Origin of the sequence: Cohnella cellulosilytica (genome assembly GCF_042431195.1) — a bacterium.
GTDB classification, from domain to species: Bacteria; Bacillota; Bacilli; order Paenibacillales; family Paenibacillaceae; genus Cohnella; species Cohnella cellulosilytica.
In genome coordinates, this window is the sequence record NZ_JBHMDN010000037.1 from 1 (window position 1) to 51220 (window position 51220).

44 protein-coding genes, 1 tRNA gene and 1 rRNA gene are annotated in these 51220 nt (G+C 55.5%); 17 read left to right on the top strand and 29 right to left on the bottom strand.

Features of this window, described 5'->3' with window-relative positions:
- Window positions 1–211: 211 nt before the first annotated feature.
- The 11 genes from atzF to ACFFT4_RS25535 form a co-directional block, all read right to left on the bottom strand.
- The gene (gene atzF, locus ACFFT4_RS25485) at window positions 212–1963 is read right to left on the bottom strand and encodes an allophanate hydrolase (protein ID WP_378051806.1); all 1752 of its coding nucleotides are present in this window, start codon (window positions 1961–1963) and stop codon (window positions 212–214) included.
- 62 nt (window positions 1964–2025) lie between these two features.
- The gene (gene biuH / locus ACFFT4_RS25490; protein WP_378051807.1) at window positions 2026–2718 is read right to left on the bottom strand and encodes a biuret amidohydrolase; all 693 of its coding nucleotides are present in this window, start codon (window positions 2716–2718) and stop codon (window positions 2026–2028) included.
- Window positions 2719–3222: 504 nt separating this feature from the next.
- Complete coding sequence (locus ACFFT4_RS25495) at window positions 3223–3960, bottom strand: DUF3800 domain-containing protein (RefSeq protein ID WP_378051808.1); 738 nt, start codon at window positions 3958–3960, stop codon at window positions 3223–3225.
- A 281-nt stretch (window positions 3961–4241) separates the two neighbouring features.
- The gene (locus ACFFT4_RS25500) at window positions 4242–5687 is read right to left on the bottom strand and encodes an SGNH/GDSL hydrolase family protein (RefSeq protein WP_378051809.1); all 1446 of its coding nucleotides are present in this window, start codon (window positions 5685–5687) and stop codon (window positions 4242–4244) included.
- Window positions 5684–8863: a glycoside hydrolase family 2 protein gene (locus ACFFT4_RS25505; RefSeq protein ID WP_378051811.1), complete on the bottom strand. Its 3180-nt coding sequence runs from the start codon at window positions 8861–8863 to the stop codon at window positions 5684–5686. The genes ACFFT4_RS25500 and ACFFT4_RS25505 overlap by 4 nt, the downstream gene beginning before the upstream one ends.
- Before the next feature lie 59 nt (window positions 8864–8922).
- Entirely contained in the window at window positions 8923–9831 is a 909-nt protein-coding gene (locus ACFFT4_RS25510) for a hypothetical protein (protein ID WP_378051812.1), read from the bottom strand.
- Window positions 9832–9849: 18 nt separating this feature from the next.
- Complete coding sequence (locus tag ACFFT4_RS25515) at window positions 9850–11547, bottom strand: TIM-barrel domain-containing protein (RefSeq protein WP_378051813.1); 1698 nt, start codon at window positions 11545–11547, stop codon at window positions 9850–9852.
- A gap of 39 nt (window positions 11548–11586) precedes the next feature.
- Window positions 11587–12417 carry a carbohydrate ABC transporter permease gene (locus ACFFT4_RS25520; RefSeq protein ID WP_378051814.1) on the bottom strand — a complete coding sequence of 277 codons (831 nt, stop codon included), beginning with the start codon at window positions 12415–12417 and terminating at the stop codon, window positions 11587–11589.
- On the bottom strand, window positions 12417–13301 hold the full coding sequence (locus ACFFT4_RS25525; protein ID WP_378051815.1) for a carbohydrate ABC transporter permease: 885 nt from the start codon (window positions 13299–13301) through the stop codon (window positions 12417–12419). Before ACFFT4_RS25525 ends, ACFFT4_RS25520 begins: the two co-directional genes overlap by 1 nt.
- Before the next feature lie 79 nt (window positions 13302–13380).
- Window positions 13381–15033 (bottom strand): ABC transporter substrate-binding protein, encoded by a 1653-nt coding sequence (locus ACFFT4_RS25530; protein WP_378051816.1) that lies wholly within the window; start codon window positions 15031–15033, stop codon window positions 13381–13383.
- 115 nt (window positions 15034–15148) lie between these two features.
- Entirely contained in the window at window positions 15149–17239 is a 2091-nt protein-coding gene (locus ACFFT4_RS25535) for a right-handed parallel beta-helix repeat-containing protein (protein WP_378051817.1), read from the bottom strand.
- A gap of 194 nt (window positions 17240–17433) precedes the next feature.
- Here ACFFT4_RS25535 and ACFFT4_RS25540 point away from each other — a divergent pair, with 194 nt between their 5' ends.
- Together ACFFT4_RS25540 and ACFFT4_RS25545 are read left to right on the top strand one after the other, a co-directional pair.
- A complete protein-coding gene (locus ACFFT4_RS25540) occupies window positions 17434–18501 on the top strand; it encodes a response regulator transcription factor (RefSeq protein ID WP_378051818.1) in 1068 nt (355 codons plus the stop codon).
- Window positions 18502–18505: 4 nt separating this feature from the next.
- Window positions 18506–20281, top strand: a complete 1776-nt coding sequence (locus ACFFT4_RS25545) for a cache domain-containing sensor histidine kinase (protein ID WP_378051820.1) — start codon at window positions 18506–18508, stop codon at window positions 20279–20281.
- A 156-nt stretch (window positions 20282–20437) separates the two neighbouring features.
- Here the strand turns inward: ACFFT4_RS25545 and ACFFT4_RS25550 are convergent, their stop codons facing one another.
- The 5 genes from ACFFT4_RS25550 to ACFFT4_RS25570 all read right to left on the bottom strand — a co-directional run bounded on the left by ACFFT4_RS25550 (window position 20438) and on the right by ACFFT4_RS25570 (window position 22721).
- Window positions 20438–21028 (bottom strand): YdeI/OmpD-associated family protein, encoded by a 591-nt coding sequence (locus ACFFT4_RS25550; protein ID WP_378051821.1) that lies wholly within the window; start codon window positions 21026–21028, stop codon window positions 20438–20440.
- A 115-nt stretch (window positions 21029–21143) separates the two neighbouring features.
- Window positions 21144–21234 (bottom strand) — tRNA-Ser (locus tag ACFFT4_RS25555).
- A gap of 86 nt (window positions 21235–21320) precedes the next feature.
- Window positions 21321–21542: a DUF951 domain-containing protein gene (locus ACFFT4_RS25560; protein ID WP_378051822.1), complete on the bottom strand. Its 222-nt coding sequence runs from the start codon at window positions 21540–21542 to the stop codon at window positions 21321–21323.
- Window positions 21543–21594: 52 nt separating this feature from the next.
- Window positions 21595–22458, bottom strand: coding sequence for a mechanosensitive ion channel family protein (locus tag ACFFT4_RS25565; protein WP_378051823.1), 864 nt, complete (start codon window positions 22456–22458; stop codon window positions 21595–21597).
- 17 nt (window positions 22459–22475) lie between these two features.
- A complete protein-coding gene (locus ACFFT4_RS25570) occupies window positions 22476–22721 on the bottom strand; it encodes a putative Se/S carrier protein (RefSeq protein ID WP_378051825.1) in 246 nt (81 codons plus the stop codon).
- Between the two features lie 85 nt (window positions 22722–22806).
- Here ACFFT4_RS25570 and yyaC point away from each other — a divergent pair, with 85 nt between their 5' ends.
- The gene (gene yyaC / locus ACFFT4_RS25575) at window positions 22807–23427 is read left to right on the top strand and encodes a spore protease YyaC (protein ID WP_378051826.1); all 621 of its coding nucleotides are present in this window, start codon (window positions 22807–22809) and stop codon (window positions 23425–23427) included.
- On the opposite strand, the gene ACFFT4_RS25580 is transcribed toward yyaC, so the two are convergent.
- From ACFFT4_RS25580 to rpmH, 12 genes are all read right to left on the bottom strand, one after another.
- Entirely contained in the window at window positions 23402–23893 is a 492-nt protein-coding gene (locus ACFFT4_RS25580; RefSeq protein ID WP_378051828.1) for a DUF4446 family protein, read from the bottom strand. The genes yyaC and ACFFT4_RS25580 overlap by 26 nt on opposite strands.
- Before the next feature lie 24 nt (window positions 23894–23917).
- Window positions 23918–25096, bottom strand: coding sequence for an aminotransferase class V-fold PLP-dependent enzyme (locus tag ACFFT4_RS25585; protein ID WP_378051829.1), 1179 nt, complete (start codon window positions 25094–25096; stop codon window positions 23918–23920).
- Window positions 25097–25202: 106 nt separating this feature from the next.
- The gene (locus ACFFT4_RS25590) at window positions 25203–26054 is read right to left on the bottom strand and encodes a ParB/RepB/Spo0J family partition protein (protein ID WP_378051831.1); all 852 of its coding nucleotides are present in this window, start codon (window positions 26052–26054) and stop codon (window positions 25203–25205) included.
- Window positions 26035–26808 carry a ParA family protein gene (locus ACFFT4_RS25595; RefSeq protein ID WP_378051832.1) on the bottom strand — a complete coding sequence of 258 codons (774 nt, stop codon included), beginning with the start codon at window positions 26806–26808 and terminating at the stop codon, window positions 26035–26037. Before ACFFT4_RS25595 ends, ACFFT4_RS25590 begins: the two co-directional genes overlap by 20 nt.
- A 262-nt stretch (window positions 26809–27070) precedes the next feature.
- The gene (noc, locus tag ACFFT4_RS25600) at window positions 27071–27886 is read right to left on the bottom strand and encodes a nucleoid occlusion protein (RefSeq protein WP_378051833.1); all 816 of its coding nucleotides are present in this window, start codon (window positions 27884–27886) and stop codon (window positions 27071–27073) included.
- 360 nt (window positions 27887–28246) lie between these two features.
- Entirely contained in the window at window positions 28247–28978 is a 732-nt protein-coding gene (rsmG, locus tag ACFFT4_RS25605; protein ID WP_378051834.1) for a 16S rRNA (guanine(527)-N(7))-methyltransferase RsmG, read from the bottom strand.
- Window positions 28975–30876, bottom strand: a complete 1902-nt coding sequence (gene mnmG / locus ACFFT4_RS25610; protein WP_378051835.1) for a tRNA uridine-5-carboxymethylaminomethyl(34) synthesis enzyme MnmG — start codon at window positions 30874–30876, stop codon at window positions 28975–28977. Before mnmG ends, rsmG begins: the two co-directional genes overlap by 4 nt.
- A gap of 31 nt (window positions 30877–30907) precedes the next feature.
- Entirely contained in the window at window positions 30908–32284 is a 1377-nt protein-coding gene (mnmE, locus tag ACFFT4_RS25615) for a tRNA uridine-5-carboxymethylaminomethyl(34) synthesis GTPase MnmE (RefSeq protein WP_378051836.1), read from the bottom strand.
- A 68-nt stretch (window positions 32285–32352) separates the two neighbouring features.
- A complete protein-coding gene (gene jag / locus ACFFT4_RS25620; protein WP_378051837.1) occupies window positions 32353–32973 on the bottom strand; it encodes an RNA-binding cell elongation regulator Jag/EloR in 621 nt (206 codons plus the stop codon).
- A complete protein-coding gene (locus tag ACFFT4_RS25625; protein WP_378051838.1) occupies window positions 32970–33794 on the bottom strand; it encodes a YidC/Oxa1 family membrane protein insertase in 825 nt (274 codons plus the stop codon). The genes jag and ACFFT4_RS25625 overlap by 4 nt, the downstream gene beginning before the upstream one ends.
- Window positions 33795–34040: 246 nt before the next feature.
- Window positions 34041–34463 (bottom strand): ribonuclease P protein component, encoded by a 423-nt coding sequence (gene rnpA / locus ACFFT4_RS25630; protein ID WP_378051839.1) that lies wholly within the window; start codon window positions 34461–34463, stop codon window positions 34041–34043.
- Between the two features lie 61 nt (window positions 34464–34524).
- Complete coding sequence (rpmH, locus tag ACFFT4_RS25635) at window positions 34525–34659, bottom strand: 50S ribosomal protein L34 (protein ID WP_084423307.1); 135 nt, start codon at window positions 34657–34659, stop codon at window positions 34525–34527.
- 184 nt (window positions 34660–34843) lie between these two features.
- On the opposite strand from rpmH, the gene ACFFT4_RS25640 reads away from it, so the two are divergent.
- From ACFFT4_RS25640 to gyrB, 10 genes are all read left to right on the top strand, one after another.
- Window positions 34844–35533, top strand: a complete 690-nt coding sequence (locus tag ACFFT4_RS25640) for a response regulator transcription factor (RefSeq protein WP_378051841.1) — start codon at window positions 34844–34846, stop codon at window positions 35531–35533.
- Complete coding sequence (locus ACFFT4_RS25645) at window positions 35530–36885, top strand: sensor histidine kinase (RefSeq protein WP_378051842.1); 1356 nt, start codon at window positions 35530–35532, stop codon at window positions 36883–36885. The genes ACFFT4_RS25640 and ACFFT4_RS25645 overlap by 4 nt, the downstream gene beginning before the upstream one ends.
- A 99-nt stretch (window positions 36886–36984) precedes the next feature.
- Window positions 36985–37614: a PepSY domain-containing protein gene (locus ACFFT4_RS25650; RefSeq protein ID WP_378051843.1), complete on the top strand. Its 630-nt coding sequence runs from the start codon at window positions 36985–36987 to the stop codon at window positions 37612–37614.
- A 148-nt stretch (window positions 37615–37762) separates the two neighbouring features.
- Complete coding sequence (locus tag ACFFT4_RS25655; RefSeq protein ID WP_378051844.1) at window positions 37763–38386, top strand: PepSY domain-containing protein; 624 nt, start codon at window positions 37763–37765, stop codon at window positions 38384–38386.
- A 489-nt stretch (window positions 38387–38875) separates the two neighbouring features.
- Entirely contained in the window at window positions 38876–40228 is a 1353-nt protein-coding gene (dnaA, locus tag ACFFT4_RS25660; protein ID WP_378051845.1) for a chromosomal replication initiator protein DnaA, read from the top strand.
- A gap of 147 nt (window positions 40229–40375) precedes the next feature.
- Window positions 40376–41515 (top strand): DNA polymerase III subunit beta, encoded by a 1140-nt coding sequence (gene dnaN, locus ACFFT4_RS25665; protein WP_378051846.1) that lies wholly within the window; start codon window positions 40376–40378, stop codon window positions 41513–41515.
- Between the two features lie 10 nt (window positions 41516–41525).
- A complete protein-coding gene (rlbA, locus tag ACFFT4_RS25670; protein ID WP_378051847.1) occupies window positions 41526–41741 on the top strand; it encodes a ribosome maturation protein RlbA in 216 nt (71 codons plus the stop codon).
- Window positions 41742–41784: 43 nt separating this feature from the next.
- Window positions 41785–42903: a DNA replication/repair protein RecF gene (recF, locus tag ACFFT4_RS25675; RefSeq protein ID WP_378051848.1), complete on the top strand. Its 1119-nt coding sequence runs from the start codon at window positions 41785–41787 to the stop codon at window positions 42901–42903.
- Window positions 42904–42920: 17 nt separating this feature from the next.
- Entirely contained in the window at window positions 42921–43166 is a 246-nt protein-coding gene (gene remB / locus ACFFT4_RS25680; RefSeq protein ID WP_378051849.1) for an extracellular matrix regulator RemB, read from the top strand.
- Between the two features lie 28 nt (window positions 43167–43194).
- Window positions 43195–45108, top strand: a complete 1914-nt coding sequence (gene gyrB, locus ACFFT4_RS25685; RefSeq protein ID WP_378051850.1) for a DNA topoisomerase (ATP-hydrolyzing) subunit B — start codon at window positions 43195–43197, stop codon at window positions 45106–45108.
- 51 nt (window positions 45109–45159) lie between these two features.
- Here the strand turns inward: gyrB and ACFFT4_RS25690 are convergent, their stop codons facing one another.
- A complete protein-coding gene (locus tag ACFFT4_RS25690; protein WP_378051851.1) occupies window positions 45160–45930 on the bottom strand; it encodes a YheC/YheD family protein in 771 nt (256 codons plus the stop codon).
- Window positions 45931–46067: 137 nt separating this feature from the next.
- Between ACFFT4_RS25690 and gyrA the strand changes: the two genes are divergently transcribed.
- The 4 genes from gyrA to ACFFT4_RS25710 all read left to right on the top strand — a co-directional run.
- The gene (gene gyrA, locus ACFFT4_RS25695) at window positions 46068–48539 is read left to right on the top strand and encodes a DNA gyrase subunit A (protein ID WP_378051852.1); all 2472 of its coding nucleotides are present in this window, start codon (window positions 46068–46070) and stop codon (window positions 48537–48539) included.
- A gap of 49 nt (window positions 48540–48588) precedes the next feature.
- Entirely contained in the window at window positions 48589–49665 is a 1077-nt protein-coding gene (locus tag ACFFT4_RS25700; protein WP_378051854.1) for an HD-GYP domain-containing protein, read from the top strand.
- 195 nt (window positions 49666–49860) lie between these two features.
- Window positions 49861–50586: an MgtC/SapB family protein gene (locus tag ACFFT4_RS25705; RefSeq protein ID WP_378051855.1), complete on the top strand. Its 726-nt coding sequence runs from the start codon at window positions 49861–49863 to the stop codon at window positions 50584–50586.
- A gap of 555 nt (window positions 50587–51141) precedes the next feature.
- Window positions 51142–51220 (top strand): 16S ribosomal RNA (locus tag ACFFT4_RS25710); the annotation flags it as partial.

A 51220-nucleotide genomic window follows, 5' to 3' on the forward strand; every position in this document is an offset into this window, starting at 1 on the left:
GCGCCTCCTGATGGGTTTAGGACATTGATCCGTTCAACCCCCATCATACGAGGTGCTTTTTGCTTTGTCCAAGCGTAAATCTTAGACTCTACAGGAATGTTTAACCGGGCGTGTCGACCGATATTGGTCAGCCATGAAAAAAAGACTCCCCCGCCCGCGAGTCCTCCTGTTCAGGAAGACGTCGCATAAGGGAAAGTCTTTGTAACCCAAGCTACTTGAGCGCGCGCCAGCCGCCGTAAGAAGTAATGTCTTCCGCTCCCGCCGCAGCATACGCCTCGCACACGAAGCCGGGCACTTCCGTCCCGTCCTCCAGCTCGACTTTGCCAATACCCAGCGGCCCCGGAATGTCGGAAACGAAAGCGCCGAAGGATGAGAGCGGCATCTCCCACACTTCCACTTCGATCGCCTTCCCTTGCTCTTTGCGCTTCATCATCCCCGGCTTGGGAGGAACGGTCGGCAAGCGATAAAGTGCATACTTGGGAGCGGTCTTCGCCTCCCGCACGAACTTTGCTCCCAGTTGCAGCATCTGTTTCTCCAATGGAAACCCTCTCATGTGCAGCCCGCATACGGCGACGTAAGTATGGCTTCCCGAAGCCGGCGGCTTCAGGAGCGCCGTGTCGCCCGTCACGGCCAGCGCGGCGCCGACCGCCAGACTCTCGTGCGCGGACGAAGCGAACAGAGTAATACCGAACGGAACGCCTTCCGCGGCATGTCCCGCCGGGATAGCCGCACCGCACAGATCCAGAAGATTGCAGTGATTCGTGTAAAGCCCCATCTGCGTATTCGTCCGGACAGGATCATTGCGAACCTGTTCCCGCGTCCAGGTGCCTCCGGATGTCGGCATCACGAGCACCGCGCCTTCGAGCAGACGGCTTGTTTCCAGCTTGATTGCTTGCAGGGCGTGCATCGCCTTGAATACGGAAGCTCCGTCGAAGGGGGATTCCGAAGACGGGCGAAGAATTCCCGCTGTAACCGGCAGCACGCTGTCCGGATGCGCTTCGATGAATCCTCCGAGCCCGGCCCATCTCTCTTCGACGAAAGGACCGCCGTACAGCAGCTCGGCCGCTTCCCGGAACAGTCCCGTATCCACGTATTCGATCGGCAATCCCAGGCTCTGCAGCTTCTCTACCGCTCGACGCCAGGCCTGTTCGTATTCCTCCGCATAGAGACCGAAGAAGCTCAAGTCTCCTTCCGGAACGAGCAGCTTGGCCGGAAGCTTCGGCGCAAGCGGAGGCAGCTCCTTCGACCACGGATCCGTCGGTTCGAAGCCTCTGGCGACGCGGTCGACCGCCAGCGCGTCTTCCAGGCTGTTCGCAAACACCGAGACGCAATCGAGGCTGGCGCAAGCCGGCACGACGCCCTTGGTCGGCCATGCGCCAAGGCCGGGCTTATATCCGACCAAACCGTTAAGCGCCGCCGGCACCCGCCCCGAGCCCGCCGTATCCGTTCCCAGCGAAAAGGCCGCATGGCCTCTGGCGACGGCTACCGCCGAACCGGAGCTCGAGCCGCCGCTGATCAGTTCCTCTCTGATCGCGTTATGGGTTTCCCCATAAGGACTTCTCACGCCGACAAGTCCCGTGGCGAACTGGTCCAGGTTAGTTTTGCCGACGGGAATCGCCCCTGCGCGAATCAGCCTGTCGACGACGGCCGCATGCTCGCGGGGAATGTATTGGTAATCCGGACAGGCGGCCGTAGTCGGAACGTCCGCAAGATCGATGTTGTCCTTGATGGCGAACGGAATGCCCCAGAGCGGGGCCTGCTCCGGATCCATCTCGGCCAATCCGTCCAGGTACGGCTGAATTCTCTCCATTCTCGGCGGGGTAATCCATATGTTCATCTCGCCGTCTCGTTCGGCAAGCCGCACGATCTCGCGAATGATTTCTGCCGGTGTCGTTCTTTTCTCCCGGTAGGCCTCTCGCAATCTATCGATCGACAGCGTTCCTGTCTCCTTCAGCTGTTTCATCTCTCATCCCTCCGCCATTCCTTAGTCCCGGACTTCGCGCGGTTTATTCGCCCACCCCGGTCTCATTCTCCGACGAGCTTGCCAAGAGCTTCGATCGTTCGAGCCGAATCGGACACGCTGCCGAAGACGCCGCCCTGCATCGTCACCATTTTCAAAGCTGCCAAGTGGTTGTCCGGGTCGGTCGCTCCGGTGCAATCCTCCAATATCAAACACTCATATCCCCGGTCGTTCGCTTCGCGCATCGTCGTATGCACGCACACGTCGGTCGTAATGCCCGTGAGAATCAAATTCCGAATGCCTCTCGTTCGCAGAATCAGATCCAGGTCGGTTGCGTAGAAGCTGCCTTTGCCAGGCTTGTCGATAATGACTTCCCCATCGAGCGGAGCCAGTTCTTCGATGATCTGCCAGCCAGGTTCTCCGCGTACCAGAATCCGTCCCGCCGGACCGGCCGATCCGATCTCCGCGCCAATCTGCTTGCTCCTCCACCTCTTGTTGGCGGGCAGATCGGACAGATCCGGACGATGCCCTTCCCGCGTATGAATGACCGTAAATCCCGGGATCGCGCGGACAGTCTCCAGCAAGCTCCGAATCGGCTCGATGGCGCGGCGCGTAAGCGACAGGTCGTACCCCATCCGATCTACGTACCCTCCCGGTCCGCAGAAGTCGATCTGCATATCGATAATCAGCAGCGCGGTATTGTCCGGTCTGATCTCTCCGTTGTAAGGGTAGGCGTAAGGTTGTGCGGCAACATACATGTTTTCCACTCCTTTATGTCAGATGTATGATAGATGATTTCTTTTATTTGTTATATTATATAACATGAAAAAGACGGCGTCATTGTCAGACACCGCCAATGGATTTCGATTATTTTTGTGTTCGGAGCATAAAGGTCGTGCCGCTGTTTGTTATAAGCTATTTGAGTTGAAGCGAAAGAGACGATGGAGGGATGGAGGGATGGAGGGATGGAGGCCAACGACAAATTGGTGGAGTATAGATTATTATTTCATGACATCGTGTGAGATAAGGAATAACGAACGAGGGGTAGTTTCTGAATAAGAATTAAAGATGGTTTTCCTAAGATTGTTTGTATAAAAAAATAAACTCCCTCATGGGAGTTGGCACAATCCCCTGCCCCGTGGCGGCTACCAGAAAAGGCAGCTTACGTTACCCACAGTCGCGCTTAACAGGGTCTTACCGGAAGATTGCATATCAATGTTACCACTTGCTGTTTCTCTTGTCAACAACTCATTTTATGTTAGTTATGCTAATTGTACTCCTACCGGGGATTGCCTCCCAGGGAATACTTGACAATAAAATATTCTTTCCTTGAATAAATTGTAAAGATATAATGAAACCTCTGGATTAGGAATATCTATTTCCTCAGTAATTGTATCGTGTTGAGGGAATGGTATATGTTTAAATCTATAGTACTGAAAAATAGTGTTTGCTATTAAATCCGCAACCTGCACATTATAATTTCTGCTTGAATCACAATATTCAACGTCAACTCCGTATGTAATCTCTTCTCCAAGAACCAACTCTTGAAATAAGTATTCCTCGAGTGATTTTAAAGATTTTAATGCAGTATTCCTATTGTCAGATTTTATACATAAAAGCGACTTATCCGTCGATCCCAGAGTGTGACTCATAAATAAAAGCTTCACTAAATAATTAAATGATCTACCTGGAACTTGCCTGAAAGAATCTTTGACGTGCCAGTTATCAACGACAATATACCCGATGCTAATGTCTGTTTTTGAAATCAGTCGGGATATAAGATACTCTTTAGCAAATGGTGGAGCTTCGGCTCCCTTTAACTCTCCTGTTTCGTTAAATAAATATTCATGATATTTCCGTAAATTTAAAATGCTCTTCTTATGGACTCGTTTCAAATGCTCGGAATTGTTTGTATGAATGAACGATATGACAAAATATCGATTCTTCCATTTTCTACTTTTGAAGGTAGGAATACTTCCAGATTCGTCTATATAGTACATAAGGTACACTCCTTCCCTAACAACCGACAGTAAGAATAGATATATTCTACTACCAATATGGTTGGGATGGAATATCTAACCATATTAAAATTGAGAATCTGTGACCCGATTTGAAAATTGATAAGCTATGCAAGAAGTAGCTTTAAGTGAATACATGAGTAAATTGTACGAATAATTTAGCATCCCAAAGGGCATACGTTTCCGGGCTGGTTGTTATTATAGAGCCCGTAGTTGATGACAAAGAGGAACCCAAAGGCCCCTCCTCGTTGCTTTCACTTATACTAGTTCACCATAAACTTCCACAGGTGCAGACGTTTCCCCAAGCTCTCCTCGTGCTTCCGGTCGGCAATCGAGATTCTGATCGTATGCCGGCCGGGCTCTAAGCGCTCGCTGAGCAACCATATCTTGGGGCGATAGAACATTTTGCAATAACGGTCGAACGGATCGTAGGCAAAGGCCGAACCTTCGTCGATGGAAATGTCCACCGCTCCGGTATCCGGGCCGGCCAGCATGACGAATCCGATATTCGTTCCCTCGAACGACAGAACGAGGCTGTCTCCGGGTGCGTCCCCGAGCAAAATCTCCGCCGGAGGCGTCCAATTGCAGATTTGCGCCGAATCCGGGGCAAACTCGCGTTCCTGCTTCCAGCCGGCCGCAATCTCGGCCGCGTCGATTCCGACCAGCCTGCCGTGCTCGTAGCATTGCGGATCAAGCGGAGGCCGGAACCGTGTTCCAGCTGCGGCTCCGTCAGACGCTGCCGAGGGCTGGGAATTGCTCCAATCGGCAGCAGCAGCTTCCAAAAACTTCTGTATCAGCTCGGCATACAGCGCATGGCCGAAATCCCGGGGATGAACGTTATCCTCGCTGAACGCGCCCCAATCGAAGAGACCGGCCCCGATCGCCTTCGCGACCTCTCGGGAGAAATCCACGGACGGGAGGCCGTAATAATCGGCGACCTCCTCGTGGCTGCCGATATTGGCGTCCGCTTCTCCCTCCTTCAGCCACCGTTCCACTCCCGATTGATGCGTCGTGTAGACGAAAACAATATCGACTTCTGGATTCGCCCGCAGCGCCTGGCGAACGATTCCTTCCATCGCCCGCACCGATTCGTCGCGGTTTCTGGCATCGTTTACCGCATACTCCACCAGCAGCAAGTCGACGGCTCCCGCCTGCGGCACGTCTTGCCGGAAGCGGAAAGCCCCGTAGGTCGAATCGGTTCCCCCTACCGCGGCGTTCGTGAAGCGGAAGGAAACATGCGGATACTTCTCGGCCAAATACCGGCAGGTCAGCGACCGCCAACTGGTCCGTCCGGGATCGGAAGCTCCCGCTCCATCCGTCACCGAGCCTCCGATAAAAGCGACGTTGCAGACGCGGTCGATTCCGGAGGTCGGCGCGCTGTTGGGAGAACCGCTAGATACGCCATTCGACGAACCGTCGGGCCCTCCACTAGCTACGTTATCCGACGAACCACCAAACTCACTACTAGTCACGCCATTCGACGAACCATCGCACCCACTACTGGTCGCGCCATTCAACAAATCGCCGTACCCGTCACTAGTTACGCCATTGGACAGACTATCGGATCCGCCGCTAGATACGCCACCGGACACACCGTCAGCACCGCCGGACCAACCGTCGCCGACATTCAGCTTGCGCCCGAAACGTCTTAATCCTTCCCGCAGCTTGTAATCCGCAAAGGTTTTCCGAAACTGCCAACCGTCTGTCATCGCAATGCCTCCCCTTCCCCGCTTCCGGCTTCTCCGCTCTTCGAATCGAGAAGGCGGACCCAGAACTGCCGGGCGACCGGGTTGTCGGCCAGTCGGTTCGCCAGCTTCACCTGGCAGATGACGATACTTCCCTCGCCGACCGCCTTTTCCGCGACGGCCAAGGCCGGGCTCCATTCGCCCTTCGCATTCGTGTTGCCGCTCGTCAGAATGCTCCGGAATCCGCCGCCGTCGGCCACGAACGTTGCCTCGAGGAACGGCGTAATATAATCGGTTTCCGGATCGTACCATAGCCGGAAGTCGTCCGCCCGGAAAGACTGAGCGAGCGGATGCCCGGGATCGCGAGCCGCGAAATGAAGCGGTGACATGCCACAGCTTTTGACGGACACCGCGTCCCCGGCAATCGTATACTCGCCCTCCGGCAGCTCCAGCAGGATCGCCCGGGCTCCGCGCTTCACGGCCGCCGTCAGAGCCGGCTCGCATTCGGCGAAGCTCTCGTAATCGTCGATCAGAATGACGTCCCCCGCTCCGGCCTCCGTCAAGACAATGCGATCGCCCTCCGTCTCCACAGCCAGGCGAGCGGCAATGCCCCGGCCTCCGAGCGCGCACACGCCGTTAGCCCGTGCCGATTCTGCCCGCGGGAACACCTCGATCTGCAGGCTTGTATCGTGCAGCACCCGCTTGTCGCTATCCAGCAAGGAGAGACGAACGACCGCTTCGCCCCGTTTGTCGGTCTTCGGCGCCTTAAACCTCAGCTTCCCCTGGAAGCGACTGCCGCAGGAGGAAATCCGGGCCGGCTCTTCGCCGCAGGATATGACGTTCCCCTGCCACTCGATACGGTACTGCAGCACGGCGCCTTCGGGAATTTCCGTCCGGTCGTTGCAGACCCAGGCCTCGACTACCGTCTCCTGCTCCGAAAACCGCTTGAATCGATCCGTCCGCAGATTGACCATTAACGGCGTCAACGCGTCCCGATAAGCGAAATAGGCCGGCTTCGGGTTGCGCTCCACGTCCATGATCGTCTTCATCCAACCCGACGGGAACGCGTCGATGAACAGATGGATAGCGAACGTGTTCATGCGGTCGTCTCTGCGGAACGCTTCGGTCATCGTCCGCGTCGCCCACGCCTGGTGCCGATGACTGGCCTCGACCCAATCCTGCAGCGTGTTCGGCGTCTCGTAGAAGAAATAATGGAACATCCCGGACTGGGCGTTGACGATCCGATTAGGCGACCAGTTCCGCTCGTCCGCGGCGTCCTTCGGCAGCCATTCCTTCGGATAATGCCTCTGCATGAGACCGACAGGATCCAGCCCTTCGGCGCCGAACTCCCCGCATCCGTAGTACCAATCCGGCTTGACCGGAATCCAGTGCCCCTTGTGCAGCTTGCCGATGTCCAGCCCATGTCCGTTGTACCAGGCCGGATAACAATGGTTGTCCGGCAGCCCCGAGGAAGGCGGGTCGTAATCTCCGTCCACCTGCTTGATCACCCGGTCGGGATTGCTCAGATGAACGATCGTATCCGCCATGCGGAAAAAATGCTCCAGCTCTTCGCGAACGAGATTGCGATGCGGCTTGTTGCCGGCGTTGGGAAAAGGCTCGTTGATATAGGAAACGAGAATGCTGCTCGGGTGCGAGCGGATCAGCCGTTCCATCTCTTCCGTCTGCCGCAGCGCCTCGCACAGTTGGTTTCTGCGCAGCACGCCGAACAGCGGCAGGTCGGTCTGCACCATCAACCCGACCCGGTCGCACAGCTCGTAAACCTCCGATTGAACGGGGCGCTGCGTAAGGCGCAGAAAGTTCATGTTGGCGATCTTCGCCAGCAGCAGGTCGTCCCGCAATTGGTCCCAATTTTCGTTCATGACGCACTGCTGCTCATGTCCCATCGTATTCGCTCCGCGAAGGCGGATCATTTTGCCGTTCAGGAGAAACTTCCCTTTCCGCTCGCCTTCCGTCTCCATGCGGAACGATCTCATCCCGAACTGCCGCTTCGCGTAATCCAACGGCTCGCCTTGCGGGGTGGCCAGCTTCGCCTGAAGCTGGTACAGCCACGGCTCGCTTGGCTCCCATGTCCGCGCGTCGGGAATGGAGAAGGAGAATTTGAACCGGTTGACGCCCTTCTCCGCGAAGAGCGGCTGAGGTCGATCCAGCTTCCCCTCTTTGCGCAAATTGGCTTCCGTAAGCGAATCGCCCAGCCCGACCTCCAGATAGCTGGAAGGCGAGCAGCGCATCCCCTCGAACACGACGGCGGAGAAATTTTGTCCGTACAGCGATAGCTCCAGCGCGACTTCCGCGGGCCGTGCGTCGCAATTGTAGACTTCGATCCAGGCTTCGGCGCGTCCCTCGTCAAGATGAGGTCTGACGAATACATCTCCCAGATGAAGTCTCGATCTCGTCTCGACGAAGACGCGCTGATAGATTCCCATGCCCGGCGGGCAGTGATGCCAGCCCATTTGCGGGTCGTCGTAGCCCGGGCCGGTTGCCGCGTAAATTTTGTCCCCCGTATACCGAATTCCCGGATGCTCCTCCGTCTCGTTGCCCAATCCAATGTAGTCGTTGTCCACGCGAACGAGCAGCGTGTTTTCGCCAACGCGCGCATAGGACGTAACATCGAATTCGAACGGCGCGAAGAAGCCCTCGTGGGAGCCGGCAAAGCTGTCGTTTACGAACACGTGCGCTTTGTAGTCGACGCCCCGGAAGCAGACGAAGCACGAGCCCCGTCGCAGCTGTTCCTCATCCAGAATAAAACGGGTGCGATAATACGTCGTCGCCTGACCCAACGGTCCGCCATAGTGCGGAATGCGAGCCTTCTCCCAACTGCCCTGACCCGACAACGCCTGCCGGAACGACTGGCGATCGGCTTCGGTCTGAACCCGCCAATCGAATTCCTTCAGCTCGATCGAGCTTCTTCCGGACGGCAGCGCGGGCGCCAGATCGTTCATGAACGGCGCGTAATACCGGCGCTGACGCTCCAATTCCTCCGCCAGTTGTTCGGCGGTCGCCATCGTCTCCAACGGCCGAAAAGTTTTCTGCCCCCGATAGGGCGTTAACGGCAAGCTTCTATCGTCCAATTCGGGCGGCGCGGGAGCGATCAGATCTTGATGACCGACAGAAATGCCCCTGGCTGCGATAGCCGCGAATAAATCTTTCTCCGATTGATTGTCCGCTGAGGATAGCGGCATAGCTTCCACATCCTTTATCCAGGCGCGCGCGCTGCGGCCGTGCGGCCTAACGGCTTGCCTCAATTAAACTCGTACCGCCGCGTCCACAGCCGTTCGTCTCCGGGCCGGAGCGCAAGGCGGATAAACACTTCCGGACTGACGACGTGCCGGTCGCCCCATAAAGCGATCGCGGACGGCGGAAAATCGTTCGATTCCCGCACGCTAACCCCGCTCGGCTCATGGAGCAGCTCCCACCGGAATCCGTTATCCGATGACATTCCTTCCGACGGCACCCCTTCCCGCTCCCCCTGATCCGGAAAGTCGATGCGGGCATAATAAGCTCCGGTCGGCGCTTCACCCCATCCGATATCCCGCCCCTGTACGCGAAGTTTTGGCGGAAAAGACGACGGATCGAAGGCGTGGGAGAGCCGCAAGGAATAATCCGGTCCGATCGGATGGCCGTCGACGGCCATAAAATTGTGGGCGTACTCTTCCGTGACGATCGGCTTCTCTCCGACGTTGCCCAGCCTGTATTCGATCGTCAGGACGTTCTCGTCCAGCGATACCCGCTTCTCGTAGCGGACCCGATATCCCCGGCAATCGACCGGCTCCGTCCGAAAGACGGCGAACCTGTCGCCGGTATGGATCTTTATCGGATAGGGCTCGATAACATACGGCCGCGCGAAGGCATACGGCTGCATGTCGGGCCGGATCAGCAGCCCCGCACCGAGCTTGGGGAACACCTCCCCCGGTGCGGCATCCTCGAAGCCGATCGGCGTGAAGATGCCGAACTCCCCGCAGATTCCGCTGCCTCCGGTGCCCTGTCCGGGGTCGGGCGATTCCTCCGTGCAGAAGCGATGTTTTCCGTCCAATACCGCCTGCACGACATGCCCGGTCCTGTCGAACCGGGAACCCCGATGCCCGGCGTCCGGCGCGGACAGTTCCACCGCCAGCCTCCCGGAAGTCAATCGTAGGACGGCTCGATTCACGGAATCCCCCGCCTTCGCTTACAAATATTTGCGCAATGCGGCATAATAGGCGGCTCCCGCAGGTTCGACCGGCGAGAAGTAATCCTTCTTGTCCGCAACAATATTCCCGATCTCGATGGCCCAACGGTTCTCTGCGGCCGTCTTCAGAAAACGCTCGCGATTCTCTTCATAGAGGAAGAAATCGAAAGCGACCGGACAGCCCGGCGTCGTATGCTGCAGCATCAGCGCCCGATTGTAATGCTCTATGACATTGGTGCTTGTCACGTCGTACGTTCGGTTAACGTCCATGAATTCGGCAAGATACGGATGACCGGCGCATCCGATATGGCAGGCGTCCGGCTTGATGCTCTTCATCAAACGATAGAAATACCGGGTAATTTGATAAATATAGTTCTCTTCTCCGCGCCACTGCGGATCGTAGACCGGCATGTCGGCGTGCACCTTGTCCGCCAGAAAATCCGTCTTCACCCCGTCCAGATCGAAGCAGCCCTCGTCGGAGGAGAACAGACGGTAAAAGAGCGGCTCGAGATATTCCTTCTGCGTGCGCGGATGCGAGTAATCCCGCATGCGGCTGCCATGCTTGTTAAGCTTGCCCCCGGCGATCAGATGAGCCTCGTCGACCTCCGCGTCGTCGAAGATTTCCGCCCAGTTCCACCAGACGATCGCCTTCATGCCTCTGCGATGGATGTCGTCGACCAGCGCGCGCAGATCGGGGAACCGCTCCGGGTGCGGGTCCCATTGCCCTCTTGTCGTCTGCCATCCGTCGTCCAGCAGAATCGTCCGAAACGGCAGGTTTTCCTTGTCGATGACCTCAAGCGCTCTCCGCACGAAATTTTCGTTCAGTACTTCGGCGGCCGTCGTCACCTTGCCCTGCTCGTTCAACTCATCGGGAATTTCAGCCTTCGAAATATACATTTGATCGACCCAGGTGCAGTACAGGGGGCCCGTATGCCAATCGACGCTTGCTTTCCGCTTCGGATCCGGAATATAACCCTGCCCGATCAGCATGTCCGTATAGCGATCCAGCATGGAATAGACCGTCGCGTCGTTCTCCAGAGCAATAACGAATATGGGAGATTCGTACGCCTCTCCGGCTGCCAGCCGCTGTCCCCATCCCGCGGCGCCGCAATCCAGATACCATTCCTTGACCGCATACTCCGCAGCTTTGATGTACATGCCATAAGCTTGGGGCAGGCTCAACGCCCCGAATAGGAAATGGACTTCGTTCTTCCGCAGCACAAACAGAGAAGGATGCGGAGCAAACTGCCAATCTCCCGAATACGTGTCGGTCTCGAAGCCCTTGCCCCCGAAGTTAAGCTCGGGCCAGGTGTTCGCGGTATGATGGCGATTGCGGAAATTGACCAGATCGTAGAAGTTGACTCGGGTCCCCTCCGGGTACAATTCAAGCCGATTCAATTCGCAAGCTTCCCGTGCCGTAAAAGAGGACGAGACCAGCAGAGCGTCGCCCTGCACGCGAAAAACGACTGCGAATTCGGCAACCTGCGGCGACTTGAAGCGAAGGGTCAGTCTGTCCGGGGCGGCTTCAACCCCTTCCGGCTCCAGCTCGACCGGAGCTCCGCCGAGCACGGGAGCCAGCATCCGCAGCGCGGGCAGCTCCAGCAGCAGATGACCCGTCAGCCGATTGCGCAGAACGATCCGGTTGTCTTGGCCGCGAACGGCCAGCGCGATATGGGACGTATTTAATCCGTATTCCATGACAATCTCCTTTGCGTTCCTCGGCGGCGCCGGCCGCCGTTACATTTTGATCGCGCCCGACGTCATGCCTTGAACGAAAAATCTCATTCCGAAAATAAACAGCAGCGCAAGCGGCACGCAGGCGATTGCATAACCGGCGGTCAGCGGGCCGTAATCGTTCGGGAAGCTCGACGCCAGATAGGCCAGGCCCACGACAAGCGGACGTTTCTCCGGCGTCGTGATCGTGACGAGCGGCCAAATATAGTCATTCCAGGTTCCGATAAACACGTTGATCGCCATCAGCGTAATCATCGGCTTGAGGAGAGGCAGCACCAGATAACGATAGGTCAGCACCTCGCCCGCGCCGTCGATCTTCGCGCAATCGAACAGCTCCTGCGGCTGCTGGGCGATAAACATCCGCAGCACGAACACCCAGAACGGCAGCGCTCCCGCGGCGCCGAACAGAATGACCGACCAGAACGAATCGAGCAGACCGAGCTTCCAGGCCAGGACGAACGCGGGAATCAGATTCAGTACCCCGGGCAGCAAAATTTTGATGAAAATCGCCCAGTACATAATTTCTTGCCCCGGAAATTTCAAGCGGCCGAACGCGTATCCGCCCATCGTCGCGAGCAGCACGGCCAGCAGCGCCGTTCCGCCCGACATGATCAGACTGTTCACAATAAGCGGGCTTACCTGGTTCCAGGCTTTCGTATAGTTTTCGAAATGAAACGGCGGTTTGATCTGGAAAAATTCATAAATGACTTGGCCGACGTCCTTGAACGAAATTTGCACCATCAGGATCAGCGGGTAAAACAGCATGATGCAGGTCAGGATCAGGAACAGATGCTTTAACCATTCGTAGTTTCTTTTTGTGCTCAATCCGTGCATTAATCTTCACTCCTAATGAACTTCATGGCTCCCAGCGAGATCAGCAGGGCGATGACGAACAAGATGAGTCCGACCGCCGAAGCGTAGCCGTATTCGGCGGATGTGCCGAACGCTTTCTGGTACATGTACAGACCGGGAGTCGTGGTGGAAAATCCGGGACCGCCGTTCGTCATAATCAGCTGCGTGCCGTACCCGGTAATCGAGCCGACGATGACGGTGACGAGATTCAGCTTGATCTGTCCTTTCAACAGCGGCAGCTCGAGGCTGAACGCTTTGCGGACCGGCCCGACGCCGTCCATCTGCGCCGCGTCCCAGATCGAGCCGTCGATGCTCTGGAGCCCGCCCAGATAGATAAGCGCGCCGATCGTCGAGATCCACGGAAAGCCCATGAAGACGAGACACCACAGGGCCAGGCTGCTGTCGCCGAGCCAGAGCTGCTGGAACTGCTGCAAGCCGAGGTATTCCAACACTTTATTGAAAAATCCGAACTGCGGGTTGTACATGAACTTCCAGATCAGCAGCACAACCATGCTCGGAATAATCATCTGAACGCAGAATAGAATCCGGTACAAGTATTGCAGCTTGGTGCTCTTCAACCGGAACAAAACGATACAGGCGACAAACGTGGGCACCATCAGCACGATAGAGGAGACGAGGAAAATCATCATGTTTTTCACCGAGATCCAGAATACCTCGTCCCGAATGATCTCCGCGAAATTGTCGAAGCCGATGAATTTCTCGATATCCGCTCCGTTCCATCTGTAGAACGCGTGGTAAATGCCGTTGCCGATCGGGTAATACTCGAACAGCAGCGTGAACAGCAATGCCGGAAGCGCGAACAAATATCCGATTTTCCAGGTTTGGTTTAAGCGTTGATGTTTCATCCTGCCTTGCACCTCTTTTTGGCGAAAAAAATAGGCAGCCGACATCCAGCATCCGTCTGCCTATTTTTCCTAAGCTTATTTAGCGAATCGCGTCGCTCGCGTATTTCTCGTACAGCTCCAATTTCAATTTCAGGAAGTCCAGCGTATTCTGCTTGTCGTCGATCAGCACCTGCGACGCATTGCTCGCCTTCAGGTCCGCAAGGTCCTTCTCGACCGAAGCGATCGTCCGGGGAATGCCCGTCTCTTTATCCAATTGGGTTTTGGCGTCCTTCAACGCTTTGCTCATGACGCTGTCCTTCATTTTGGACAAGAACTCTTCCTTGTTCATCTTGTTCATGTAAAATTGCTGGGACAAGGCGACGCCGTTAACCTCTCCTTCGAAAATCAGGAATTTGGCCGGGAAAGCGAGCGTAGCTTTATCCGAGACGATAAACGGCTTCAGCTCCTCCGGCGCTTCCACGCCTACGATCGAAGAGATGGTCATCGCCGTCTTGACGAACTTCTGCTGCGCGTCCTTGCTCGTAATATACTGGAGGAAATCGACGGCCGCGTTCAGCTTGTCCGGGTCCTTCTCCAGATCCTTGTTCAATGCCCAGCCTTCCGCGCCCAGCTTGTTATCTCCCATCGGGAAGCCTTCCGCGGCGTATTCCGTCGTTTCCTTCGTGATCAGCGGGAACGGCATGATGCCCCACTCGAAGTCCTTGATATTTTCTTTGTAGAAATTATAGTTCCAGTTGCCGTCCACGATGAACGCCGCCTGCTGGAACAGGAACAGTTGCTGCGCGCCCAGGTCGTCTACGCCGGCCCAGCCGTCCTGCCAGTATTGGGAGAATTCCTTAAGCAAGTCGTATTGCGCGTTGACGAGCGGGTTGTCCGTGTCGATATCGCCGTTTAATACCGACAGATTTCTCTTGGCGTCATCCAGCGCTCGCGAGTCTTTGAACTTGTCGTCGAAAAATTGATCCAGGTAACCGTCGACGAATTGATTGCTGGTCCAGCTCGTGATCCACTTGACCCATCTGTTGTTGTCGGCCGCGATCGGCGTAATTCCGGCGGCTTTCACTTTCTCCAGCGCTTCCATGAATTGCTTCCACGTTTGCGGAATCTCGGTGACGCCGGCTTTGTCCAACAAAGTTTTGTTGTAGAAGAACGGGCGGTTTTCCGCGATGCCGGGACCGTTGTCTACCGGCACGAAAGAGATGGCTCCGTATTTGTTCAACGTCTTCAGGTTGGAGAAGCCGGAGTCGCCGCCGATAAACGTATCGATCCAGTTCGTTCCGTCCGAATACGCGGTCGGCTGGTTCAAGTACGGGTCCAGAGGAAGGATATAATCCTGGTCCGTATACTTGCCGATGTTGGCGCCTTGCAGGTCGATCAGATCGGGAGCCTTATGCGCCACGAACTGCGTGTCGAGCAGCTTGTTGTATCCGTCGTTGGCCAGCGGCTGGAAAATATGCTCAATCTTCACGTTCGGATGAAGCGCCATGTAGTCGTTGATCGCTTCTTCGTAAGCGTTCCAGTAGGCCATGTTCTGACCCTGCCAGGAGATCATTTTCAGCTCGATCGTCTTGTCCGCGGGACTCGCGGAACCCGGGCTTGCGGAGCCGGGGCTCGCGCTCCCGCCGTTGCCCGCTCCCTCGTTCGCCTTGCTGCAGCCGGAGGCCGCTATAGCGAAGGCGAGAAGCAATCCCAACATGGAAAATGCGGATATACGGGTTTTTCTGTTTCTCATCTCGTTTTTATCCCCTTAGATGGATTGTTGGTTGTGCAAAGCGCTTTGCCCTTTAATCTTACGAGACGGATGATCGCGCTCTCAAGGGAAACATTCCTTGATTAAGTGGAAAATCTCATGGTTGTCGCCCCATCCGCTCCAGCGGCAGCGGCACGAATCCGGCCGCAAGCGCCGGACTTTCCTCGGCCAGACGGAAGTTCTCCGCGTCCAAATCCGCGATAAGCGGGTCTGCCGCGCGCGTGCCCGCGTCCCATCCGAGCGCTTGCCAGCTCGGAAGACTCAGAGAGTCTCGCTGCCCGTCCCGTCTCTCGACTTCGACGGAAATCTCGCGGCCATAGAGCCAGACGAAGTTATGCTCGAACGTATTTCCGTCTATGTCCGGCAGATGATCCTCCGTGGCGCAGTTCGAGAACAAATACATTTTGGCCGTAGCTTGGCGGGAGGCGAGAATGTTGTTGCGGAACACGTTCCGGCGCAAGCCGAGGCCGTGCGTGCCCATCGCCCGGTATTCTCTCTCCGCCTCCCATCTCCGAAAATGGGCAAGCTCCGCATTCGTTTCCAGGAACATGTTGTTTTCGATAATATTGTCCTGGCCGGCGTGAATATACGCCCCGCCGCCGAGCGTGCGATACGTAAGGTTGCCGCGTACCTCCACCCCGCTCGTATAATCGTCCAGATAAATGCCGTAGGTCAGCCCGTGGCTTCTCCATTTTTCCTCGGAATAGCCCAGAACGTCGTGAATGCGATTGTACAGAATCCGGGTTCCGTTCATCGAGAAGTCGCGGTCCACCAGGTAGATCGCCGCGGTATCGCTCGTCTCCAGATTGACGTGATGGATGCGGTTGTACTCGATCCGATTGTCGCTTCCTCTGGACAGAATACCCCAGCGCGGACCGTCGTGAATCTCGTTGTGCGCCGCGACGATGCCGACTCCGTTCATCGCAATGCCCGCGGAATTTTTCGTAAATACGCCCGTATGATGAACGTAGTTGTTGCGGATTTCGTGGCGGCAGGCATGCCGGCCCATGAACGGCGAGCGCACGCCTCCGGAAGCATAGACGCCGTGATTCCCGGTGTCCCGAATCTCGCAATCGGCGACGGAGCAATCGATTCCGCCCAATAGAAGGACGCCGACGTTGCCCGTGCCGCGAATTTCGCATTGTCGGACACGGCAGCCGCGCACATTGCGGAAGACGATGCCGGCGCCGTTGCAGCCCTCCACCGTCAAGCCCTCGAACGCGATGAAGCCGCCGGTCGTCCGCTCCGGATGCTGCGCCAGGCGGATTTCTCCGCCGGAATCGGTCCAGTCGATCTTCTCGATGTTGAAATCCTCCGCCGGCTTCGGCCTGCCGCTTACCTCGATCAGATTTTCCACCAGCGGGACGGTCACCGCTACCTCTTCCAACGGTGCCGGCGGATTCAGGTACAGCGCCTCCGCCTGCTTGTCCAGATACCATTCCCCGGCCGAATCCAGCTCTTCCCTGACATTGCGGAAATAGAACCGGTCCCCGGGGTAAATCTCGTAAGCGGTCGGCTCGGCGAGCGTGACTTCCCCGGTCTCGGGATCGTAGCTCTTCAGCCGGACGATATCGTTGCAGTAATTCGTTCGCGGGAACACGAACAATTCGATCTCGTCTATCCGGCTCCAGCCCTTCAGCCGGGGATCGCGGCAAATAAAGCCGTCCTTCCTCCCATGGCCGTCCTCGTTAAGATCCACGTCAGGCCCGTCCACATACAGATACCCTCCCGTATAGGGCTGCTCGGGATCGTAGCTCGGGTAACGCGCCATAGGCTGGCGAATGCCGTTGCAGAACAGCTGACGGAACCGCAAACCGGCATATCCCGCTTCGGTCAGGGAAAACCGGGCGATGCCGTTGTCCTGCATTTTGTACTGGTCCAGCCGGATGCCGCCCGCGAGGATCGCTTCGCCGTCTCCCGCCGCACGATAAGTGACAGGGGTTTGCTCGTTTCCGAGATCCTGTTCCTCGAACCGCAGCGTCTCCGTGAACGAGTATCTGCCTGCGTGAATCAGCACCTCCACCGGCGAATGCAGCTTGCCCGCCTTGCGAATGGCGCGGATACGGTCGCGCGCCTCCTCGATCGTGGCCAGCGGGCCGTCCGTCCCCGCTTTATTCGGCGCGGACGTTATGCCGCTCCACCCGTCGCAGCCGTCCTCCGCCACATGAAGAATAAGTGTAGTTGTCATGGCTTCTGAGCTCCTTTTCACCTTTGCCGTCGGATGCGCTCCGTTATGCTATACCATCTTATGGATTCGCCTCCGCATCCTCAAGGGAAACATTCCTCGATTAGGTGGAATATTTAACGGTGCCGCTTGCTATCGGCCTTTAATCGGTATACCATGTTAAGCAATCAAGCTTGGGGAATTAGGGGGGATCAGCGTTGTTGAAGGTACTGCTCGTCGACGATAAGTCCACCGTTGTTTCCGGCTTGCGCAAAATGATCCCGTGGAGCGAGATTAACGCGGTTGTCGTAGGAGAATGCCGGAACGGCAAGGAAGCGCTGGACCAAGCTCGTCTTCACCATCCCGACCTGATTATTACCGATGTTCGCATGCCGGTCATGGACGGTCTGGAGCTAAGCAGAATCGTTCATGAGCAAACTCCGGAGACGGTCATCATCATTCTGAGCGCCTTCGACGATTTCACTTACGCCCAGACGGCCATGCGATACGGCGTGTCCGATTATATTTTGAAGCCGATCAACAAGGACAAATTAAACCAGCTGATTCGCCGCGTAACCGAAATTTCGCAGCATCACGAGAAGAAGCTGTCGATCGTTAAGCTGCTGTACCATACGAATCTGGAGCAGAAGCTGTCTTCCGCCATTCGGACGGGCGAGCTCGAGTTTGTCGACACCTTCTTTGAAACCGATTTCCCCGGCCTGACGGAGACGAAATTCGAGCTGGTCAAGGATTTCTCGTTAAAGCTGCTGCACATTCTGCTCGAATGCATCGCTTCGCTCGGCCTGAACCTGTCGTCGTTCGGCTTGACCGAGGAGAAGGCTTGGCAGCAGCTGCTCGAGCTGAACACGAAAGAGGAATTAAAGGCGTCGATCCGCAGCTTGTACAGGGAAGTCACCGGCTTTATCAACGACAAGAAAAACTCTCGCGGCCAGGCCATCGTCGATCAGGTGAAGAAATACATTGCTGGCAACTATCACGATCCGGACCTGACCTTATACACGATCTCCAACGAGCTGCAGCTTTCCCCGAACTATACCAGCGTGATTTTTCGCGAGATCACGGGAGAGAATATCAGTTATTACATTACGCGGCTGAGGATCGACAAAGCTTGCGAGCTGCTGAAGGACCCCGCCATGCCGATCAACGACACCGCCCAGAAGGTCGGTTACATGGACCCGCATTATTTTGCCAAAGTATTCAAAAAACAGGAGGGCCTAACCCCTTCGCAATATAAGAACGTCATGAGCCGTCTGGAAAATAGGTGAAACGATGCTGCGACCGCTTGGCTTCAACAATAAAATTACCATTACGTTTCTGCTCGTTATCCTGCTCCTGATCACCTCGACCAGTACGATTATTTATTGGCGGTTTCATGAGCATATGGAGCAGCAAGTGACGCGCGACTTGAATCAGATCATGGTGCAGAACAAAATCAACCTGGAAAAGTTCATCGACAGCATCGACAACGCCACGCTGCTGCTCTATTCGGACACGACGATTATGGAAATTCTTAATGAGGCTCCCTCCGATTTTCTGACCACCTACAAAGATCGAATCACGTTGAACAACGCCCTGCTGAAATATTTGTTCGTGCCTCTGAGCAGTACGCTTACTTCGTATACGGTCACCTTTTTCGCGATGAACGACATTCCTTTTGCCGAGGCGCTGTCGCCCGGTCACAACTTCTTTCACGGCTTCTTCAGAAACGACGAGGTGCAGGACGAAGCGTGGTATCAGCAGACGGTCGCCGGAGACGGCATCCTGCAATGGTTCCATTATCCCGAGCAAGAGTACCGCCTGTACGCCGCCAGACTGATCAAAAATCCGAAGGTGCTGGCGACCGAGAACATCGGCATGAACGACATCAAACAAAATATCGGCGTTGTCGTCATCGGCTTCGATCTCTCGCAAATCTCCAAGCAGCTCGAGGCGACGATGCTGACTCCGTCCACCCGCCTGCTCCTGAAGGACGCGAACGGCGACCTTCTGTACGACAGCACCCGGCCCAAATCGCTCCAGGCGCGGCCGGAGGACCCGCTTCCCGCTGCGGAGACGGTCGTGGACGACAACGATTCCCGGTATCTCATCAACGACTACCATCTGTCCTCCGGCTGGAATCTGATCGCGCGCATTCCTTTAAAGGATATTTCGCAGAGCACTTCGTTCGTCCGCAACGTCGTTCTGCTGTCCGCGCTGATCTCCGCCATTGCCGGGCTGTTTCTGTCGATCTTCCTGTCGAAGCAAATATCGCGGCCGATCCGCAAGCTGGCCAAGACGATGAGAAGCATTCATAACACGAACGAGGTGGATGTGTTCATCCAGCCGCCTCCGACGAACGACGAGGTCGGCATTCTCTATCAGAGCTTTAATACGATGATGAATCGCATCAATCAACTGCTCGACGAAAACTATCAGACGGGCAAACGCGAGCAGGAAGCGGAGCTGCGGGCGCTGCAGGCGCAGATCAATCCGCATTTTATGTACAACACGCTGGACTCGGTAAATTGGCTGGCGCTGGAGGCTGAAGCCTATCCGATCGTAACGATCATCTCGACGCTGTCGGACCTGCTGCGTTACATTACCGGAAACTCCAACGAGCTGGTGAAGATCAGCGAAGAGGTCGAGCAGATCCGCCGATACATTCAAATCCAATCTTTGTGCTACGACAACAGCTTCGACGTCGTCTACGAGATCGATCCGCTCATTGCGGAGGCGGCGTGTCCCAAGCTGATTCTGCAGCCGCTTGTTGAGAACGCGATTTTTCATGGATTCGAGAAAATGGAGCGCAGAGGCCGCATTGTCGTATCCGGCTTCGCCAAAGACGGGATGGCCGTCATCTCCATCCACGATAACGGACCGGGGACGGACATCGAACGTCTGAACTCGCATCTGCAGGGGAAAAACGCGTCGGTCCCGGAATCGCGGGGCTACGGCATCAGGAATGTTAACCAACGCATCAAGCTGCGCTTCGGGGAGCCGTACGGCCTCCGATACGAGATGAACGAGGTCGGCGGCGTGACGGCCGTCATTTGTTTGCCTCTGTAGAGCGGCGGGTGGCCGGAAAGCACGCAAAACAAACGCCTTCGCCGTCCCAAGGACGATGAAGGCGTTTTTGCGCATGCGATACAGGCAATGGTGAATTATCGATGAAAAAGGGGCATCTATCTCGGGGAGACTGCCTTATGCGGTCTTGAGGCGGCGCTAATCGTCCATCCCTTTTCCGTTGAGAATATGCCCGATATATTTCTCGATCCTCGACTCCCGGGTTTTGGCCTGCTTGGCGCTTGAGAAGTGCAAAATGTAGCCTCTTTGCCGTCCCGGCGTCAGCGCTTCGAAGGCCGCTTTCAGATCGGGAATTTCCGTGAACTTATTCTCCAACTCTTCGGGGATGACATACTCTTTATGCGCTTTATAGCTGATCTGCAGACCGGCCTTCTCGACCTCGACGGCTTCATCGATATAGGTTTTCAAAATCAGCTGCATTTCGTCTATTTGCCGAACGCTTGTGAACCGGATCTGACGCGCAGACTGCACGTTCTCCGTCTGTTGAACGAGGATTCCGTGCGGATCCTTCAGCAGCGCGCCTTTGTGAAACAGCAGCGCACAGTAATCCTTGAAGCCGTGAATCAGAACGATGTTCTTGTCGTCCAACGTATAGCAAGGATGCATCCACTTAAATTCCTCGGTCAGCCCGCAATCGAGCACGATCTCTCTCAGCTTCTCGAACTCTTCCTTCCATTTCTTTAGCTTATTAAAATAGGGATCGATCTTGGCATTTCTTTCGCCCTTCATCGTCTCAACACCCCTGTCGGCTTATTGTTCAAGCTTGTCCGATTGCGTTCCGCATAGCTCTGCAACAAAAAAACCTCCTACCGCTGTAGGAAGTTTACGAGTCGAATATTCGTTATGGCGGAGAGGGTGGGATTCGAACCCACGCACGCCTTGCGACGCCTAGATGATTTCGAGTCAACCCCCTTGGACCACTTGGGTACCTCTCCGCAGCAAGGAAAATCATATCACAATTCGTACGGCCTTGCAACTGGTTCCTCTATCCAGTCGACATTTTTTTACGGCCTCGGTCAGGTTAGGTGTCCGCATCGTCCGAAGCGTTGTCCCCGGCCGAACGCAGCACCTTTTTCAAGCTTTTCTCGAACTTCGCGCGAGGGAGCAAAATGCTATGCTTGCACTTGACGCACTTGATTCGAATGTCCATTCCCATCCGAATAATCTCCATCTCGTTCGCTCCGCAAGGATGCTGCTTCTTCATCATGACGATGTCTCCGAGCTCGAAGGTTTTCCGCTCCATACGATCCCTCCCCATTATTTTACTGCGCTTCCCGGTTTTTCAATCGTCCTGTTTATTCGGCGACAGGCACATGCCTCGATTCCAGCGCCTTCTTTAATTCCGTGTTAATCAGGCGCGTCACCTCTCCGATGGAGTTCGGATTGCATTTGGCGGTAATCCGTATCGTCATCTGACCTGGGGCAAGCGTCTGGATGCCCAGCACTTCCGGTACCGCTGCCAGATTGGGATCGTTGATCTGATTCAGAACCTGCCGAATGAGACTCATCGTCTCTTCAATCGTGTCGTCGGACGGGAAAGTGATGTCGACGACCGCCAGCTGCGGATTTACCGAGAAGTTGGTCACCTGATTAATCGAGCCGTTCGGGATAATATGAACCTCTCCCGTCCAGCTTCGGATGCGCGTGGAGCGCATGCCGATCAATTCGACCGTTCCCTTGAACGTGCCGGTCTGAATTTCGTCCCCGACCGAGAATTGATCCTCGAAGATGATGAAGAACCCGGTGATGACGTCCTTGACCAGACTTTGCGCGCCGAAGCCGATGGCCAGGCCGATCACCCCGGCGCCCGCAAGCAGCGGCGCAATCTGAATATGGAATTCTCCCAGAATCAGAAGAATCGTAATAAAGTTGACGAGATAGGATACCGTATTTTTCAGCAGCCGGCCCAAAGTCTGAACGCGTCTTGTTCGCAGCTTCAGCCTTCTCGATTTTTTCACGCTGGTCGTCTGATCGATAACCCGATTGAGAATCATCAGAGAGAGACGGCTGATGACGAGGATCAGAATAATGCGCACCACAACGATGGCGGCGTTCCGCCACATCTCCGTATCCTTTAGAAATTCTTCCGTTTCTCTAACGAATTGCTCCCACAGATTTTCTTGGGCCAAGGTATGCACCGAAGCGAGGAAAAGCTCCACGGCTCCCACTCCCTCTCTCAATGAATCTGATCATATCCATCCGGGGTTTTCTCGAACAAGCCTCGTATCTCCACTTTCTCCGCTTCGATAATCCGTTTGACTTCCGCCAGCTCGGGCGCGGGGAATGCGATCGACAGCGCGCAGCCGGCCGTAATCTCTTTGGGCGTCGGGCAAATATCGATTTCTATATCCGCGTACTCGAGCAGCATCTCGGCCCGCAGCGCCTGCTGCGTAGAATCGAATGCAATCAAGAGAGAGTCCATCGCGCAATCCTCCTGCGTGCAAGTATAAATGCGCCGGTTCGTCCATATACTATTAACATAATAGGGTAGGAGGCGAATCGGACGAATGAACGGCGCTTGGGAGAAACGCTCGAGCATCGCACCGGAATCGGCGGCGCTCTCTTTAAAGATTCCTTTTAACGATCCAACCGTATTGCAAAGATTGTCCCAGCAGCTCGAGTATTATTTGGACGACCTGTCTCCCGAACGCCGAATCGTGATCGTCTGCGTCGGCACGGACCGCTCTACGGGAGATTCCCTGGGTCCTCTCGTAGGCACCGCGCTCTCTCGGGAATACAGCTCTCTGTTCGATCTGTATGGAACGCTTGAGGAACCGGTCCATGCGATGAATCTCGGCGAGACGCTGCTCAAAATTATGAGAAGCTCGCGGCAGCCGTTCGTCATCGCCGTCGACGCCTGTCTCGGACAAGTTGCCAGCGTCGGATGCATCCAGATCGGCTCGGGGCCGGTCAGACCGGGCGCCGGCGTCAATAAGGAGCTTCCTCCCGTCGGAGACATTCATATGACGGGAATCGTTAACGTCGGCGGCTTCATGGAGTATTTCGTACTTCAGAACACCCGCTTGAACCTTGTCGTGAAGATGTCCGAGATTATTGCCCAAAGCCTGCTGAACGCCGTACATAAAGCTCGCGCCAATCCGGTTATCCCTTTTGCATGGCCAGATTAATCGCCGTTTTTTCTTCCGGAGACAGCATATAGGCGGATTGGCCCTTGTCGATCGGCTTGGCGTAGAGGAAGGTCTGCTCCCGGCCATGGATTCCGGTCAAGACCACTCCATCCTCCGCTTCATTAATAAAGGCCACGGAGAAGCTCAGATCGCTTCCCGAATCCGAGAATGCATTAAACCGATGGACGCCGACTCGTCCCTTCAAGGTCGAGAGGCGTCTTTCCTGATCCTGCATAGTTTGTCCCTGCTCGTTCTGCCTGCGGTCCAGTTCGGCCATCCGTTCATGGATGACGCGCATAACCTCTTCCATATTGGGCACGCCCGTATCTCCGACGAGATGACCGTGCGCCTTCTTAAGCTTGCTCAGCTTGCTTGATAATACGCCGAGCCAGATGAACGAGACCAGCAGCAGCGCCCCCGCGGTTCCCGCAACAACGACGGCGATTTCATCGTTCCAACCTACCATGCGTGCATTTCCCCCAATATAACGTTAACCTCGATTTCCTTTTCCCATCGTGACGATTTCCTTGACGGCATCTATCATGGATACGATATCCGCTTTTTCCGTGAAATATCCGGGACTGGCCCGCACCGCTCCCGTCTCGTACGTTCCCGCCGTCTCGTGTCCAAGCGGCGTGCAGTGAAAACCCGCCCGCACCGCGATCCCGAACTGCCGGTCGAGCAGAAACGCCATTTCGGACGGATCGATCCCTTCGACCGTGAAGGAGACAATTGCGGTTCTCTCCGCTCCAAGCTCCGGACCGAGAATACGAACCCCCGGAATGGCGAGCAGACCTTCCATTAAAGCGAAGGTGAGCTCGCTTTCCTTGGCATGGATCGTCTTCGTCGTCTCTCCGAGTACAAACCGTACGCCTTCCGACAGTCCGGCGATGCCCGGCGTATTTTGCGTGCCGGCCTCGTAGCGGTCGGGACGAACCGTCGGCTGCTCCGGCGCCTCCGACTTGCTGCCCGTTCCTCCGTGCATGAGGGGTTCCAGTTCCAGATCGGTATGGATATACAGGCCGCCTGTCCCTTGCGGACCGAGAAGCCCTTTATGCCCCGGAAAAGCCAACAGATCGATCCCCATCGCCTCTACGTCGATGGACAGCGTACCGGCGCTCTGGGCGGCGTCTACGAGCAGCTTCACGCCCCGTCTTCTGGCCGTCTCTCCGAGCTCGGCGATCGGAGCGATCGCACCGAGCAGATTCGAGCTATGCGAAGCGGCGATCAGCTTCGTCTTCGACGTTATCGCCGCTTCCACTTCTTTGACGTTCAGACGTCCTTGCTCATCCGCGGCCACGAACGTCGCCTCGATGCCGAATCTTCGCTTCATCGCTTCAATCGGACGCCTGACCGAATTATGCTCCAGGGACGTGGCAATCACATGATCTCCCGGCTTCAGCAAACCCTGAATAGCCAAGTTCAAGGCGTGCGTCGTATTCAAGGCAAAAGCGATATCGTTCGGATTGCCGATCCCGAACAGCCTGGCCAACCGTTTGCGTGCGTCGAACAGCACTCTGCTTGCCTTGACAGCCATCTCGTGGCTCCCCCTGCCGGGGTTCGCGGCGTTCTCTCTGACATTGCGCTCGATCGCTTCCACGACTCCGGGAGGCTTGGGCCAGCTTGTCGCCGCATTATCCAAATAGATGATCGGTTTGCGATCGTCCATGGCATTCACCGTCCTTACACAACAATAGCACACCTTAGTTTAATCCTTCCGCAGGAAGATTACAACTCGGGTATGCTACTCTCGTTTTTCTCTATTAACAAATCTATCAGGCCAGCGCCTTCAACAGCTCCAGCAGCCGTTCCAGGTCGCTCTTGCCGAAATACGACAGCTCGATGTGCCCTTTGTCCTTGTTCGGTTTAATTCGAACGGTCGTCTGGAATTTCTCGCGCAGCGTCTCTTCGATCTCTTCAATATAAGGATCTCGCTTTTTGACCTTCGTCTTCGTCTTCGCGGCCGTCTTCTTCGTATCGACGTTCTGAACCGCTTCCTCCAGCTCGCGCACGCTCCACTCCGCCGTAACCGTCTGTTTCGCCAACTGACGCTTCAGGTTTTCGTCTTTAATGCCCGCGAGCGCTCTGGCATGTCCCATAGACAATGTTCCACGTGAAACATAATCCTTGATTTCTTCCGGCAGCGATAGCAGACGAAGGAAGTTGGCGATATGCGAACGGGACTTGCCTACCTTCAGCGACAGCTCTTCTTGCGTCAGGTTGAATTGATTCATAATGGCCTGATAGGCAACCGCGACCTCGATTGAGTTGAGGTCCTCCCGCTGCACGTTCTCGATCAGGGCGATTTCCATCACCTGCTGATCGTTATAGGTACGGACGACCGCCGGGATCGTGGCGTTGCCGAGCAGTTGAGAAGCTCTGAACCTTCTCTCCCCCGCAATAATCTCGTAGCCCTTCAGCGCCTGTCGAACGACGATCGGCTGGATAACGCCATGCTCGCGAATCGATTCCGCCAGATCCTTGATCGCGTCCTCTTCGAACGTTTTACGAGGCTGATACGGGTTGGCTCTAAGCTGAGACAACGGAATTTCCACGATCTTATCGTCTTCCTTGATCGACAGAGAGGTAATTAACGCATCCAGTCCTTTACCTAGCCGCTTGCTCATAGGAGATCACTTCCTTTGCCAACTCGAGATACACTTCCGCGCCTTTGGACTTCGGATCGTAGGTGATGATCGATTGTCCGTGCGACGGCGCTTCGCTCAGTCTGACATTACGCGGAATAACCGTTTGGTAAACCTTCTGCTGAAAATACTTCTTCACTTCTTCGATCACTTGAATTCCCAGATTCGTGCGGGCGTCGAACATCGTGAGCAGCACGCCTTCGATTTGCAGCGAGGTGTTCAGATGCTTCTGCACAAGCCGAATCGAGTTAAGGAGTTGGCTTAACCCTTCAAGAGCGTAATATTCGCATTGGATCGGAATCAATACGGAATCCGCGGCCGTCAACGAATTAATCGTCAAAATTCCGAGCGATGGCGGACAATCGATAAGAACGTAATCGAAGTCGTTTTTGATTAACGCCAGCGATTTTTTCAACCGAATTTCGCGAGACATCGTCGGAACCAGCTCGATCTCCGCGCCCGCCAGCTGGATCGTTGCCGGAATGATTTTGAGATCGGGAATATCCGTATCGGAGATCGCCTGCTTCGGGTGAACCTCATTAATCAGCACATCATAGATGCAGTAGCTCACGTCGGCTTTATTGATCCCGATTCCGCTTGTCGTATTGCCTTGCGGATCGATATCCACGATTAACACCTTTTTTCCGAGTGAAGCCAGGCAGGCGCCCAGATTCACGGAAGTCGTCGTCTTGCCAACCCCGCCCTTCTGATTGGCAATCGCTATTATTTTAGACAACCTATTTCACCTCGATATGAATGACGGCCTCGGACAATTGCGCCCGCGGCGTCCTTTGGACAAAAATCGTTTGCGTCAGAGACGGGACGGAAATAAAAACACGGACGCCCTTGGATGCTCGCCGTCGATCCATTGTAGCGCGAGCATTCCGCCATTCCGATCCGCATGCCTTGAAAATATCAGCGATTAGATCGGAAAGATCCGGCAACGAACCGCGCTCGGCTGTTCGTTCCGCACCGGGAGCATGGGCATCCGCGTCGTGTTAACGTTTAGGAATTCGGATAATGATCTCGTAATGGTCTTCGCAGTCCTTCTCGTCCGCTTTAATCGGAATACCCGATCCGGTCACCATGTCCACGGATTGGCGAATCGTATTTACGGCAAGCCGCACGTCTTTGGAGAACGAGAAACGCTTCGGTTTCTTCGGCTTTGTCGCTTCCAGGTAAAACGCCACGCGGGTTTCGGTCTGCTTGACATTCAAGTCCTTCTCGATAATTTCCTTCAACAGCTTGTTCTGCGCCTCTTCGTCGGGAAGAGACAGCAGAGCCCTGCCGTGACGTTCGGTAATTTTCCGTTCCAGCAGCGCTTGACGAACCGTCTCCCCGAGCTGCAGCAGGCGGATTTTGTTCGCGATCGTCGACTGGCTCTTGCCCAACCGCTGGGCCAAGCTCTCCTGCGTCAGGTTATGAAGATCGATCAGCTTCTGATAGGCGATCGCTTCTTCAAGCGCCGTCAGACCTTCCCGCTGCAGGTTCTCGATCAAAGCGACGGATGCGGCCTGGGAATCGTTGATTTCCCGAATAATGGCGGGAATCGTCTCCATGCCAAGCTTCGTTACCGCGCGCCAGCGGCGTTCACCGGCAATAATCTCGTACTTTCCGTCGCGCACGCGAACCACGATCGGCTGAATAACCCCATGGGTTTTGATCGTTTGACACAATTCGTCGATTCGCTCGTCGTCGAACACCGAACGGGGCTGATACGGGCTTGGCACGATGCCTTGAACAGGGATTTGCTTGACTTCTTCTTGAGCGCCGCGGTCGGATAGACCCAGCAATCTTGAAAATTGCTCTTTCATTTCTCTCGGATCACCACATTAAGTATGATAGGGCGGATAGTCACGTGTCCATAGCGACAAAAAGCGCCGCCAATTCGCGCCTGAAGGCACATCTGCGGCACACTGATCTGTTACCCTCTATTATTCGCTATTCGCGCCCCATTTTCCTGCCTGTGAAAAAACTTTCGTCCGGCAGACCTATGGCATACAAACTGTTCCTATGTGCTTAAAACCGCTGCGAAAGACGGCAAACTCCCCATTCCTGCTTTAATAGAATATCACGATGAGGGCATTCTCGTAAACGTAAAAATGTTCCACGTGAAACATCGGACCGCCGCAAAAGCGGAGAAAATGTTTCACGTGGAACATTCGATAAGACGATCAGGGCTTCAGCAAGGGCGTTTTAAGCGGAGTGCCGGCTTTTCGCGGAAAGGCGGCGGGAGTCGCTTCCTTTTTCTCGCAAACGATCAAATGCCTCTCGGCCCCCTCCGTCGGAAGAGTAAGATGCTTCACGTCGACGAGTCTGCCTCCAAGCTTCGTCAGACTGTAACGCCCCTCCTCCAGTTCCTCCGCGATGTCCGTTCCTTTCATCGCAACGAACAATCCGCCGGGACGAACGAACGGCAAACAAAATTCGTTAAGCGCCGCCAACCGCGCGACCGCTCTGGCCGTCACGACATCGTAGCTGTCGCGATGCTTTCTGTCTCTGCCCGCATCTTCCGCCCGGGCGTGCAAACAGGTCACTTGCGCCAATCCCAGCTGTTTCGTTACTTCCTCCAAAAACTTGATTCGTTTCGCCAAGGCGTCGACGATCGTCACGCGGAGTTGAGGAAATACGATCGCCAACGGGATGGACGGAAAACCGGCGCCCGAGCCGATATCCGTCAACGAAAGCTGCTTGTTGAAGGAAACGGCCCCGGCCAATGTCAGCGAGTCATAAAAATGCTTTTCATACACCGCTTCTCGTTCCGTGATGCCTGTCAAATTCATTTTCTCGTTCCACTCGACGAGCAACCGATAATAGGTTTCGAATTGTTCCAGCTGCCGATCCGTCAATTCGATGCCAAGCGGGCGAAGCCGCTCCGCGAACTGCTGCTGCACGTTGTCGCTCATGAACTGTGCGCAGCCGCCGTAACGCGATTATAATGCTCGAGATAGACAACCAGGATCGACAGGTCGGCAGGAGTAACTCCCGAAATTCTCGAGGCTTGCCCCAGCGACAGCGGCCGGATTTTGCCCAGCTTCTGCTTCGCTTCGGTAGCAAGGCCGTGGATCGAATCGTAGTCGATGTTGTCCGGGATGCGTTTTTTCTCCATTTTCTCCATCCGTTCGACCAACTGCTGCTGCTTCTCGATATAGCCGGTGTATTTGACCTGGATCTCCACCTGCTCCTTCACGTCCTCGGGCAGTTCGGACGGCGGCGGAGCCAGCTTCTCCAGATGGGCATACGTCACTTCCGGTCGGCGCAGCAGCGACAATCCGTCTACGGAGTTGTTGATCGGCGCGGAGTCGACTCCGGCCAGCATCGCCTGCACCGCTTCGTCCGGGCGGAACTTCGTTTCCTTCAGGCGGACGATCTCCTCCTCCACCTTCGCCTTCTTCTCCAGAAACCTCTCGTAGCGCGACTCGGAAATCAACCCGATCTCCCGGCCAAGCGGCGTCAGCCGAAGATCGGCATTGTCGTGGCGAAGCAGCAGACGATACTCCGCGCGCGAAGTCAGCAGACGATAAGGCTCGTTCGTGCCCTTCGTGACCAGGTCGTCGATCATTACCCCGATATAGCCTTTCGAACGATCGATGATGACCGGCTCGGCTCCTTGAACTTTGCGCGCGGCGTTGATCCCGGCCATAATGCCTTGACCCGCCGCTTCCTCATAGCCCGACGTGCCGTTGATCTGACCTGCGGTGAACAGACCTTCTACGATTTTCGTCTCGAGCGATGGCCAGAGCTGCGTCGGCACGACGGCGTCGTATTCGATCGCATAGCCGGTGCGCATCATCTCGACCTTCTCCAGGCCCGGGATCGACCGCAAGATGCGCAGCTGCACGTCTTCCGGCATGCTCGTCGACAAGCCTTGGACATAGTATTCCTTGGTGTTGCGTCCTTCCGGCTCGAGGAAAATCTGATGCTTCGGCTTATCCGCGAAACGCACAATCTTGTCTTCGATCGACGGGCAGTAACGAGGCCCCGTCCCTTCAATCAATCCAGAGAACATTGGCGCCCTGTGCAGGTTGTCGTTGATGATCTGATGCGTCTCCTCCGACGTATACGTCAGCCAGCAGGGAAGCTGCTGATCGGCATGCTCCATATATTCCGTTTCGTACGAGAAATACTTCGGCTTGCTGTCGCCCGGCTGAATCTCGGTTTTGTCGAAGTCGATCGAATCCTGGTGTACCCTTGGCGGCGTTCCCGTCTTAAATCTCGCTAGCTGAAGTCCGAGACGCTTCAACGACTCCGACAGCTTCACCGCCGGCTGTTGATTGTTCGGTCCGCTCTCGTACATCAATTCCCCAAGAATGACTTTGCCGCGCAAATACGTTCCCGTCGTCAGAACGACCGCTTTCGCCATGTACTGCGCGCCCGTTTTCGTAATGACCCCTTTGCATACGCCGTCCTCGACGATGAGGTCCTCTACCAAGCCTTGGCGCAGCGTCAAGTTCGGCTGCTTTTCGATCGTCTCCTTCATCGTATGCTGATACAGGAACTTGTCGGCTTGCGCTCTTAGCGCATGAACGGCCGGTCCTTTCCCCGTATTGAGCATTCTCATTTGAATGAAGGTTTTGTCGATGTTCCGTCCCATCTCTCCGCCCAGCGCGTCGATCTCGCGCACGACATGCCCTTTAGCAGGCCCGCCCACGGAAGGATTGCACGGCATAAAAGCGACCATATCCAAATTGATCGTCAGCAGCAGCGTCTCGCTGCCCATCCGGGCGGCGGCCAATGCGGCTTCGCAGCCCGCATGTCCCGCGCCGATGACGATGACGTCATAATCTCCGGCATGATAAGTCATATTCACTCCTCCTTGCTTTCCTTAGCATATGTTATTTTCCTAAACAAAATTGGGAAAAAATTTGATCCAGCAGCGAATCTCCGGCCGCGTCCCCGAGAATTTGTCCGAGCGACTCCCACGAGGCCGTGATGTCGATCTGAATAAGGTCGATCGGGACTCCTTCGTATGTTGCTTGAATCGCGTCTTCCAACGACTGACGGGTTTGATGCAGCAGCGCAACATGCCGCGCGTTGCTCACGTAGGTGATATCTCCGGACTCGACGGCCCCGCTGAAAAACATCCCGGTTACCGCCTGCTCCAATTGCTCGATTCCCTGGCCTTCCTTCGCCGACAAATACACGATGCGCTCGGTCGGATAATCGCGTTCGATCTCCCCGATCTCCAGCTTGGCGGGAAGGTCGATCTTGTTCACGACAACAATCGTCGAGCGGTCCTTTAGCTGCCGCAGCAGCTTCCGTTCGTCTTCGTGCAGTTCCTCGTGCCGGTTCAGCACCAACAGAATCAGATCGGCGTCGTTCAAGGCGCCGTGCGATCTCTCCACCCCGATCTGCTCGACGAGATCCTCGGTCTCCCGAATGCCCGCCGTATCGAGCAATCTCAACGGGATGCCCGAGAGCGCCACCGTCTCTTCTACGATATCACGGGTCGTGCCCGGAATGTCCGTCACGATCGCTTTATTTTCGCGGGCCAACGCGTTCAGCAGCGACGACTTGCCCGCATTCGGGCGGCCGACGATTGCCGTTACGATCCCTTCCCGCAAAATTTTCCCTTCATTAGAACGCTGCAGCAGCTCATTCACTTCGGCCAGTACCGAGCGGCAATCCGTACGGATCAGCTCCGCGGTCACGTCCTCCACGTCATGCTCCGGATAATCGATGTTCACCTCGACGTGCGCGATCAACTCGATCAGCCGCTGCCGCAGCGGAACGATTTTTTTCGAGACCGAGCCTTCGGCTTGTCTTCTCGCCACCTGGAACGCGCGATCCGACTTGGAGCGGATCAGGTCGATGACCGCCTCCGCCTGGGCCAGATCGATTCTTCCGTTCAGGAACGCCCGTTTCGTAAATTCTCCCGGTTCCGCCAGTCGAACCCCATGCCGAAGTACCAACTCCAGCACCGACTTCACCGCGACGATGCCGCCGTGCGTGCTGATCTCCACGACGTCCTCCGCCGTGAACGATCGTGGACCTTTCATGACCGTGACCAGCACTTCATCTATTCTCCGCTCCGATTGCGGATCCACGATCCAGCCGTATTGAACGGTGTGCGAAGCGGCCTCGCGCAAATCCTGCTTCGACTTGAACAGCTTCGCCACCGTCGCCACTGCCTCCGGTCCGCTCACTCTGACGACGGCGATGCTGCCTTCGCCGAGCGCCGTCGCGATCGCGGCAATCGTATCCTCGTTCATGCGAATCCCTCTTTCCGTCAAAAAACGCAATGACCCCCCAACGTTGCGGAAGCCATTGCGCGGACATGCTATTGCTTTAAAGCGATCACGATTCGGCGATTCGGTTCGTCTCCCTGACTGTACGTCTTGACGTTCGGGTAAGACTGCAATCGCGCGTGGATAATTTTGCGTTCCTGTGCGGTCATCGGCTCAAGCACGATCTCCTTGCGCGTCCGGACGACCTTCGACGCCATTCGTTCGGACAATGCCTCCAGCGTCTGGCGGCGGCGCTCGCGAAATTGCTCGGCATCGAGCACGATACGAAGATGACGGTCCGAGTGGCGATTAGCCACGATGTTCGTCAAGTATTGAAGAGAATCCAAAGTTTGTCCACGACGACCGATCAGAATGCCCAAGTCCGAACCCGTAACGTTAATCCGCACTGCATCATTCTCATCCACCCGTTCAACGGAAACGGTCAGATTCATCGCTTCCGACACGTCGCGGAGAAATTGTATCGCTTCCTCCACGCCGTCCGGCAGCAATTCCAACTCCACTTTTGCCTCTTTGGCTCCGATGAGCCCGAACAGCCCTTTGCTCGGCTGCTCCAACACTTTGACATTCACCCGGTCTTCGTTAACGCCCAGTTGGGCCAGACCGCTGCGAACCGCATCTTCTATCGTTTTCCCAGATGCCAGGAGCTTTTTCATTTTGCGCGCGCCTCCTTACCTTTACCTTTGCCTTTCTTCGGTGTTGGTTCGGGAGCTGGTTCCGGTTTCTTAGGCTTGCCGTACATGAAATAGTTTTGAACGATCGTATAGATGTTGCTGTAGATCCAGTACAGCGGCAGCGCAACCGGGAAGTTGATCGCCATAACGAAGATCAGAACCGGGAAGACGTACATAAGCCCCTTCATCGGTCCGGCCATCGTCTGCTGACGGGACATCATCATCGATTGGACAAACGTCGTCATCGCGGCGACGATAGGAATGATGTAGTAGTACCACTCCCCCTCGCTCGGCGACGTTCCAAGCTGAAAGCCGATAAAGGAATGCGTTCTGATCGCGATGTTGTGATAAATCGAGTTGTACAGCGCAATAAAGATCGGCATCTGCACGATCAGCGGCAAACATCCGGCAAGCGGATTGACCTGATGCGTCTGATACAGCTTCATCATCTCTTCTTGCTGCTTCTTCGGATCTTCCTTGAATTTCTCGCGAATCTTCTGCATCTCCGGCTGGAGGGCTTGCATGGCTTTCGTGTTCTTATACTGTTTAATCATTAAAGGAAGGATGATCGTCCTTACTATAATGGTAAGCACTAAAATCGAAAGTCCGTATTCGCCGCCGAACCATTCCGCGAACGTGTCTAGCATCAGCGAGAACCAGTACACGACGTTCCTTGTCCACCAGGAACCGCTCGTGGCCATATCCGCCGTAGTGATTGCCTGAGTCGCAGGCGTACAGCCCGCGAGCAGCGTCATCAACGCGATTGCGCCGAGAACGATCCACCATTTGCGATTTCGCAACAAAACTGAAAACTCCCCTCTTCATCGCCGGCATGCCGTAAAATGTTCAACTTGCTGAATCCGATTACAGCCCGTCCAAGCGATAACGCCTTCGGCGTCGTTGAACGGGTAATCGCGTTGTGTCGAAGACGATCGGAACGGGAAAGCGGATTGGATCGTTCCGAATCATCATGGCTGAAACTATTCAGTACAACTATACCATATTAAAGAAGGCAAAGAAAAGCTGAGGCTTGTCCGCGCGCCCTGCTTTTATTTGCCTTTGCTTGCATGTGGTTTATTTCCACGGTTTCCTTGAGAATTCGGCGGCTTGCGGCCAGGTTGGAACGGCTTGGAGCCCTTCAGCAGCCCCGCCTTCCGCAGCACGTGGAGAATGCTGCCTTCCATCTCCTTGTACGCCATCGACAGCGCGGGCTTCCGAACGATCAGCACGAGATCGATATCCTCCTGCAGCTTCGCCGCGTTCAGACGAACGATCTCCTTCACCATCCTTCTCAGCCGGTTGCGCACGACCGCGCCGCCCAGCTTGCTGCTCACCGACACGCCCATTCGGAAAGTCCCCGTCGGAGCCCGCTTGCGCCAGTACACGACAAACTGCGAATTGGCGAACGATTTTCCGTACCGGTACACCGTATTGAAATCTTCCCTCTTCCGCAGCCGCAGCTTCCTATGCATCGTTCCCGCTCCATCTGTTGCAGTGTAGAAAAAAAGACCACCTGAAGTGGTCTTTCATTAACTATGCCGACAATACTTTGCGACCCTTTTGGCGACGAGCTTTGAGAACCTTGCGGCCGTTCTTCGTGCTCATGCGGCTGCGGAACCCGTGCACCTTCTTGCGCTTGCTTACATTCGGCTTAAATGTAGGACCCATGAATCAAACCCCCTTACCTAAAAACTCACGTCCATCTATTAAACCACGCCCAGCCCAAATTGTCAATAAATCTCCAGGCGAAGCTTGGAACGAAATTGCGGCCATTCTCTTCCAAGGAAGCGAGGCATATCCTTTTCGGATCATGATATGATAAATATAAAGTCGTTCCAAGGAGACTTCCGATATGGAAACGAAAATTTTAGTCGTCGAAGACGAAGAAAAAATATCGAGGCTGCTCGAAATCGAACTCGAGATCGAAGGATACCGGGTCGCCAGATACGGGAACGGAATCGATGCTCTGGAAGCGTATCGAGGGGAAAAATGGGACCTCATCCTGCTCGACATCATGCTTCCCGGCATGAGCGGAATCGAGCTGCTCCGTCGAATCCGCTCCCACGACGCACACACCCCGGTCATTCTTCTGACCGCCAAAGGCTCCGTCGAAGACAAAGTATCCGGTCTCGATTACGGAGCGAACGATTACGTAACGAAGCCGTTTCAGATCGAGGAGCTGCTGGCGCGAATCCGGGCCTCGCTTCGGCAGCGACCCGGGACGGATTCTTCGGAGGGCGAGTGGATTGCCGCGGCGGATCTCAAGGTCAACGAGAAAACAAGGGAAGTCGTCCGCGCAGGCGATCCGGTGGAGCTGACGCCGCGCGAATTCGACCTACTCGTCTTCCTGCTCAAGAACAAGCGCCAGGTGCTTACCCGAGAGCAAATTCTGGAAGCGGTGTGGGGATTCGATTATTACGGGGAGACGAACGTCGTCGACGTCTATATCCGCTATATCCGAAAGAAAATCGATCAAGGGCGGGAGCCGGAGCTGATTCGTACCGTTCGGGGCGTCGGCTACGTGCTTAAGGATGCGCCATGAGACTGAAAAACAAAATCCATCTCTATTCCTCCCTTCTGTTCGCCGTCCTGCTGATCTTGATGAACGCCTTGATCTATTTGCTGTTCGATCGGATGTCGCTTGGCAGCGAGATGAAGCAAGCCGAGACGGAAGCCGCCGCGATTGCCGAAGGCATCCGCCGGAACGCGGCCGGATTTCCCGTCCGGGACTTGCTGCGGGCCTACGTTCCGGCTGACGGCATGCTGCGAATCGTTGCGCAGGAGGATGGAATCGATTATCCTCCCGTTACTTCATCGTCCCAATCGAAGCTCAGCAAGCTGGACACCCGTTTCTATCCGGAGAAAATCAAGCAAGCCATCCCCTATGCCGGAGAAAAATACGCGCTCGTCTCGCTGCCCGTCATTTGGAACGACGGCTCAGTCGTCAACGTGCAGGTCGTTCGCAGCTTGCGCGAGACGACGGACAATCTGCAATCGTTGCGGATCGTCCTGATCGCGGTTACCGTGCTCGCGCTCGTTCCCGTCGTCGCTTCCGGGCGATGGCTCGGCAAGCTGATCGTGCAGCCGATCGCGAACATGACAAAGACGATGAAGGAAATCCGGGAAAGCGGAAGGTTTAAGCGGCTGGAGTTCGACGATTCGGCCAAGGACGAGCTGTCGGAAATGGGACGGACGTTCAACCGGATGATCGAGCTGCTGGAGAGCAACTTTGAGAAGCAGGAGCGCTTCGCCTCCAATGCTTCTCACGAGCTGAAAACTCCGCTGACCGTCATAGAAAGCTACGCGAATCTGCTGAAGCGCAAAGGCTTGGAGCGTCCCGACTTGTTCGCCGAATCTGTCGAAGCGATTCATTCGGAAGCGGTCCGCATGAGGGAAATGACGGAGCAGCTGCTCCTGCTCGCCAGAAGCCGAAGTGGCTGGAACGCGAACCCGGAGGCGCTGGATCTCGAGCAGTTGGCAATCGGCGAAGCCGACGCCTTCCGCAAAGCGTATCGCCGCGACGTCCACGTGGAAGCCGAATCTCCCGCCGTCGTTCTCTGCGACAGGAGCCTGCTGCGGCAGCTGCTCTTCCTCTTCCTGGACAATGCCAGGAAATACAGCGAAGAACCGATCGCCATCACGGTAGGCGCGGATGGCGAATCGGCATGGATTCGCATTGCCGACCGCGGCGTCGGCATCCCGAAGCACGAGCTTCCGAAGGTGTTTGATCGGTTCTACCGCGTCGACCAAGCGCGAACCCGGCGCAACGGCGGCTTCGGACTCGGCTTGTCGTTGGCAAAGGAAATCGCCGAAGCGATCGGGGCAAGCGTCGAGCTGGACAGCCTCGAGGGCGTCGGCACGACAGCGACGATCCGGCTGCCGGCGTCCCGATGAATGTTGCGCGATACGCACCATCATTTTCCCATGGCTCTCATCGATTTCTAATCTTTGTGTCGTAATGTAGGGATGACTTAACAGGAGGAGACGCTAAAGATGACTAAACGAACGCTTCGGCTTGCGGCTTATATCGCCATACCGCTCGCCGGAATCGTTATCGCCGCGGCGCTATGGAGGCCATGGGCCGAACAACCGGAGCCAGTCTCGCGCGAAGCGCTGCAGGAAGCGGTGCTCTCCCGATATCCCGGCACGGTCAAAAATCTCGTCAAAGCGGAAGATCAATATGTGCTGCTGCTGGAAACGGACCAAGGACTCTACCGGGTTAAAGCCGACGCCGTCAGCGGCGAGATCGTTTACCTGGAAAGACTCCAAACCGCGGATCAAGACAACAAGCCCGCTCCGACGCCGCCTTCCGAGTCCTCGAGTCCGCCCCCTTCCCCAAACGTTCCCCCTTCGACGGCATCGCCTGGAGAAAACGCCGGTAAGCCGCTCCCGTTTATCGGGGTCGAACGGGCCAAAAAGATCGCCGCCGTCCATGTGCAGGGAACGGCAGAGGATGCCGAGCTCAAGGGCTCGGCCGCGGGGAACGCATATTATCTCGTTGAGGTCGACGTCGAAGGCGGACGGGATGCCGACGTGCAGGTGAACGCCGTATCCGGCGAAGTCATGTCGGTCATCTGGGACGACGAAAACGACAAGGATCGTAAAGATGATAAGGATGACTAAGCAAGATAAACAAGGCGGCGACGATGCTTGATCTTTAACGACGCCGTTCCCACGTTCTCATCGTTTTCTAATGTTCTTATCCTGTTCCTCTCATCTTCAGGGCTTACTCTATACCTGTACGATACGCCAAGAGAGGAGAATGCACATAATGAAAAACAAAACGAAAACGATTCTGCTGTCCGCCGCGCTCCTGACGGTCGTCGCGACCGGCGCGGGCGCCGCAACGAAGGGGTTCGCGGCTAGCGCCAGCGATCATGGACGGATAGGAATAAATAAAGTGAAGGAGCTCGCGGCGACGGCGGTTAACGGTCAAGCCGTCCGCGCGGAACTGGAGAAAGAACGGGGAGTCGTTTACTACGATGTGGACGTGCTTAAAAATAATCGGGAATACGACGTGCATATCGACGCCCAAACCGGTAAAACCTTAAAAGTAGAGCGGGACGACCCGGACGACGACCGCAGCGACAATCGCCGAACAGCTGTCGGAGAGAAATCTTCAGCTTCCCCGTCTCCGTCCGTTTCCCCCTCCCCCTCATCTTCCGCCGACAAACCGGCGATTAGCGCCGAGCAAGCTTCCCGGATCGCGGCGGACCGCGTGAACGGCACGGTCGTCAAAACGGAGCTGGATACTGATGATGATGACGGAGTGCTTCATTACGAGATCGAGCTAAAAACCGATCGCGGGGAAGCCGAGATCAACGTCCACGCTCATACAGGCAAAATCCTGTCTGTGGATTATGACGACGATGATGACGATCTTTACGACGATTAACGGATCATCTCCGCCGCCCAGCCCTTGTAAAGCTCGCGTAAGCCGACAGGCTTGCCGCTGCTTTGCAGGGGCTTTTTTCTCTTGTGGACAGACGTTTTTTTCGGTTAAACTTATGCACATGTGCACAACCCGGACGAAAAAAACGAATTTTTGACTTCCCTGTCGGATCGTCTCACAAATTATCAACAATATCTTGTGCTGTGCACAGTTTTCATCCACAAGTTATTGAAATTGTGGATAACAGGGGGAATTTCATTGAATTTAGAGGCTTTGTCTGCTATGATTAGTCATGTCTTTACCCGTGGATTCGGAAAATTTACCCTCGAATTACTAACACCCTGTGAATAACTTTGTGAACAAATCCCCACATTCGTGGATAACCCTCATAATAATTCAGGGAATACTGTGGATAACTGGTCGAATCGCGTTCGGCTTCACGTTCTCCGCTTATTTTTTGTCCTTGCGAGGAGTAAAAGGAGAGAAATTGTCGTGGACAACCCCAACAATGAAATCTGGCAGCAGGTGTTGTCGGTCATCCAGACGAAGCTCAGCAAGCCCAGCTTCGACACTTGGTTCAAGTCGACGAAAGCCGCGTTCGTCAGCGATAACGCCGTTCTCGTCACTGCGCCGACGACCTTTGCCGTGGAGTGGTTGGAAACGCGCTATATGAAGCTCGTCGCTTCGACGATCTCCGAATATGTCGGCAGACCCGTCGACGTGAAGTTTTCCATCGAAGAGGCCCGTCCGCCGGAGCCGCCCGAAGCGGCCCCGCAAATTTCGGTCGCGAGCCAGCCTGCATTGGAAGAACCGATGATGCATATGCTCAATCCGAAATATACGTTCGATACGTTCGTCATCGGCGCCGCCAACCGGTTCGCGCACGCCGCCTCGCTGGCCGTCGCGGAGCTGCCGGCCAAATCGTACAACCCTTTTTTCATGTACGGAGGCGTCGGACTCGGCAAAACCCATCTGATGCACGCGATCGGCCATTATATATTGGAACATAACCCTCATATGAAGGTTTTATACTTATCCTCCGAGAAATTCACGAACGAGTTCATCAACGCGATCCGCGACAATCGGGGCGAGAGCTTCCGGAACAAATATCGCAACATCGACGTGCTGCTCATCGACGATATTCAGTTCCTGGCCGGCAAGGAAGGAACGCAGGAGGAGTTTTTCCACACCTTTAACGCGCTTCACGAGGAGCACAAACAGATCGTCATCTCGAGCGACCGCCCGCCCAAGGAAATTCCGACGCTCGAAGAACGGCTTCGTTCCAGGTTCGAATGGGGACTCATCACCGATATTCAGCCGCCCGACCTGGAGACGCGGATCGCGATTCTCCGCAAGAAGGCCAAGGCGGAAAACCTCGACATTCCGAACGAAGCGATGATGTATATCGCCAACATGATCGATTCCAACATTCGCGAGCTCGAAGGCGCTCTTATTCGCATCGTCGCTTATTCTTCGCTCACGAATCAGGACATTTCCGCTCATCTGGCGGCCGAAGCGCTGAAGGATATTTTGCCGACGGGCCGCAACCGGCTCATTACGATGCAGGACATTCAGCAGCGGGTCGGCGACTATTACGGGCTTAAGCTGGAGGACTTCAAGGCGCGCAAACGGACGAAAGCCGTCGCTTTCCCCCGCCAGATCGCCATGTATCTCTCGCGCGAGCTGACCGATTATTCGCTTCCGAAGATCGGGGACGCGTTCGGCGGACGCGACCATACGACCGTCATTCACGCCCACGAGAAAATCTCGCAGCTGCTCAAGGTCGACCAGGATCTCTATAAAATTATCAACAGCTTGACCGAGAAAATTAAAAATTTGACGTAAAAAAAACATCCGACGCCTGTTCACAACAAATCCACATGTGGATAGGCGTTGTTTCGAGTTTTTTCGCGGTTATCCACATATTCAGGGCCCCTACTACGACTTAATATTTAAAACATGCTACAATAGACAAATCGATGAGGTGAATTCATGAAATTTACGATATTGCGCAACGAATTGAACGAAGCGATTCAACACGTATCCAAAGCCGTCGGCTCCAGAACGACCATTCCGATTCTGAGCGGCATCAAGCTTGACGCTGGCTTCTCCGGCATTACGCTGACGGCGAGCGACACCGACATCTCGATCCAGAGCTTTATTCCCCTTGAGACCGCAGACAAGACGATCGCTACCGTCGTTAAGCCGGGGAGCGTCGTTCTGACGGCCAAATTTTTCGTGGAAATCGTCAAGAAGCTGCCGCATGAAGAAGTACATATCGAAGTCGGCGAAAGGTTCCAGACGATGATTACGTCCGGAGCGACCGAGATCCAGCTCGTCGGCCTCGATCCCGAGGAATTCCCGGTGCTTCCTTCCCTGATGGAAGAGCAGATCGTTTCGATTCCCGGAGATTTGCTGCGGGATATGATCCGGCAGACGGTATTCGCGGTGACGACGAACGAATCGACGCCGATCCTGACCGGCGTTCTCTGGAACCTGCACGACGGCGAATTCAAATTCGTGGCGACCGACCGCCACCGCCTGGCCAGCCGTCAATCGACGGTGGCGTCGGACGATATGCGGTTTTCCAATATCGTTATTTCCGGAAAAACGCTGAGCGAGCTCTCGAAGATCGTGCCCGACCAGAACGTGATGGTCGACATCGTGGTGGCCGAGAACCAGGTTTTGTTCAAGCTCGGCAACGTGCTGTTTTATTCGAGAATGCTCGACGGAACTTATCCCGATACTTCAAAGATTATTCCGCAAAGCTTCAAAACAGAACTCGTCCTGAACACGAGACAGCTCAGCGACTCGATCGACCGGGCGTATCTGCTCTCCCGGGAGGAGAAGACGAACATCGTTCGTCTCGTCACGACCGAAAACGGCGGCATCGAAATTTCGTCGAGCTCCTCCGAGCTGGGCAAAGTAACGGAACAACTCAGCGTCAGCGAGATGCGCGGCGAGCCGCTCAAGATCGCTTTCAACTCCAAATATATGCTCGACGTCTTGAAGGTCATCGACAGCGAGGAGCTGTTCATTGGCTTTAACGGTTCGATGAGCCCGATCATTATCCGGCCGAACGACCATCAGCTCAGCCTGCATCTCATTCTTCCCTACCGGACGACGAATTGAGGAGAAGCGGATGAAGAGCATCGGAATCTTGACCGAATACATTACGCTCGGACAATTTCTCAAGCTGGCGGACTGCATCGGAACCGGCGGGGAAGTCAAATTTTTTCTGCAGGAAAAGCGCGTCCTCGTGAACGGAGAACCCGACAACCGCAGAGGGCGCAAGCTAAGAGTCGGGGACACCGTCGAAGTGGAAGGGTACGGATCGTTCGCGATCGAAACCCGGTAATGCGCTGGGGCTTTCGGCAAGCCGGTTGGAGAGTGAATGTGGAATGCAGTTAAAAGCGATGGAGCTGCAAGGCTATCGCAACTACGATTCCGTCAAGCTGACGACGGAGGGCGGCGTCAATATTTTCATCGGTCCGAACGCCCAGGGGAAGACGAACCTGCTGGAAGCGATCCACGTGCTGTCGCTCACCAAATCGCATCGCACCTCGAAGGATAAGGAGCTGATCGGCTGGGACCGCGGGGCCGCGGTTATTCGGGCCGAGATGACCCGCCGGATGGGCGACGTCAGCCTGGAGCTGCAGTTGTCGGCGCAAGGGAAGAAAGCGAAGATCAACGGTCTGGAGCAGCGCAAGCTGAGCACTTTCGTCGGCACGCTTAACGTCGTGCTGTTCGCCCCGGAGGATCTGGATATCGTCAAGGGAGCACCGGGAGTGCGCCGCCGGTTCATGGACATGGAGATCGGCCAGGTGCATCCCGGTTATTTGTACGACATGCAGCAATACCAGAAAATCCTGCAGCAGCGGAACAACTATCTGAAGTCGACCGACATTCGGCGGGCTTCTCCGGAAATGTTGGATGTCTGGAATGAACAGCTTGCCCGGACCGGTGTTAAAATGATGCAAAAAAGGAAAAACTTTATTGTACAGCTGCAGAAGTGGGCGGAAAAGATCCATGCCGGGATTACCGGAGGAACCGAACATCTGGCTGTGGAATACAAACCTTCGTTCGGAACTGCGGATAGCATGGGGGACCAAGATCAATCTTCTTTATTTGGGCAATTTATGATAAAGTTAACACAGAGCAAGGAACAGGAATTCAGGCGGGGCACGACGCTGGCCGGTCCTCATCGCGACGATCTGGGTTTCGCCATTAACGGCAAGGACGTGCAGTCCTTCGGTTCCCAGGGTCAGCAGCGAACGGCAGCGCTGTCGCTTAAGCTGGCCGAATTGGAATTGATGCACGAAGAGATCGGGGAGTATCCGCTCCTGCTGCTCGACGACGTGCTGTCCGAGCTGGATCAGACTCGGCAGACGCAGCTTATCGAGACGTTCCAGAGCCGCGTGCAGACCTTCATCACGACAACCGGGCTGGAGAGCGTCAACATGAGCCGATTGAAGGACGCCTCCCTGTTTCACGTGAGAGACGGCCAATTGCTGCGCTAGCGATAAGGAGGAACTTCGTGTACATCCATCTGGGCGGGGAAAAGATTATCCGAACGTCGCAGCTTATTGCGATCTTCGATATTTCGATCGAACAGTCCTCGAAGCTGTCGCGGCAGTTCGTTCTGCATGCGCAGAGGAATAAAGAAGTCGAAACGATCGGAGAAGAAGACCCCAAGTCGATCGTCGTCACGGAGCACAAGGTTTATTACTCTCCGATCTCCGCGTCCACTTTGAAGAAGAGAACGCGAGTCTTGGAAGGGTAGCTGTTACGTAAAGAAGGCGGTGGAAGGTTTGTCCGTTAATCAACAGAATAGTTACGATGAAAGTCAGATTCAGGTGCTCGAAGGACTGGAAGCGGTCCGGAAGCGCCCGGGCATGTATATCGGTTCGACCAGCGGCAAAGGACTGCACCATCTGGTGTGGGAGGTCGTCGACAACAGCATTGACGAAGCGTTGGCCGGCTATTGTAACCGGATCGACGTCATTATACACGAGGACAACAGCATTACCGTCATCGACAACGGCCGGGGGATTCCGGTCGGTTTGAATGCGAAGCTGCAGAAGTCTACGCTTGAAGTCGTCATGACCGTCCTCCACGCGGGCGGCAAGTTCGGCGGCGAAGGGTACAAGGTGTCCGGGGGCTTGCACGGGGTTGGCGTCTCCGTCGTGAACGCGTTATCCGAGCAAGTGATCGTCACCGTCAAGCGCGACGGGCATATCCATCAGCAGGAATATCGCCGCGGCGCTCCGCAGTACGATCTGAAGGTGATCGGGGAAACGAACGAGACGGGAACCCAGACGAGGTTTAAGCCGGACCCCGAGATTTTCACCGAGACGACCGTCTACGACTACGAAATTCTCGTCGGCCGAATTCGCGAGCTTGCTTTCCTGAATAAGGGGATTCAAATTACGCTGACGGACGAGCGCACCGATATGCACGATTCGTTCCATTACGACGGAGGGATCGTGGAGTTCGTCAAATATTTGAACCGGACTCGCGAGCCGCTGCACGAGCAGCCGATCTACGTCGAAGGCGCGAAGGATGCCATTCATTGCGAAGTCGCGATGCAATATAACGACGGGTACTCCGAAAACCTGTACTCGTTCGCGAACAACATCAACACGCACGAGGGCGGCACCCACGAGTCCGGCTTCAAGAGCGCCCTGACGCGGATCATTAACGATTACGCGCGGAAAATGGGCTTCGTGAAGGAAAGCGAGTCCAATCTGTCGGGAGACGACGTGCGGGAAGGTCTGACGGCGATCATCTCCGTGAAAATTCCCGAGCCGCAGTTCGAAGGACAGACGAAGACGAAGCTCGGCAACAGCGAAGTGCGCGGCATCGTCGAATCGCTGTTCAGCGAGAAGCTGCTGCAGTTTCTCGACGAGAATCCGGCCGTCGCCCGGAAGATCATGGACAAGGGCTTGCAGGCGGCAAGAGCCCGGGAAGCGGCGCGCAAGGCGCGGGAGCTGACGCGGCGCAAGAGCGCGCTCGAGGTCAGCTCGCTGCCGGGCAAGCTGGCCGACTGCTCCTCCAAGGACGCCTCGATCTCCGAGCTGTATATCGTGGAAGGGGACTCCGCGGGCGGATCGGCCAAGCAAGGACGGGACCGTCATTTCCAGGCGATCCTGCCGCTGCGCGGTAAAATTCTGAACGTCGAGAAGGCGCGTCTGGATAAAATCCTGTCCAACCTGGAAATTCGGGCGATGATTACGGCGCTCGGGACGGGGATCAGCGACGATTTCGATATTGCGAAAGCACGCTATCACAAGATCATCATCATGACCGACGCCGACGTCGATGGAGCGCATATTCGCACGTTGCTGTTGACGTTCTTCTACCGCTTCATGCGCAAGCTGATCGAGGAAGGTTACGTCTATATCGCCCAGCCGCCCCTGTTCAAGATTGAGCGCAACAAGACGGTCCGCTACGCGATGAACGAGAAGCAGCGGGACGAAGCGATCGCCGAGTTCGGCGAAGGCGTCAAGCTGAACATTCAGCGTTATAAAGGTCTTGGCGAGATGAACGCGGAGCAGCTGTGGGAGACGACGATGGACCCTGCTACCCGAACGATGCTGCAGGTGCGCATCGAAGACGCGATCAAAGCCGACCTCATGTTCGATACCTTGATGGGCGACAACGTCGAACCCCGCCGGGATTTCATCCAACAATACGCTCGATACGTCAAAAATCTGGACGTATAAGCGCTAGAATCAACAGGGGGTATCTCTCAAGGGAGATACCCCCTGTGCGGACTACGCCCTGCGTTTGCGAGACTTGAACCGGCCGTAGGAGACGGCGTAGGCGTAGATTTTGCGGAAGACGCTCTTGTCCGGCAGCCTCCTGAACAGGAACGGGTCGGGCAGCGTGTTCACCTCGAGAATCCACGGCTTAAGGCTCTCGTCCACCGCGATATCGATGCCGATTTCCTTTAATCTCGGGAATCTTCGGGCCAGCGCCGCAGCGACGGATACGCCAAGCTTGCGCAGACGGTCTTCGAACGGCGGCCACTGCTCGGAAGTCAGATGTTCGGCCATCAGCGTCCGGACCGGTGCAGGAGTTCCGCCGGCATGATAGTTCGTGACGATCTTCCGCGGATGGGCGACGCGCCCGATCATGCCGGTCGTCTCCCAGACGGATTGGGGATTGATCTGGACCATGACGCGCAGATCGAAGCTTCTCCCTTGATATTTCAGAAGATGAATTCCCTGCTGGCTTAAGTAGGCCCTCGGCTTCTTCACACTTAGAAGCCTGCGGTACATTCCGTCGAACGACGGAAACTCGTAACGCCTCTCCCCGGACTGGAAGCGGTAAGCGGAGGAGGTCTCCGGCTTCTCGATCCGGATGACGCCCCGGCCGAACGTTCCATTGACGGGTTTGACATAGATCATTCCGAATTGCTCCAACATTCGCTCCACGGTGCGGCGGTCGAAGCTTTCGGTGGCGGGAATGTAATCTCTAAGCTCGGGATCGGCCATCAGGGCGTTCGTCTTGGCCCGTTTGCTGCGGACGCGCTGGATCGGCATGCAGGTTCATCCAACCTTTCCCTAGGAATATGGTATAATGGAATTATTGCATATTTACTAATCTATGACGGTATACGCCTTGCGGTGTACAGATTCGCAAGCGCGTTCTGCTTGTATATTCGCTAAGGAGGATCTTCATGTCGGAAGAACAACGCTCCCAGCTTCGCGACCGCGATATCGGGGTCGAGATGCGGGAATCGTTCATGGATTACGCCATGAGCATTATCGTCAGCCGGGCGCTTCCGGATGTTCGGGATGGTCTGAAGCCGGTGCAAAGACGTATTCTTTACGCGATGTCCGAACTGGGGATGTCGCCGGACAAGCCTTACAAGAAATCGGCGAGAATCGTCGGAGAAGTTATCGGTAAATACCACCCTCACGGCGATTCCTCGATCTACGAAGCGATGGTTCGTCAAGCGCAGGATTTCTCCCTTCGCTACATGCTGGTCGACGGCCACGGGAACTTCGGTTCGATCGACGGAGACTCCGCCGCGGCTATGCGGTATACCGAGGCGCGGCTGTCCAAGATCGCGATGGAGATGCTTCGCGATATCAACAAGGAGACGATCGACTACCAGCCGAACTACGACGGCGAAGAGTCGGAGCCCGTCGTATTGCCGGCTAGATTCCCGAACCTGCTCGTGAACGGTACGACAGGCATCGCGGTCGGCATGGCGACCAACATCCCTCCGCATAACCTCAAGGAGGTTATCGAAGGCACGCAGGCGCTGCTCCGGGACCCGGAATTGACGCCTTACGACTTGATGGAATACGTCAAGGGTCCCGACTTCCCGACGGCCGGTCTTATTCTCGGCCGGGTCGGCATTCGCCAAGCGTATGCGACGGGCCGCGGCTCGGTTACGATGAGGGCGCGGGCGACGATCGAGGAGAACAACGGCAAAGCGCGCATTCTCGTTCACGAGATTCCGTATCAGGTGAACAAGGCCAGACTCGTCGAGAAGATCGCCGAGCTGGTGCGCGAGAAGAAGATCGACGGCATTACCGACTTGCGCGACGAATCCGACCGCAACGGCATGCGGATCGTCATCGAGCTGCGCCGCGACGTGACGCCGACGGTCGTGCTTAACAATCTGTATAAGCAGACGCAGATGCAGACGAGCTTCGGCGTGAACATGCTGGCGCTGGTCAAGAACGAGCCCAAGGTGCTTAACCTGAAGGACGTGCTGCAAAACTATATTTTGCACCAGGTGGAAGTTATCCGCCGGCGCACGGAATACGATCTGAAGAAAGCCGAAGCGAGAGCCCACATTCTGGAAGGCTTGCGCATCGCGCTGGATCATCTGGACGAGGTCATCGCGCTGATTCGCGCTTCCCGCACGACCGACGAAGCGCGCGACGGCTTGATATCGCGGTTTGGACTGTCGCACGATCAGGCGCAAGCGATTCTGGAGATGCGTCTGCAGCGGCTGACCGGACTGGAACGCGAGAAGATCGAGCAGGAGTACGCGGAATTGCTGGCGAAGATCGCGGAGTACAAAGCCATTCTCGCGGACGAAAACCTGGTGAACGACATCATTCACGAGGAGCTCGAAGAGATCAAGGAGAAGTACGGCGACGAGCGCCGCACGGAAATTACGGTCAGCGACGATGAAATTCTCGACGAGGATCTCATTCCGCGCGACGATGTGGTCATAACGATGACCCATGCCGGGTATATCAAGCGGCTTCCGGTCTCCACTTACCGCAGTCAGAAGCGCGGAGGAAGAGGCATTACGGGAATGGGCACCAAGGATGAGGATTTTATCGAAAATCTGTTCATCTCCAACACCCACCACTACTTGCTGTTCTTTACGAACAAGGGCCGCGTCTTCCGGATGAAGGCTTACGAAATTCCGGATCTGAGCCGTACGGCAAAGGGAACGCCGATCATCAACCTGATCCAGATTGAGCAGGGCGAGACGATCAACGCGGTTATCCCGGTCGAATCGTTCGAGCCCGACCGCTTCCTCTTCTTCGCGACGCAAAACGGGATCGTCAAGAAGACGCCTTTGAACGATTACGCGAACATTCGCAGAGTCGGCCTCATCGCGATCTCCTTGCGCGAGGACGACGATCTGATCGGCGTCAAGCTGACGGACGGCTCCCGCGAGATCGTGATGGGAACGAGCCACGGCATGTCCATTCGTTTCTCCGAAGAGGACGTTCGCGCCATGGGCCGTTCCGCTACGGGCGTGAAGGGCATCCAACTGGACGGCGGGGATAAAGTCATCGACATGGATGTCGTCGAGCCGGAGCAGGACGTGCTGATCGTAACGGCCAAAGGCTACGGCAAGCGGACCCCGATGACGGAATATCGGTCCCAGACTCGCGGCGGCAAAGGGATCAAGACGCTGAACGTGACGGATAAAAACGGGGAAATCGTCGGCTTGAAGGTCGTTCACGACGAAGAGGATCTGATGATCATGACCTCTTCCGGAACGCTGATCCGCATGAGCATGTCCGGCATCAATTCGATGGGCAGAATTACGCAAGGCGTCAAGCTGATCAACATTCGCGACGAGGATTCCGTTGCTACCGTAGCGCGGGCCCCGAGAAGCGAGGACGAGACGGACGCCGAAGAAATCGAAGGCGAAGAAGGAGACAGCTAATCGGCTGTCTTCTTGTTCAAGAGTCGCAGGCTGGAGAGGGAGATGCGGTATGCCGATCATTCCGATTACACAGGTACAGACAGGCGATCGACTGGGCAGCGACGTACAGACCGCTCTGGGGAGCGTGCTTCTGCAGGAAGGGCGCATCCTGTCGGACAGGGATAGGGAAATTCTCCAAGCCTTCCTTATTCCCAGCGTGGAAATCATTCGCAGCGGACTGGAGGAGCCTTCGGTCGAAGAGAGCACCGGCGAGGTCGCGGCAGCCGTGGAAACGAAGCTCACTTCCTTGCAGCAGGAATTTCTGCTGATGGAGAAGGTGCTGCAGCGCGCGATATCGATGGTGAATTCCGGCCAGAAAATTCCGGTGCTCGAGCTGCGCAATGGATTAACCGCGTTGATCGCGCATATGGATGAATATAACGTATTAACCTTCTCGGCGCCTCCGACGGCCGGAGAGCCGGATGTGCTTATTCGCAACAGCGTCCTGTGCGCGTTGACTTCCTATCAGCTGTCCAAGTGGAATAAGTTCCCCGAGAAAGATTGGCTGCCGATCGCGATGGCCGGGCTGCTTCACGACATCGGCAACGTGAAGGTCGATCAAGCGATCTTCAACAAGCCGTCCAAGCTGACCTCGGAAGAACTTCAGGAAATGAGGCAGCATCCCGTATACGGATTCAAGCTGCTCGAGGGGATCGCTTCTTTTAACCAGGGCATATGGCTTGCGGCGCTGCAGCACCATGAGCGGATCGACGGCAGCGGTTATCCGATGAAGGTCAAAGGGGAGAAGATCCATCCTTACGCCAAGATCGTAGCGATCGCCGATATGTACCATGCGATGACCTCCAATCGGAACTATCGCAAAGCGGAATCGCCGTATCTCGTTCTCGAGGAGCTGTACGCGGGATCGTTCGGCAAGCTGGACCCTCTATACGTGCAGACTTTCATCGAGAGAACGACGCAGTTTCATAACGGTGTGTTCGTCAAGCTCAACGATGGCCGCATCGGCGAGATCGTTTTTACCGACCGTCAGTATCCGACTCGTCCGATGATCTCGATCAACGGCCAGATCGTCAATCTTGGGCTTAACCGCCAATGGTATATTTGCGAAGTGTTCTCTACGAAATAATCGGCAAGCAAAAACGCCTGCGGCATCCTTAGGATGACGAACGCGTTTTTGTCGGAGACGATTCAGGATAGGGATAGCATTAAATAAGACGGGCTTGAGATGAGGAGACGCCGTATTCGGTTGTGTGCTTTCCATGGGGGAAAGCGCAGAACAGAATCGGTGTCTTTGTCTAACTATAGATGGAGGAAAACGATGATGGGTCATGGGGTTTGGGCGATTTCACACTGGGAGCTGGCGTTGAGGGTCGTATTATCGGTAGTGGCCGGCGGATTCGTCGGGTTGGAGCGGGAATGGAGCAATCGCGCCGCCGGGTTCCGGACGCATATTCTGGTGTGCGTCGGCTCGACTGCAATTATGCTGCTGTCTATCTACGGCTTCTCCCAGTTCTCGGACGAACTGAATGTCAGGATGGACCCGGCACGGCTTGCTGCGCAAGTGATAAGCGGCATCGGCTTCCTGGGCGCCGGCGCGATTATGCGCAACGGGTTTACGATCTCGGGATTGACCACGGCCGCCTCCTTGTGGGTTGTGGCCGCAATCGGACTGTGCGTGGGAGCGGGCTTCTACTTCGTCTCCCTGCTCACGACGTTTGTCGTTCTCTTCTGTTTGTTCCTGCTTAATCGTTGGGAGAAACGGTTCTTCAGCGTTAAACGCAAAATCAAGATGGAGATGAAAATAGGCTGCCGGGCCGGAACGGTAAAAGAAGTGGTGCGAGTGATCGAAGAAAACGGGATCGTTATCGTAGATATGGCGGTCAATAAAGAGGAGCAATCGTTCGGCCCTGAACCAAGAGAGCCTTGCGTTAAAATTCATCTTACCGTGAAGGTGGCCAACGAAAACATGCTTGTGCAATTCGTCGATGAATTGGCGCTTCATCCCGATGTTATGACCTTCCAGCAAAGTTCCTCGAATTCGGGGTAGTCACAGTCGAGACCTCTAAGGGCCCGTTGCCTTTAGAGGTTTCTTTTTCGTCATCCCGCCGATTCCAAGGACGTCGCAGGACGTTCCGTTCCCCTTGGTAGACGTTTAAATGTCCAGCCGGAGGAGCTTTGCTTGTTGCGGGATTTGCGTACGCTGCGCTGGCCCTGTTTTTTGCCAATACGTCCAAAGCAGATTCGTCGGTAATCGAGATCCATTCGGGAGAGCAACTGGCGAAGATTTGGAACGATCCGAATTATCCGGAAAACAACGAGTAGGATTTTGTTTTTTGAGGGTAGAAACTTTTCAAAAAAACACTTGCACTGAAAAAATGAATGTGATATATTATGAAAGTCGCCGTTAGCGCGGTGGGCAAAAAAGTAACACCGATTGTTCTTTGAAAACTGAACATTGAGCGTAAGAAACAAACGATCGTCGAAAGACGGTAACCAGCAAGAATTGAGCTTCAAAGGCTCTGTAAGTCGCGATTTCGACTCTCGGGATTCCTAACGGAACCCTGCCGTCGAAACGCGTTGGACATCACCTTCGGTGAGTCCTATTATGGAGAGTTTGATCCTGGCTCAGGACGAACGCTGGCGGCGTGCCTAATACATGCAAGTCGAGCGGACTATCTTGC

Excerpts from the sequence above, each read along its gene's own strand:
- atzF (WP_378051806.1), bottom strand. The coding sequence starts at position 1,963 with ATGAAACAGCTGAAGGAGACAGGAACGCTGTCGATCGATAGATTGCGA.
- biuH (WP_378051807.1), bottom strand. The coding sequence starts at position 2,718 with ATGTATGTTGCCGCACAACCTTACGCCTACCCTTACAACGGAGAGATC.
- ACFFT4_RS25495 (WP_378051808.1), bottom strand. The coding sequence starts at position 3,960 with ATGTACTATATAGACGAATCTGGAAGTATTCCTACCTTCAAAAGTAGA.
- ACFFT4_RS25500 (WP_378051809.1), bottom strand. The coding sequence starts at position 5,687 with ATGACAGACGGTTGGCAGTTTCGGAAAACCTTTGCGGATTACAAGCTG.
- ACFFT4_RS25505 (WP_378051811.1), bottom strand. The coding sequence starts at position 8,863 with ATGCCGCTATCCTCAGCGGACAATCAATCGGAGAAAGATTTATTCGCG.
- ACFFT4_RS25515 (WP_378051813.1), bottom strand. The coding sequence starts at position 11,547 with ATGGAATACGGATTAAATACGTCCCATATCGCGCTGGCCGTTCGCGGC.
- ACFFT4_RS25520 (WP_378051814.1), bottom strand. The coding sequence starts at position 12,417 with ATGCACGGATTGAGCACAAAAAGAAACTACGAATGGTTAAAGCATCTG.
- ACFFT4_RS25525 (WP_378051815.1), bottom strand. The coding sequence starts at position 13,301 with ATGAAACATCAACGCTTAAACCAAACCTGGAAAATCGGATATTTGTTC.
- ACFFT4_RS25530 (WP_378051816.1), bottom strand. The coding sequence starts at position 15,033 with ATGAGAAACAGAAAAACCCGTATATCCGCATTTTCCATGTTGGGATTG.
- ACFFT4_RS25535 (WP_378051817.1), bottom strand. The coding sequence starts at position 17,239 with ATGACAACTACACTTATTCTTCATGTGGCGGAGGACGGCTGCGACGGG.
- ACFFT4_RS25545 (WP_378051820.1), top strand. The coding sequence starts at position 18,506 with ATGCTGCGACCGCTTGGCTTCAACAATAAAATTACCATTACGTTTCTG.
- ACFFT4_RS25550 (WP_378051821.1), bottom strand. The coding sequence starts at position 21,028 with ATGAAGGGCGAAAGAAATGCCAAGATCGATCCCTATTTTAATAAGCTA.
- ACFFT4_RS25560 (WP_378051822.1), bottom strand. The coding sequence starts at position 21,542 with ATGGAGCGGAAAACCTTCGAGCTCGGAGACATCGTCATGATGAAGAAG.
- ACFFT4_RS25570 (WP_378051825.1), bottom strand. The coding sequence starts at position 22,721 with ATGGACTCTCTCTTGATTGCATTCGATTCTACGCAGCAGGCGCTGCGG.
- yyaC (WP_378051826.1), top strand. The coding sequence starts at position 22,807 with ATGAACGGCGCTTGGGAGAAACGCTCGAGCATCGCACCGGAATCGGCG.
- ACFFT4_RS25580 (WP_378051828.1), bottom strand. The coding sequence starts at position 23,893 with ATGGTAGGTTGGAACGATGAAATCGCCGTCGTTGTTGCGGGAACCGCG.
- ACFFT4_RS25585 (WP_378051829.1), bottom strand. The coding sequence starts at position 25,096 with ATGGACGATCGCAAACCGATCATCTATTTGGATAATGCGGCGACAAGC.
- ACFFT4_RS25590 (WP_378051831.1), bottom strand. The coding sequence starts at position 26,054 with ATGAGCAAGCGGCTAGGTAAAGGACTGGATGCGTTAATTACCTCTCTG.
- noc (WP_378051833.1), bottom strand. The coding sequence starts at position 27,886 with ATGAAAGAGCAATTTTCAAGATTGCTGGGTCTATCCGACCGCGGCGCT.
- rsmG (WP_378051834.1), bottom strand. The coding sequence starts at position 28,978 with ATGAGCGACAACGTGCAGCAGCAGTTCGCGGAGCGGCTTCGCCCGCTT.
- mnmG (WP_378051835.1), bottom strand. The coding sequence starts at position 30,876 with ATGACTTATCATGCCGGAGATTATGACGTCATCGTCATCGGCGCGGGA.
- mnmE (WP_378051836.1), bottom strand. The coding sequence starts at position 32,284 with ATGAACGAGGATACGATTGCCGCGATCGCGACGGCGCTCGGCGAAGGC.
- jag (WP_378051837.1), bottom strand. The coding sequence starts at position 32,973 with ATGAAAAAGCTCCTGGCATCTGGGAAAACGATAGAAGATGCGGTTCGC.
- rnpA (WP_378051839.1), bottom strand. The coding sequence starts at position 34,463 with ATGCATAGGAAGCTGCGGCTGCGGAAGAGGGAAGATTTCAATACGGTG.
- rpmH (WP_084423307.1), bottom strand. The coding sequence starts at position 34,659 with ATGGGTCCTACATTTAAGCCGAATGTAAGCAAGCGCAAGAAGGTGCAC.
- ACFFT4_RS25640 (WP_378051841.1), top strand. The coding sequence starts at position 34,844 with ATGGAAACGAAAATTTTAGTCGTCGAAGACGAAGAAAAAATATCGAGG.
- ACFFT4_RS25645 (WP_378051842.1), top strand. The coding sequence starts at position 35,530 with ATGAGACTGAAAAACAAAATCCATCTCTATTCCTCCCTTCTGTTCGCC.
- ACFFT4_RS25650 (WP_378051843.1), top strand. The coding sequence starts at position 36,985 with ATGACTAAACGAACGCTTCGGCTTGCGGCTTATATCGCCATACCGCTC.
- ACFFT4_RS25655 (WP_378051844.1), top strand. The coding sequence starts at position 37,763 with ATGAAAAACAAAACGAAAACGATTCTGCTGTCCGCCGCGCTCCTGACG.
- dnaN (WP_378051846.1), top strand. The coding sequence starts at position 40,376 with ATGAAATTTACGATATTGCGCAACGAATTGAACGAAGCGATTCAACAC.
- rlbA (WP_378051847.1), top strand. The coding sequence starts at position 41,526 with ATGAAGAGCATCGGAATCTTGACCGAATACATTACGCTCGGACAATTT.
- recF (WP_378051848.1), top strand. The coding sequence starts at position 41,785 with ATGCAGTTAAAAGCGATGGAGCTGCAAGGCTATCGCAACTACGATTCC.
- ACFFT4_RS25690 (WP_378051851.1), bottom strand. The coding sequence starts at position 45,930 with ATGCCGATCCAGCGCGTCCGCAGCAAACGGGCCAAGACGAACGCCCTG.
- gyrA (WP_378051852.1), top strand. The coding sequence starts at position 46,068 with ATGTCGGAAGAACAACGCTCCCAGCTTCGCGACCGCGATATCGGGGTC.
- ACFFT4_RS25700 (WP_378051854.1), top strand. The coding sequence starts at position 48,589 with ATGCCGATCATTCCGATTACACAGGTACAGACAGGCGATCGACTGGGC.
- ACFFT4_RS25705 (WP_378051855.1), top strand. The coding sequence starts at position 49,861 with ATGGGTCATGGGGTTTGGGCGATTTCACACTGGGAGCTGGCGTTGAGG.